General features: G+C 55.9%; 31 protein-coding genes (1 of these 31 running past the window's edge). 25 read left to right on the top strand and 6 right to left on the bottom strand.

What is annotated here, in order from left to right:
• The first annotated feature begins 961 nt into the window (after window positions 1-961).
• Window positions 962-1828 (top strand): selenium-dependent molybdenum cofactor biosynthesis protein YqeB, encoded by an 867-nt coding sequence (gene yqeB, locus OCV58_RS03585; protein ID WP_154876975.1) that lies wholly within the window; start codon window positions 962-964, stop codon window positions 1826-1828.
• A gap of 70 nt (window positions 1829-1898) precedes the next feature.
• Window positions 1899-2525, top strand: a complete 627-nt coding sequence (locus tag OCV58_RS03580) for a formate dehydrogenase accessory sulfurtransferase FdhD (protein ID WP_267312780.1) — start codon at window positions 1899-1901, stop codon at window positions 2523-2525.
• A gap of 56 nt (window positions 2526-2581) precedes the next feature.
• Here the strand turns inward: OCV58_RS03580 and OCV58_RS03575 are convergent, their stop codons facing one another.
• From OCV58_RS03575 to OCV58_RS03560, 4 genes are all read right to left on the bottom strand, one after another.
• Complete coding sequence (locus tag OCV58_RS03575; RefSeq protein WP_154876973.1) at window positions 2582-3811, bottom strand: molybdopterin molybdotransferase MoeA; 1230 nt, start codon at window positions 3809-3811, stop codon at window positions 2582-2584.
• Between the two features lie 24 nt (window positions 3812-3835).
• Complete coding sequence (locus OCV58_RS03570; protein ID WP_107195844.1) at window positions 3836-4330, bottom strand: 4Fe-4S dicluster domain-containing protein; 495 nt, start codon at window positions 4328-4330, stop codon at window positions 3836-3838.
• Window positions 4323-6524, bottom strand: coding sequence for a formate dehydrogenase subunit alpha (gene fdhF / locus OCV58_RS03565; RefSeq protein ID WP_154876972.1), 2202 nt, complete (start codon window positions 6522-6524; stop codon window positions 4323-4325). Before fdhF ends, OCV58_RS03570 begins: the two co-directional genes overlap by 8 nt.
• Before the next feature lie 87 nt (window positions 6525-6611).
• Window positions 6612-7709 (bottom strand): molybdopterin-guanine dinucleotide biosynthesis protein MobB, encoded by a 1098-nt coding sequence (locus OCV58_RS03560; RefSeq protein WP_267312779.1) that lies wholly within the window; start codon window positions 7707-7709, stop codon window positions 6612-6614.
• Window positions 7710-8209: 500 nt separating this feature from the next.
• Here OCV58_RS03560 and OCV58_RS03555 point away from each other — a divergent pair, with 500 nt between their 5' ends.
• From OCV58_RS03555 to OCV58_RS03485, 15 genes are all read left to right on the top strand, one after another.
• A complete protein-coding gene (locus OCV58_RS03555; protein ID WP_154876970.1) occupies window positions 8210-8518 on the top strand; it encodes a hypothetical protein in 309 nt (102 codons plus the stop codon).
• A gap of 1523 nt (window positions 8519-10041) precedes the next feature.
• Complete coding sequence (locus tag OCV58_RS03550; protein WP_267312778.1) at window positions 10042-12177, top strand: autotransporter outer membrane beta-barrel domain-containing protein; 2136 nt, start codon at window positions 10042-10044, stop codon at window positions 12175-12177.
• A 6-nt stretch (window positions 12178-12183) separates the two neighbouring features.
• A complete protein-coding gene (locus tag OCV58_RS03545) occupies window positions 12184-12618 on the top strand; it encodes a hypothetical protein (RefSeq protein WP_154876968.1) in 435 nt (144 codons plus the stop codon).
• Window positions 12619-12727: 109 nt separating this feature from the next.
• A complete protein-coding gene (locus tag OCV58_RS03540; protein WP_267312777.1) occupies window positions 12728-13114 on the top strand; it encodes a winged helix-turn-helix domain-containing protein in 387 nt (128 codons plus the stop codon).
• Window positions 13111-14130 (top strand): molybdopterin-binding protein, encoded by a 1020-nt coding sequence (locus tag OCV58_RS03535; RefSeq protein ID WP_154876967.1) that lies wholly within the window; start codon window positions 13111-13113, stop codon window positions 14128-14130. The genes OCV58_RS03540 and OCV58_RS03535 overlap by 4 nt, the downstream gene beginning before the upstream one ends.
• An 8-nt stretch (window positions 14131-14138) precedes the next feature.
• Window positions 14139-14630: a cyclic pyranopterin monophosphate synthase MoaC gene (moaC, locus tag OCV58_RS03530; RefSeq protein WP_154876966.1), complete on the top strand. Its 492-nt coding sequence runs from the start codon at window positions 14139-14141 to the stop codon at window positions 14628-14630.
• Window positions 14627-15592, top strand: coding sequence for a GTP 3',8-cyclase MoaA (gene moaA / locus OCV58_RS03525; RefSeq protein ID WP_154876965.1), 966 nt, complete (start codon window positions 14627-14629; stop codon window positions 15590-15592). Before moaC ends, moaA begins: the two co-directional genes overlap by 4 nt.
• Window position 15593: 1 nt before the next feature.
• On the top strand, window positions 15594-16526 hold the full coding sequence (locus tag OCV58_RS03520) for an MOSC domain-containing protein (RefSeq protein ID WP_154876964.1): 933 nt from the start codon (window positions 15594-15596) through the stop codon (window positions 16524-16526).
• 33 nt (window positions 16527-16559) lie between these two features.
• Complete coding sequence (gene modA / locus OCV58_RS03515; protein ID WP_154876963.1) at window positions 16560-17396, top strand: molybdate ABC transporter substrate-binding protein; 837 nt, start codon at window positions 16560-16562, stop codon at window positions 17394-17396.
• Between the two features lie 3 nt (window positions 17397-17399).
• A complete protein-coding gene (gene modB / locus OCV58_RS03510; RefSeq protein ID WP_154876962.1) occupies window positions 17400-18071 on the top strand; it encodes a molybdate ABC transporter permease subunit in 672 nt (223 codons plus the stop codon).
• Window positions 18068-19090 carry a sulfate/molybdate ABC transporter ATP-binding protein gene (locus tag OCV58_RS03505; RefSeq protein ID WP_154876961.1) on the top strand — a complete coding sequence of 341 codons (1023 nt, stop codon included), beginning with the start codon at window positions 18068-18070 and terminating at the stop codon, window positions 19088-19090. Before modB ends, OCV58_RS03505 begins: the two co-directional genes overlap by 4 nt.
• Window positions 19091-19115: 25 nt before the next feature.
• Window positions 19116-20204, top strand: a complete 1089-nt coding sequence (locus OCV58_RS03500) for an XdhC family protein (RefSeq protein ID WP_154876960.1) — start codon at window positions 19116-19118, stop codon at window positions 20202-20204.
• Window positions 20179-20946 carry a selenium cofactor biosynthesis protein YqeC gene (gene yqeC, locus OCV58_RS03495; RefSeq protein ID WP_154876959.1) on the top strand — a complete coding sequence of 256 codons (768 nt, stop codon included), beginning with the start codon at window positions 20179-20181 and terminating at the stop codon, window positions 20944-20946. Before OCV58_RS03500 ends, yqeC begins: the two co-directional genes overlap by 26 nt.
• A complete protein-coding gene (locus tag OCV58_RS03490) occupies window positions 20931-21533 on the top strand; it encodes a nucleotidyltransferase family protein (protein ID WP_154876958.1) in 603 nt (200 codons plus the stop codon). Before yqeC ends, OCV58_RS03490 begins: the two co-directional genes overlap by 16 nt.
• 533 nt (window positions 21534-22066) lie before the next feature.
• Complete coding sequence (locus tag OCV58_RS03485) at window positions 22067-23461, top strand: amino acid permease (protein ID WP_267312776.1); 1395 nt, start codon at window positions 22067-22069, stop codon at window positions 23459-23461.
• A gap of 173 nt (window positions 23462-23634) precedes the next feature.
• On the opposite strand, the gene OCV58_RS03480 is transcribed toward OCV58_RS03485, so the two are convergent.
• Window positions 23635-24525 carry a DMT family transporter gene (locus OCV58_RS03480; protein WP_154876956.1) on the bottom strand — a complete coding sequence of 297 codons (891 nt, stop codon included), beginning with the start codon at window positions 24523-24525 and terminating at the stop codon, window positions 23635-23637.
• Window positions 24526-24667: 142 nt separating this feature from the next.
• On the opposite strand from OCV58_RS03480, the gene queC reads away from it, so the two are divergent.
• The 4 genes from queC to pyk all read left to right on the top strand — a co-directional run bounded on the left by queC (window position 24668) and on the right by pyk (window position 29745).
• A complete protein-coding gene (gene queC / locus OCV58_RS03475) occupies window positions 24668-25357 on the top strand; it encodes a 7-cyano-7-deazaguanine synthase QueC (RefSeq protein WP_154876955.1) in 690 nt (229 codons plus the stop codon).
• Window positions 25358-25387: 30 nt separating this feature from the next.
• Window positions 25388-27373 carry a M13 family metallopeptidase gene (locus OCV58_RS03470; protein WP_154876954.1) on the top strand — a complete coding sequence of 662 codons (1986 nt, stop codon included), beginning with the start codon at window positions 25388-25390 and terminating at the stop codon, window positions 27371-27373.
• Between the two features lie 202 nt (window positions 27374-27575).
• Complete coding sequence (gene mgsA / locus OCV58_RS03465; RefSeq protein WP_232818773.1) at window positions 27576-27968, top strand: methylglyoxal synthase; 393 nt, start codon at window positions 27576-27578, stop codon at window positions 27966-27968.
• A 28-nt stretch (window positions 27969-27996) separates the two neighbouring features.
• Window positions 27997-29745 (top strand): pyruvate kinase, encoded by a 1749-nt coding sequence (gene pyk / locus OCV58_RS03460; RefSeq protein ID WP_095629791.1) that lies wholly within the window; start codon window positions 27997-27999, stop codon window positions 29743-29745.
• 194 nt (window positions 29746-29939) lie between these two features.
• Here pyk and OCV58_RS03455 read toward each other — a convergent pair whose 3' ends face one another.
• Entirely contained in the window at window positions 29940-32003 is a 2064-nt protein-coding gene (locus tag OCV58_RS03455) for a transglycosylase domain-containing protein (protein ID WP_154876952.1), read from the bottom strand.
• Between the two features lie 345 nt (window positions 32004-32348).
• Here OCV58_RS03455 and ppsA point away from each other — a divergent pair, with 345 nt between their 5' ends.
• The 4 genes from ppsA to OCV58_RS03435 all read left to right on the top strand — a co-directional run.
• Window positions 32349-34748, top strand: a complete 2400-nt coding sequence (gene ppsA / locus OCV58_RS03450) for a phosphoenolpyruvate synthase (protein ID WP_087477874.1) — start codon at window positions 32349-32351, stop codon at window positions 34746-34748.
• Window positions 34749-34874: 126 nt separating this feature from the next.
• Window positions 34875-35516 carry a transcriptional regulator CcpN gene (locus tag OCV58_RS03445; RefSeq protein WP_087477873.1) on the top strand — a complete coding sequence of 214 codons (642 nt, stop codon included), beginning with the start codon at window positions 34875-34877 and terminating at the stop codon, window positions 35514-35516.
• 1 nt (window position 35517) lies between these two features.
• Window positions 35518-36339: a pyruvate, water dikinase regulatory protein gene (locus OCV58_RS03440; protein WP_087477872.1), complete on the top strand. Its 822-nt coding sequence runs from the start codon at window positions 35518-35520 to the stop codon at window positions 36337-36339.
• A gap of 65 nt (window positions 36340-36404) precedes the next feature.
• On the top strand, window positions 36405-41236 hold the 5' portion of the coding sequence (locus OCV58_RS03435; RefSeq protein ID WP_154876951.1) for a nucleotidyl transferase family protein. 46 nt of this gene lie beyond the right edge of the window; the window shows 4832 of its 4878 coding nt (coding positions 1-4832); the start codon lies at window positions 36405-36407; the stop codon falls past the right edge of the window.

Here is a 41236-nt window from a genome sequence, read left to right as displayed (position 1 = left end):
GGGGGGAGGCCCCCTGGGAGGATAGGAAGCCGCTGATTACAAAAAGAGAGCAGTGCATTGGCACTGCTCTCTTTTTGTAATCAGCATCTTCTATCCTAGCACCCAGGGCAAGCCCTGGGATAAGCAGAGAGCCAGTTTTGAAGGAGCGACAGCGACGCGCAAAACTGTGCGAATCGCTTATGTCGGACCGCTGACGTAAACGGGATATGTGACAGCAACATATGCATGCGTGCCGGTCCGACTGATAGGTACGACGACCGTTAGCAGGAGACGTGTACAATATGTATGCGTTCTTTTTTTGTATATGTGCAGCTTCCTATCCTTCCAGGTCCCTGGGATAAGCATAAGCAGGGAACACCGTTTGAAGGAGCGCAGCGACGCGCAAACGGTAGTGAGTCGCTTACTTCGAATCGGGACACATGAGATAGAGGGCTGATAGGCCTATTGTGGCAAAGGCTGCCGATTCGAAGCCCTGATGGAGATACACTAGATAGATAGACAGCGACGCGCAAACGAGTGTGAGTCACTTATGTCGGGTCCGTGCGTGAGCAGCACATGTCATGAAGAAGTATTCCTGTGTGCAGACCCGACTGATAGGTGAGACGACCGCCAGCAGGAGACGTATACAGTATGTATGCGTTCTTTTTTTGTATATGTGCGGCTTCTTATCTTTTGAGGTATGTCATACCTATGTGGCAAAAACTGTCAATTCGAAGCCCTGAGGGCGATACCCTGAACAAATAAGCACGACGCATAAAAGTGACGGATACATGAGATGACCACCAGCAGGAGACGTATACGATATGTATGCGTTTTTTTTGTATATGGGCCTTTTTATCCTTTCAGCATACATGACGACTTTTCCTATATGTCGCGCCTTACAAATGTATGATACAATGAGTTTAATTACTTGTGAATCTAACTGTCCATACAAAACAAAGAGAAAGGATAGATCATCTCCATGAAAGATAAACTCGTTATTGTCCGCGGCGGCGGCGATATTGCGACCGGCACAATCCAGGCCTTGCATCGGGCTGGATTTTCCCTCTTAGTGTTGGAAGTGGCCGACCCGTCGGCGATTCGGCGGCAAGTCGCCTTGTCGGAAGCCGTATATGATGAAACGGCGTCTGTCGAAGACCTTACGGCCCGTCTTTGCCGCAGCGGCAAGGCTATCGAGAAGGCTTGGAGCAAGGGCGAAGTCCCGGTTGTCATCGACCCTAAGGGCCGCTCTATTGCGGAGCTGCAGCCCTGGGCCGTTGTCGATGCTATTTTAGCAAAGCGGAATCTTGGTACGAATAAAGAAATGGCGCGCCATGTCGTCGCCCTGGGGCCAGGCTTTACGGCCGGCGTCGACGTGGACGCCGTTATTGAGACGATGAGAGGGCACGATTTGGGGCGCATTATATTGGAAGGACAAGCCAAAGCCAACACGGGTGTGCCGGGGCTGATCGGCGGCTATGGAAAAGAACGGGTCATCCACAGTCCGGCGGCGGGCCGCTTTTACGGTCTCGTCCGCATCGGAAGCATAGTCGAAAAAAGGCGGCCTCTGGGAGTTATTACGAAGGAAGCTTTGCCTGAGGGATATGTCCCGAGTCTGGATGACGGAGTACCTGTGCTGGCGTCTTTGACGGGATTGGTTCGCGGCTTGATTCGAGATTCCTATCCTGTCATCGAAGGCTTTAAAATCGCCGATATTGACCCGCGGCAGGAGGAAGTGAAAAATTGCTTTACCATTTCTGACAAGTCCCGCTGTATCGGCGGCGCCGTCGTGACGGCCTTGTTATGGCTGGAAGGGTGGAAAAGGCAGGAGACGGGACATGAGGGGTAATCAGACATCATCTTGCCGGGAGTATCCGTGTCTGCTGTATCGAAAGGGAGGCACAGAGGCGGCATCGGCTATGATTTCCGACGAAATCGTATGGGATCTGTGGCTGAATGGCCATTGTGTACGCCATATGACGTCGTCGCCTCACGAGCTGGACGTATTGGCCATCGGCTATTGCCTGCAGCAGGGCCTGATAGAAAACGGTCAGGCCGTTCGTGCCTGCTATGAAACTCGCGGTATATCCATTGCCGTCGTCGGCGTCAAACAGGCCTTAGCGAACAGCCGGAAAGCCATGACCGTTACGGCCGAGCAGTTATGCTCGTACGGCACGCTGCTGGACGAATTATCGGCGGCTCATCATATGACTCACGGCGTTCATGAAGGGGCTCTCGTGCAGGATGGAGTCGTCCTGGCCTATGCAGAAGACGTAAGCCGGTATAATGTGTTGGACCGTTTGGCCGGCGAAATATATCTCCGCAATATAGACACGTCGCAGGCCGTCTTGGTATTCAGCGGCCGCGTGCCGCAGCAGGTGGCGGAAAAGGCCAGCTCCCTCGGCGTATCGTGCATCGCCTCGCGGGCCATGGCGACGAGCGCCGGCATTGAAGCGGCGGCACGGCTGGGCCTTACGCTGGTCTGCGCCTTGCGGAACGAATCGCTCCGCGTCTTTGCTCATGAAGAACGCATTCTTGTTAAATAATACAAAATAAAGACCTATGCAGCCTTTGACAGCGTGCATAGGTCTATTTTGTATCGTTATATTCGCCGCAGCAGCAGGACGGGAACTTCCGCTCTCTCGGTCAGCGGCGGCGAGTGTTTGGGGCGCAGGGCCAGGGCGTTTGCCGCCTTTATCCCCAAGAGGGCACTGGATGTGACGACGTGGTTCGGCGTGAATACCGGCTGGCCTTGTACAAAGGAAAGGCGTCCCTGGACGAATCGGTCTACAGGATTTTCCTTCGTCAAATTTCCGTTCAGCTGGCAGGTTACGACGGGGAAATCGCCGCGCTTTTCGCCGCGGAGCTGCCGCAGCACCGGGACGGCCAGGAGATGAAAGGCGTTGAATGCTGCTGAAGGATTTCCCGACAGTCCCAGGACGGGCACGGCGTTGCCGCCCTTCCGTTCGATGAGGCCGCCGTACGACGCCGAGCCGGGCCTCATGGCGATGCGCCGGTATAGCTCTCTGGCTCCCAGATGCTGAAAGAGCTGAGGCATGGTGTCGTACAATCCGACGGAAACGCCGCCTGTCGACAGGATCAGGTCGGCGTCGGCAGCCAGCTCCCGTACCCGCTTTATTTCCGAAGCCAGCCTTTCCGGCGCGTCGCTGACGTGGCAGAAGGCGACGCTGCGGATTCCTTCATCGCGCAGCAGCTGCTGAAATAGATAGGCGTTGGAGTTGTATATCTGGCCGTATTGCCGTTCCTCACCGGCCATGACGAGTTCCCGTCCTGACGTGACGAGGAGTACCCGGACGTCTTTATACACGGGAATCGCCGTATTTCCCATAGCGACGGCAACCGATACGGCTCCGCCTGTCAGGTATGTTCCCTGGGGCAGGAGTACTCCGCCGGATTGGCATTCCTCGCCGATGGGAATGATATTGTCGCCGGGCTGGGGAATGGTCGTCAATTCGATCGTATTTCCCCGACGGAGGACGGACTCCTGCATGACGACGGCCTGACAGCCGTGCGGCACGGCGCAACCCGTCATGAGGCGCACGGCTTGCCCGGGAAGGACGGGCTCGTCATAGTGATCGCCGGCGCCGATGGTGGCGACGACCTCGTAGGAACGCTCCTTTCCGTTCAGGCAGAGAGCGTACCCGTCAAAGGGAGATTTCCGATAGGGCGGATAGGGATGAGCTGCGCAAATGTCGGCGGCGGCAATGCGGCCCCAGGCCGTATCGGGCGGGACATATTCTATTGTATGCGTCGTATGAGCCAGTACGCCGCGCCATAGGGCGGCGGCTTCGGCCAGCGTGAGGGCGTTCATGATGATACTCTCCTGTCACATATATCAGGTGTTCTTTTTCTTTTTGCGGGGAGGCGGCGGCTCAAACAGGGAGAGAGCTTCCGTCGGGCAGGCGTCGATACAGGCCGGCGTCCCTTTGATCGTATTGGCGCAAAGGTCACATTTTAAGGCCACCAGGCGGAAGGAACGGCCCTGGGTGTTGCCGTGGACGATTCGGGTCATCGTAATGGCCCCGAATGGGCAGGCCCGGGCACATTTGCCGCAGCCCCGGCAGGCGTCCTCGTCGATGACGATAGTGCGCTCGCCGAAAAAGATGCAGTTGAAGGGGCAGGCTGCCATGCATTGCGGATTGGCGCACTGCATACAGTGGATGGGCTTGGTGACGTCGCTGGTGCGCACGATGCGGATGCGCGGCGTAAAATCGTAGCTGTCCGGCTCCATGGAAAAGATGCGCTTGCCCGTATGGCTGACGACGCAGGCGGCCATGCAGGTATTGCAGCCAATGCATAGAACCGGGTCGACTTTGACGTGTTTATACATGGTTTTCTCCTTTGACGGATACGCCCATGCGGGCGCGGATTTCTTCGTACCGCCGCTTGATGAACAATTCGGCGCCTTTCTGGTTTTGGATTTTTTCGATGCGGCAGGCGCAGTACTTGAATTCAGGCGTGCGGCTTTTCGGGTCGAGGACCGACGTGGTCAGCTCGTTGCAGGCTCCGATCCACCATTGGTAGGTCATGTACGTCGAGCCGGGAGATACGCGGTCCGTCGGCAGGCAGCGGGTAATCGTATGGCCCCGCGGCGAGACGACATTGACCAGTTCCCCTTCCGTAATGTCCAGGTTCCGGCAGTCCTCGGTGTTCATGGCGATGTAGCCCGGCTCGTCGGCCAGGCCGGCCAGGACGCGGCAGTTGCCGGTCATGGTGCGGACCGAATAATGTCCTACCTCGCGGACCGTAGCCAGCGAAAAGGGATATTCGGCGTTTTCCCGTTCGCGGACCGGCGTATAGGGATAGTAGTAGAAATAGCCTTTGTGGTCGGCCGTGGCGAAATGGCCGCCTTCATGGAGGATCGGCGTGCCCGTGTCGGACGGGTCTTCCGACGTACAGGGCCATTGGACACCGTGGTTGGCGGCGATTTTTTCATAGGTCGCGCCGGTAAATTTGGGACATAAGCGGCGCATTTCATCCCATATCTGCTCCGTGTCGGCGTAGTGCATGGGATAGCCCATGGCCGTTGCCAGGCGGCACGTGATGTCCCAGTCGGTCAGGCAGCCCTCTTGGGGCTCGACGAGCTTGCGGACGCGCTGGAAGCGGCGGTCGCACGACGTGTACACCGCGTCGTGTTCGCCCCAGGCCGTAGCCGGGAAGATGACGTCGGCGTATTCGCAGGTCTTGTTGAAGAAAATATCCTGCACGATGACGAAATCGATGTTGGACAAGGTTTCCCGGACTTCGGCCAAATTCGGGTCCGATTGGGCCGGATCTTCGCCGACGATGTAGTAGGCGTGAATTTTCTTGGCCGGATCCGTTTCTTCCAACACGGCGTGGGGGACCTGGGTCAGCATCATGCCGGGCTTAGACGGCAGGGGACGGCCCCAGGCCTTTTCAAATTTCTGCCGCACCTGCGGATCGGCGACAGGCTGATAGCCGGGATAATTGTTGGGCAGCAGGCCCATGTCGCACGTGCCTTGGACGTTGTTCTGACCGCGGACAGGGCCGACGCCGGAGGCATGGCGGCCGTAATTTCCCGTCATGAGGTTTAAGTTCGAGCAGGCGATGACGCATTCTACGCCTTGGGAAAACTGCGTTACGCCCATGCCCCACAGGGTGATAGTATGCTTCGACGAAGCAAATAGGCGGGCAGCGGCGCGGATGTCGCCGGCAGCCAGGCCTGTGGCGAGGGAAACCGCTTCAGGGGCGTATTTTTTCTGTGAAATTTCCGCCGCATATTCCTCGAAGCCCGTCGTGTGGGCCTTGATGAAATCGTGGTCTACCAGGTCCGACGTGACGATGACGTGGGCCATGGCGTTGAGAAACAGCATGTTGGTGCCGCCCTTGATGGGCAGGTAAATATCGGCGATGCGGGCCGTTTCGGTCTTGCGGGGGTCTACGCAGATGATCTTGCAGCCATTCTTCTTGGCCCGTACAATGCGGCGGGCGACGATGGGATGGGACGCCGGCCCGTTGTAGCCGATGTTGAAGATGACTTCTGCATCTTCGATTTCGGGGATGTTGATAGACATCGCCCCTTCTCCTACGGACTCACCGAGCCCGGCAACAGATGGAGCGTGTCAAACGCGGGCGCAGTGGTCGACGTTGTTCGTGCCGACGACGGCGCGCATGAATTTCTGCATGATATAGGCCGCTTCGTTTCCCGGGCCGCGGGCCGAGCCGGCGCCCATGACTGTATCGGGGCCGTAGGCCTTGATGATGGCCTTGAGCCGTTCGGCGGCAAATTGGATAGCTTCGTCCCACGATACTTCGACGAGGGGAGAGCTTTTGCCGAATTTGCGGATCATGGGCTGGCGCAGGCGGCGGGTCAAAATCTGTGGGTCGTTGAGATAATCCCAGCCGTAGAGGCCTTTCAGGCACAGGCGGCCTTCGTTGTTGACGCCGTCGGGAGAGCCTTTGGCTTCGACGACGCAGTTATGTTCCGTATCGACGGTGCAGTCGATGACGCAGCCTGCGCCGCAGTACGGGCAGACCGTAGTAATCGTTTTATAGGCTGACATAGGCAGTTCCTTTCTTACATAGTAATGCTTAATATATCTATTTTAGTATTCTCAGCGAGAATATGCAAATACTTTGTCGCAGCACTGTCAGGATGTGGTCAGGTATAAGATATAGCTGTAAAGGCTGTCGATGTGTGCCGGCGCGATATAGCGGAAGGAAGGATCGCTGCCGTACCCGATTACAGCTGTGATGTGGTCGGGACGCATTGGCGGCGGCTCTGGGCCGTCGATGTAGAGGACGGGAAAGGGGCCGTGGCTGCGGCTTTCGACGATGGCTACATCGGCGGCCATCTGCTGGGCCAGACGCAGGAGGGCCTCTTCTTTGCCTTCGCCGTCGGCCATGTCGTCGGGACTGCAGAGTAGAGTTTGGACTGCGCCGGCTTGGGCGGCTCTGTCCGTATCGGAACCGATTTTTTCCCGGCAGCGGCGATGGTGAGTACTCTTGACGTAGGCGACGGCATAGCCGCGACGCGTCAGCTCGGCGATGACCTGCACGGCGAGGCTGGTCTTGCCCTCTCCCGAGCGGGCGGCGGAGAGTGAGACGACGGGGACGGCGCGGCGGCGGTTGGCGTCGATGGCCAGGGCGTCCTTGTAAGCCGACGGCGTGTTGATGTTTTCATATAGAATCAGCGCGCCTGCGTCGTCGAGGATGCGGACAGCCAGTGCGTCGGCAATGGATAAGACGCGGCGTTTTCCCGCGGCCAAGGCTGCCTGCACGGCTTCGAGAGCCGCCTCTCGCTTGTATATGGCGGCCAGAGGCTGAGGCCTGTTTTCGGACATAGGAAGGAATAGGTCGACCAGCGATGTTTGAGACAGCTCCGGCAGGAGCCGCTTCACAGGAGAGAAATCGTAAAAAGGCAGGTCGACGGACAAGACGAGGCAGTACGAGCAGGTACAGGCGCGGAAGGCCGCTTCCATGCCGCCGAGGGGACCGCAGCCTTGGAAACTGTCAGCGACGACGATAATGCGTGCAGCCAGATCCGGCGGAAGGGAGGAAAGGTCGGGAGTCCTATTGGCCGAGACGACGATTTCATCAAAGGCGACGCCTTGGCTGCGCAGCAGCAAATCAGTTAGCAGCGTCGCGCCGCGCCACGGCAGGGCCGCCTTGTCGCGTCCCATGCGGGAGCTGCGGCCGCCGGCCAGGATGACCAGGCCGAGTGAAACGGTACGTGTTGTATTCGTCAAGACAGATTCCCCCTTTGCGTTTTTCATGTAGTATGTCTATAGTACTATAAGATGCGGAAAAAGGGAAAGATAGAGTATTACAGGATACCTGTATGGCTATATGACTAAAATGTCTTGCAAAAGTATTGCGTACACCTCTAAAGTCGTAGTAAAATTATGATATATCGTAATTAAATGTAACAGAATGGGGGTGAACGAATATAAAACCTGTCCGGTTCCGTAGGCAGGAATGCCAAACAGCTGCACATCATACCAATCGGTATAATTATGTGAAACCATATACGGTGGGGGGGGGGGGTACGAATTATATAATAGATGTGACCTGAAAACGCAGGGAGTTTTTGCCCTGTTGTATATAGCATATCCATACAGGCAGAGCGCAAGTTCTGCCGTTTTGTCGTGCCATTTTCCCGAAGCATACCCTTTGTCATACGGAGGACAGCTGCGTATGTAAGTAGTTTTTTAGGTATGCAATAGCATTTGCTAAGGAGGAAAATAGCGTGAAAGAAAAGCAATTACGAAAGGCCGTGCTGCTGGGCATGGCCATGAGCATGGCCCTTTGGACGACGGGCATGGCGATACCAGAACTGGTCCCTACGGAGGACGTATATGATACTGAAAAGTATTATATTGACCAACAAGAAGGGACGGATGGATATGTTCTTGTTGATGTAGATGGAAATGATAAAACGATTATAGGAAGTTTTGTAAGCCCGGGAGAAAAAGAAGCTGTTGTTATTAAGGGGGGGCCCTTACCATTAGAAATAGTAAAGAGAGTGATGCATCTATCTATCTTACAGATGTCATAGGGAGAGACGTAAAAATTAGTACTGTTGGAGGCCATATTATTAATTCTGCTGAGAGCGGTATGCGGACTCAAAATACTACTGATGCTGATGATACGCATACAATTAGTTTAACGGCATCTGATATTGGGAGCAATCTTATTTATTTTAATCAAGGTAATTCAGAAGGTGGTAATGGGATTACTATAGAAGATCACGCGGATATACAATTAAATGCGGAGAATGGTACCAATATGATTACGGATCAGGGTATAACTTCTGATACGCTAACTGCTAAGGAGAACCAAGAGGACGGCGGAGATGGGATTAATTTAGCTGAAGGGAATAGCGGCAAGGTTTTGTTATACGGGAAGGACAACGTCATTAACGTAACCAGTGATGGTATTTATACGGGAAAGAATAACGATGAGCTTGTAAATCAAGATGACTATGCGGTGAAGTTGCACGCAATGGAAAACAATACGATTCAGTCAGGAAATAACGGGATTGATCACCGTGATAATAGAGACGTTGTAATAGAGGCAGGAGTAAGTAATAGCTTTAAGGCCGATGATGGTGATGGCGTTCGCCTTGAAGGTAAGGGCACTATTAGCGTAATAGGTGGGAAGAATACGATTAATGCTGGTGATGATGGCGTTAATATGCATAGCAAGAGTGATGATGGGACGGTCATTATTACTGCTAACGAACAAGGCAATTCGATTAGCGGCGTTAATAAGGACCTTCATGTAGAAGCCGGTGCTCTGACAGTTATGGCTAATAATAGCAGTAATACAATTACAGGTAATACGGCTGTATATCTAAAAGGGAGCGGCCATGTTGTTATTCAAGCAACGGCGGCAAATAGCAATGGTATATCTTTATTGGACAACTTCTCTGAATTAGATAATAAGTTAGTAGGCGAGAATGTCGGGGTTGATGCTGCTGAGCAAGATGAAAACGACAATGGTGTTATCGATATTATTGCTGATAACGATAATATTATCACCGGCAGCCAGGCTGGTATTTTAGTAGAACAAGAATATGATAGTAAAGTTAATGTACAGGCAGAAAACGAGAACATTATTGGTAAATCTGCCACATATATTGATGAAACAACTGGTCAAGAATATACGGTAAACGACAGTGAAATTGGTATCAATGCCCAAAACGGTACAGTCCATGTTACGGCCAAATCTAAGAATGCTGTAGTTGGGACCCAAACGGCTATTTCCGCAGGCGCAAATGCAATTACAAGTGACGACGGAAGTATTGTAACAAGCGCCACGAAGAGTACGGTAACGTTGTCGGCGGCGCAAAACGATATTTCTGCGGGTCAAACTATCAATGGCAGCTTTGGCGACGGCATGGCGATTTCTTCTATACAAGGCAGTCAGGTATCATTACAAGGGAATCAGAATACATTGTCCGGGTCACTTTTTGCTAGTGGCAACGAGTCGAAAATTAATGTACAAGGACAAACAGATGGAATCCAATCCCGGATCAATACATTCTATTCTGCGTCGGATATTGACAACGCTGGCGATTTGAAAAACGATAAAAGCAACAAATTTAATGATACTGATGTTGTTTCATCTTTATATGCAGAATACGGTGCGAATATTACCGTATCTGGCGATTGGAACGAATTTAGAACGTATGCTAAAAATCCAGCTGATGATAAGACTTTAGAAAGAACAATTTGGGCTTATGAAGGCGCGAATATTGAAATCAACGGCAGTACGCTTATTAGTACGGACCGGTACGCAGAAACGTCTGCACTTCAGCCCCATAACAGCGCGGACATTGCTATTGCTGCTGGTACGGCTGTAAATCTAGGGGAAGAAGATTTCAATACTCCGATTGAAGACGGAGAGAGGGCTAAAGTAACGTTGAATTACGGCGCAGGCAGTTCTATTACCGGTGATGTGTTGTCGGCCTATGCCGGAAAAGTAGATATTGCGCCGCAGGCTGCGACGACGAGAAGCAATTCGGCCGGTATTTCTATTACGGGCAACCTTCTTGCCGGTAACAACGGCGTGCTGAATGTCAACCTCGGCAACGGCGGCTCGTTGGTAGGTCGTACGGATGATTATGGTGATGCCAACGATACGATTGTAAATGACGAGCATATCCAGTTCTTCAACCCGGCGTTCAGCAGTACGATTTATCGCGGCGGCGAAGTCAACCTCACGATGGGCAGCGGTTCGTATTGGGCTGTCACGGGGCAAAGCTGGCTGACCCAATTGGACGGCGACGGCGGTACGATTGACATGCGCAATCGCAATAATGAAGATACGACGTCTCATGCCGTACACGTCGATACGATTAGAGGAAACCATACCTTTGTTATGGACTTGAACCATGATAACCATAACGTCAGCGATATGCTGTACATCAAAGACCCGAATGCCTCGGCAGGAGAACAAACCGTATTTATTAACCGCCTTACGGGTGTGGAAGACATGGCTGACGGAGAAAAAATCCGTTTCGCCACGGTAAACGCCTCGACGGATAAATTATCTTTCGTAGGCCAGTATGAAGGCGAAAATGGATATGAAAAATATGAAAATAAAGCGCGCGTTATGATGCGGGATATCGGTGTCATGGATATGGCTCTTACTATTGAAAATGAAAAATACACGACGGCCGACGCGGAAAATACGGGCTATAATGGCACTGAATTTACAGAAATGAAACCAGGCGATGAATATGTAGATGAAACGTATACTGATGGTACGAACTGGTATTTAACCCGTACGTCGTCTGGCGATACGACGTCTGACGCTGGTAAGACCGTTGTAGCTATGTCACGTGTCAACTACTCCAACGCCGTATACATGGACTGCCTGAACAAACGCATGGGCGAAGCTCGCTACATCGACGGCGACGAAGGGCTTTGGGTTCGTATGCGTCATGACCGTATCGGCAAGTCCGATGCCTTCCGCAGTATGAACACCATGATGGAACTGGGCTACGATACGCGGGTGAACGACCGCGAAGACGGTGAACACCGGCAGGGCGTGGCCATCGACTACATGCGCGGCACGGCGGACTACAAGAACGTAGCCGGTGAAGGCGACGTTCGCCGCGGCGGCATCTGGTTCTACGATACGTGGCTGGGCAATAAGGGCCATTACACGGACTACGTATTGAAGTTCGGCAGACTGTCCAACGATTTCGAACTGTACACGAGAACCCTCGGCGAAAAAGTCACCGGCGACTACAGCAACTTTGTCTACTCGGCCAGCGCCGAATACGGTCGCAAGAAAGACCTGGGCAATAACTGGTACATCGAGCCTCAGGCCCAGATCCAGTACGCTCACGTCACCGATGCTGACTACACGACGAGCCAGGATACGCACGTCCAGCTCGACGCCATCGACAGCTTGATTGGCCGCGTCGGCTTCCGCCTCGGTAAGGACGTCGGCGAAAAGAGCACCTTCTACATCAAGGCCGACGTGCTCCATGAATTCCTCGGCGATCAGGACATTGAAGCCCGCGACGCCACAGGCCTCCTCAGCACGACCTATGAAAACGAAGGCACGTGGTATGACATCGGCCTCGGCTTCTCCCACCAGTTCAGCAAGGGCACCTATATGTACCTGGACATGGAAAAATCCATCGGCAACGACAATGAAGACACGTACCAGTTCAACTTTGGCATGAACTGGAAGGTCTAAGGAGCAGTGGAACGGGAAGCGAAATGCCCGGTCTGCGGCAAGGTCTTTACGGCGCACCGCGCGACGGAGCGGTACTGCAGTGCGTCCTGCCGGCGCTACGCCTACCGCCATCGGGACGAAGCGCCGCCGTCTCAGCGAGCCGGAGGAAAGGTGCTGCGCTCCTTCCGCTGCATCCGCTGCGGCAAGTGGGTCGTCGTGACGCAAGGGGCGGATAAGCGGAGAAAATTCTGCTCGCCCCATTGCGAGCGGCTGTACTGGAAACATTCCAAAAACGTGGAGTCCCAGCCCGTACAGCACGCCTTCCGCTGCCGGAACTGCGGCGTCCTCGTGGAAATACGGGACGCCAAGGACAGGCGAACGGCCTTCTGCAGCGCCGATTGCCGCAAGCAATGGTTTTCCTTGCATAGAAAAAACGTACAGACCTACAGGGTAACACCGTAAATAAGACGGCGTGTAAAACGCCCGGACAAGTTGATTGTCCGGGCGTTTTCGTTTATACTGGGTATAGAGTCCGATATTCGTATACGAGAATAACGATAAGGAGAATTTTATGATGGAAGAGAGCGAATTGCACTGCAAGGTGACGGTGCGTATCATGGCCGATAAAAAAGCCTTTGGCCCCGGCGTGGCGGCTCTGCTGCGAGGTGTGCGGGACTGCCGTTCCCTGCAGGGCGCGGCGCGGCAGATGGATATGTCCTACTCCAAAGCCTGGACGGTCATCCGCGAGGCTGAGCGTATCTGGGGATTTCCCCTGACGGAATGCCGCGTCGGCGGCAGGCGCGGCGGCGGATCGGTCCTGACCGTTCAGGGAGAGGAAATACTGCGGCGGTACGACGACATGGAGGAAGCGGTCAAAGCCGTGGCGGAGGAACAGTTCGACCGCTTTTTCAGCCGCAGCGAGCTGGAAAAACTAAGAGCAGGAGAGGTGGAGCTATGAAGAAACTCAAGACGGAAGAAGCGATCGGTCACGTATTGTGCCACGACATTACGCAAATTATAAAGGGCGTGTCCAAAGGGCCCGTATTCCGCAAGGGCCATATCATTCGGGAAGAAGATATTCCCGTTCTGCTGTCTGTCGGCAAGGAGCACGTATATATATGGGAGTGCGACGACTCGATGCTTCACGAAAACGATGCGGCGGCCATACTGCGGGACATTTCCCTGGGAGTGAATATGCACGCTACGGAGGCGAAGGAAGGGAAAATCGAGCTCGTCGCCGACTGCGACGGCCTGCTTACGATTCGCCGGCAGGGACTGCAGGCCGTAAACTCTTTAGGAGAGATGATGATCGCTTCGCGTCACGGCGGCTTTGCCGTCAAAAAAGGCGATGTGCTGGCAGGGATGCGGGTCATTCCCCTAGTAATTTCCAAGGAAAAGATGGAAGGGGCTAAGAAAGCGGCTGGAACGGAGTCCTTGTTTAACGTCGCGCCCTTCACGGCCAGGACGGCCGGCGTCGTCACGACGGGCAGCGAAGTGTATAAGGGCCGCATTGCCGATACGTTTACGCCGGTCATCAAAGACAAGCTGGCCGAATACGGCATCGCCGTAACGCAGCACGTCACGCTGTCTGACGACCCGGTGGCCATTACGGCGGCGATTCAGGATATGCTGGCTCAGGGCGTCGATATGGTGTTCTGCACGGGCGGCATGAGCGTAGACCCCGACGATCAAACGCCGCTGGCTATCAAGAATACGGGGGCGCGCATCGTGTCGTACGGTGCGCCGGTGCTGCCGGGGGCGATGTTTTTGCTGGCCTATATGGACGATGGCCGCCCCGTCCTCGGCTTGCCGGGCTGCGTCATGTACAGCAAGCGGACGATTTTTGACTTGGTTTTGCCGTCGCTGGCTGCCGGCGTGGAAATCAAAGCCGATGAGCTGGCGCGCCTCGGCGAAGGTGGGCTGTGCCTGAACTGCCCCGTATGTACCTTCCCGAACTGCGGTTTTGGAAAATAGGAGGAACTATGGAACGGTTTACCCATATAGACGATAAGGGAAACGCCGTCATGGTCGACGTGAGCGGTAAGGCTGCGACGGCGCGAGAAGCGACGGCGGCCGGGCGCATCGTCATGAGCCGGGAATGCTATGAGGCGGTAACAGCCGGAAACATTGCCAAGGGAGACGTCCTCGGTACGGCCCGCGTCGCCGGCATCATGGGGGCGAAGCGGACGAGCGAGCTCATCCCGCTGTGTCACATATTAAATTTAAGCAAATGCGCTGTCGATTTCATCTTTCACGACGAGGAAGGAGCCATCGAATGCCGCTGCACCGTCAAGTGCCAGGGGCAGACGGGCGTGGAAATGGAAGCCCTGACGGGCGCGTCGGCGGCTCTGCTTACGATATACGATATGTGCAAGGCCGTCGATAAGCGGATGGTGATTAGGGATATTCATTTGCTGGAAAAAATCGGCGGCAAGAGCGGGTATTTTTCTTTTGACGGACAGGATGACCTATGATAGATACATTAGGACGCCGTATCGACTACCTGCGCATTTCGATTACGGACCGCTGCAACATGCGCTGCCGCTACTGCATGCCCGACGGCATATCCGCCGTGGGGCACGGCGACGTCCTGCGCTATGAGGAAATCGTCGAAATCTGCCGGGCGGCTCTGCGCGTCGGGATTACGAAGTTCAAGGTCACAGGCGGCGAGCCCTTCGTCCGCAAGGGAGCCGTCGGCTTTATACGGGAGCTGCGGAGACTTCCCGGCGTTGAGTCCGTGACGGTGACGACGAACGGCTGGCTGTTGCCGCAAGTGCTGCCGGAGCTGCGGCGCATCGGCATAGGCGGCGTAAACATCAGTCTGGACAGCCTGGACAAGGAGCAATATCAGGCTATTACGGGCGTCGACGCCTTGCCCGAGGTGCTGCAGGCGCTTCGGCAGTGCGCGGCGTTGGGCTTGCCGACGAAAATCAACGCCGTCCTGCTGGCTGATACGAAGGAGCAGCTTGCGCCCCTGGCCCGCCTGGCAGAAGAGCTGCCGGTGGACGTGCGGTTTATCGAGCTCATGCCCATTGGCTGCGGCGCATACCAGCAGGGCGGCAGCGCCGACGAGGCCTTGGCGGTCCTGCGCGGCGCCTATCCCGATTTAGCGCCCCTGCCGATTCGACGGGGCAACGGCCCGGCGGCGTATTACGCCAGCCGCAGCTTGAAGGGATATATCGGGATGATCGCGGCTAATTCGCATGTCTTCTGCCGACAGTGCAACCGCCTGCGGCTGACGAGCACGGGGTTTTTAAAGCCCTGCCTCTGCTATGACGACGGCGTGGATTTACGGGCAGCTGCCCGTTCCGGCCAAGGGGAAGGCTTGCTGGCGCAGGCCATAGAACAGGCCATACTCCGCAAGCCGGCCCGGCATTGCTTTGGACAGGGCCAGGCCGTGACGGAACGAAAGGCTATGAATGAAATTGGAGGCTAGTATGGGAATTGTAAGAGCTGTTTGTACGAGCAAGGTCAAGGGGACGCAGAAGCGGCCGGAGCCCTTTGTCCGTTGTCTTGTGAATTGGGGGATTGAAGGCGACGCCCACGGCGGCCCTTGGCACCGTCAGGTAAGTTTGTTGTCTCTGGAAAAAATAGAAGAATTCCGCCGCCGCGGCGCGCCCGTATCGTACGGCGATTTCGGCGAGAACATCGTCGCCGAAGGCATTGATTTTTCGTCTCTGCCTGTAGGCACGCTGTTTCGATGCGGCGACGTCTTGCTGGAAATGACCCAGATCGGCAAGGAATGCCATAGCCACTGCGCCATTTATCAGGCCGTGGGCGACTGCATCATGCCTCGTGAGGGCGTCTTCGCCCGGGTGCTGGAAGGCGGCGTCATCCGTCCCGGCGACGAAATCGTCGTGGAACCGCGGCGGGGAAAGAGGCCCTATCAGGCGGCGGTGATTACCTTGTCCGATAAGGGCAGCCGCGGCGAGCGCAAGGACGAAAGCGGCCCTGTCGTCGCCGAAGCGCTGCGGCAGCGGGGCTACGACGTCGCAGAGGAGCTGCTGCTGCCCGACGGCATGGAGCCTCTCAAAAAGGAATTGATGCGGTTGGCCGACCAGCGGCAGCTGGATTTGATTTTGACGACAGGCGGCACGGGATTCGGGCCGCGGGATATGACGCCCGAAGGGACTCTCGCTGTGGCGACGCGGCAGGCTCCGGGCATCGCCGAGGCTATGCGGGCCGCATCCCTGGCCGTGACGAAGCGGTCCATGCTTTCCCGGGCTGTCAGCGTCATTCGCGGCAAGACCCTTATCGTCAACCTGCCGGGCAGCCCCAAGGCCTGCCGGGAATGTATGGACGTTTTTTTAGATACGATTCCTCATGGACTGGATTTGCTCCGCGGCGACGGCGGAGAGTGTGCCCGATAATATGCGCAAGCAAACGGAAAGGATGAAGAACGTATGAAGTGGAAGACTGCCTTAGGTATGATAACGCTTCTCGTGAGTGTTGCCGTATTGGCCGGCTGCGGTGCTGAGAAACAGGGGGCAGCGGAGCAAGGGAAAACGAAGCTCACCGTCTTTGCGGCGGCCAGCATGACCGAGACGATGAACGAAATCGCCAAGGCGTATCAGCAGGAGCATCCCGATGTAGAAATCGTCTATAATTTTGACTCGTCAGGGACGCTGAAGCATCAGATTCAAAACGGCGCGGCCTGCGACGTATTCATTTCGGCGGCCCAGAAGCAGATGGACCAGCTCGATGCGTCGAAGGATGAACGGGCTAATCCGGAACGGCTGGATTTTGTGCTTCCGGGGACGCGGATTGATTTGCTGGAAAACAAGGTCGTTTTAGCGACGCCGGAGGGAAATCCAAAGCAGATTGCCAGCTTCGACGACATGGCGCAGAAGCTTGAAGACGGCTCCATCCGCCTGGTCATGGGCAACAGCGACGTGCCCGTAGGCCAGTATACACAGAAGATATTGGCTTATTACGGGCTAGACGAACAGGCTATTGCTGAGCAGGGCCGTATCACGTACGGTTCGAACGTCAAGGAAGTCACGACGCAGGTCAAGGAAGGCAGCGCCGACTGCGGCGTCATTTACGGCACCGACGCCTACAGCGCCGGCTTGAAGCCCGTCGACGAAGCGACGAAAGATATGTGCGGACAGGTTGTCTATCCGGCGGCCGTGTTGAAGACCAGCGCCCATCCGGAGGCGGCCAAGGAGTTTCTGGCCTATCTCCAGAGCGAGCAGGCCATGGCCGTCTTTGAAGGCGTCGGCTTCAGCCGGGCGGGGTAAGGTATGGACTGGTATCCTCTTTGGAACAGCCTGCGCATCGCCGCGATTTCGTCGGTCCTCGTCTTTTTCTGCGGCATCGCCGCCGCCTATTACGTGGCGAAAGCGCCGCGCCTGGTCAAGGGCGTCCTCGACGTCGCCCTGACGCTGCCCCTGGTCCTGCCGCCGACGGTGTGCGGCTGGCTTCTGCTGCTGGTCTTCGGCCTGCGCCATCCTGTCGGCATGTTCCTCCATGATATAGGATTTCCCCTGGTCATGACCTGGTACGGCGGCGTGGCGGCTTCGGCTGTCGTCGCCTTTCCCCTCATGTACCGGACGGCCCGCGGCGCCTTTGAAAGTTTTGACGAGACACTGGCCTGGAGCGGGCAGACCCTGGGATTATCTAATACGTATATTTTTTGGCGCATCCGCATGCCCTATTGCAAGCAGGGTATTTTGGCCGGCCTCGTCCTGGCCTTTGCCCGGGCGCTGGGGGAATACGGCGCGACGAGCATGCTCATCGGCTATATTCCCAAGAACACGGCGACGATATCGACGACGGTGTATCAGTTGTGGCGGACGAACGACGAGTACGGCGCCTTCATCTGGGTTCTCGTCAACATCGCGATCAGCGCCGCCGTCCTGGTGACGGTCAGCCTGATGGAACGGAAACGCCGCCGGAAGGAGGTTTGGTCGTGATAGACGTGCAGTGTTATAAACGGCTCGGTCAGTTTTGCCTGGACGTGGAATTTCAGGCCTGCGGCGTGCTGGGCCTGCTGGGGCCGTCGGGAAGCGGCAAGAGCAAGACCTTGCAGTGCATCGCCGGCATCGAGCGTCCCGACCGGGGGCGCATCGCCGTCGGGAAGCGCGTCTTTTTCGACGGGGAAACGGGCGTAAATCTGGCGGTGCAGGAGCGGCGCGTCGGCTATTTGTTTCAGCATTACGCCTTATTCCCCAATATGACGGCGGCCGAAAATATCGCCTGCGGCGTCCGCCGGCATGTCGGCCGGAGCGAACGGCGTCCCATCGTCGCGGCGATGATGGAGCGGCTCGGCTTGACGGGACTGGAACACCATAAGCCGTCCCAGCTGTCGGGAGGGCAGCAGCAGCGCGTGGCCCTGGCCCGCATATTGGTCAACGAGCCGGATATTCTGCTGCTGGATGAGCCCTTCAGCGCCTTGGATGATGCCTTGAAGGAACAGGTCATGGCAGAGCTGACCGGCGTGCTGCGCCAATTCGGCAAGGACGTCATCGTCGTGACCCACAGCTATGAAGAAGCATACCGCCTGTGCCGCACCATCGCCGTCCTCCATGACGGGCGCATCGACATCATCGGCGAGCGGGACGCTGTATTTTCCCAACCCCAATCGAAGACGGCGGCGTCCCTCATGGGTTGCCGAAATATCGCGCCAGCCCGGAAAACGGGGCGGAGGACCGTCTTCGTGCCATCGTGGAACTGCGAATTTACGGCGGCCTGCGACGTGAAGGACGAATTATGCGCCATCGGCATTCGGGAGCGTTCGTTCAGCCCGGCCGTGCCCGTCAATTCGCATGCCGTTTCGATTGCAGAAGAGACAAAGCTGCCCTTTGGGACCTTGGTCGCCTTTCGCTGCGACGGCCAGAGGCCCGACGCGCCGCCCCTCGTCTGGCTGGCCGAAGGCGGGCGCGCCGATACGTTGGGCGTGCGGCCTGAGGATATATTGCTGTTATACCGATAAGGACTATGCGGAAAGGATAGGATATATGGACGACGTATTTCTGAGATTGGAAGAAGAACTCCGCGCCGGCCGGCCGGCGGCGCTGCTGACGGTAGTGGAAAGTCACGGCGCGACGCCCCGCGGCGCCGGCAGCCGCCAGCTCGTATTGACTTCCGGCGATACGGTGGGGACGATTGGCGGCGGCATTGGCGAGTATAAGGCCTGCGAGGCGGCGAGACGGGTTTTGCAGGACGGTGTTTCCACGCTGCTGGCATATGATTTGAGCCCCGGCGCGGCGGCGGATATCGGAGCTGTGTGCGGCGGTACGTTTACGGTCTTTTGCCAGTACATCGGGCCCGAGGCGGCGGCCTGTATCAGCGCCATCGCCGAATATGGCCGAAACCGCAGGCCCTATCTGCTCCTGTGCGATATGACGGAGCCTGCGCAGTGGGCCATGGCCGTCGCCGGGCCGGAGACGATATGCTGCGGCGATGAACAGCATATGGCGGATTTGCAGCTTTTTTTGCAGAAAAGTGGGAATGCATCGACCTATAAGCCACAGTTAATATCCTATGGTGGGAAATTACTGTATGCCGAGTCCTTCTTCTCAGCCAGCCGGGCCTTTATCTTCGGCGGCGGCCATGTAGCCTGCGCCCTGGTTCCCGTATTAGCCCGCGTCGGTTTTTCCTGCGTCGTCGTAGACGACCGGGAAGACTTTGCCAATGCCGAACGCTTTCCCGACGCCGAGTCCGTCGTCGTCGCCGACTTGGAGCACCTGCCGGATTTCCACATCGGTGAAGACGATTACGTCTGCATCATGACGAGGGGCCACGTAGGCGACTATGTCGTAGAGCGGCAGATACTGCCGCTGCGGCCTCAGTACATCGGGGTCATCGGCAGCAGAAATAAGCTGTATTTCGTGCGGGAAAAGCTATTAGCCGACGGCTTTGCCGCAGAAGAAATAGATAACACGTACGGCCCCATCGGCCTTCCCATCTCTGCGGCGACGCCGGAGGAAATCGCCGTCAGCATTGCAGCGGAGCTCATCGCCGTCAGGGCGCGGCGGGAAGGTCGGGAAAAGGCCGACGCGAAGAAGTGGAGGGCCGCCGATGTGCCGCATATTCGCCTGCCGTAACGGGGCGGCTGAAGAGATGCCGTCGCTGCGGCAGGGATTGGCATATGGCTGTTCGTCCTTGGCGCAGAAGAAAAAAAACGTCGTCGCCTTTACCGGCTCAGGCGGCAAGACGACATGGATCTATCGGCTGGCTGAGGAGCTGCGCCGGCAGGGCAAACGAGTCGCCATAGCGACGACGACCCATATGTACGAGCCGCCGTCGGAACTACTGGCTGACGATACCGAGACGGTGAAATCGCTGCTGGAAGGGCAAGGCTTCGCAGTCGTCGGCCGTCGGGACGGCCGGGGTAAGATTGGCTACGGCGGCGACGCTCTCTTTGCTGTATGCCGGACCTTAGCCGACGTCGTCCTCGTCGAAGCCGACGGGTCGCGGCGGCAGCCGCTGAAATGCTTCGGTCCGCACGAGCCGGTTATTCCGCCGCGTACTGATTGCATCGTCCATGTGGCGGGATTGTCTGCCTTGAGCCGTCCTCTGGACGAGGTCTGTTTCCGCTGGGAACGAAGCCGATGGGCTCGGCGGCAAGTCGTTACGGACGACGTGTTCGCCGCCGTCGTCACTTCGTGTTTGGCAGCCTTGCGCCGAAACTGGAAGGTACCGGTTATACCTGTTTTCAATCAGGCCGATGGTGAAGCGGTCCGGCTGCGGGGACAGGATTTGCTGCGCCGCATGGCCGAGCCCATAGGGCTGACGACTTTTTTCGATATAGAGGAACGGGGGGACATACGGTGCATATCGCATTGATTTACATGGCGTCGGGCTTCAGCCGGCGCTTTGGCGGCAATAAGCTGCTGGCTCCGCTGGCCGGCAAGCCCCTGTATCGCCATGGCTTTGACCAGCTGCAGGACGCAGCGCGGCGTATCAGCGTTTCCTTGTCGTGCTCGTGCTGCCTATACGTCGTCAGCCAGTATGACGAAATTCTGTCGTGGTGTCGGGCTCATGGTGCGATTGCCGTGAAAAATACGGCCGCCGGAGAAGGCATGGCTGCATCTGTCCGCCTGGGAGTAGAGACGTCTGCCGCCGCTGATGCCTGGGCCTTTTTCGCCGCCGACCAGCCCTTTCTTTCCAGCGAGATCATAAGCGATTTCGTCAAGCAATACGCGCAGTCGGGATGCGGCATAGGCTGCGCCGTATCGGGCAGCCGCCGCGGCAGTCCGGCGATTTTTTCCCATGTTTATAAAGACGAGTTGCTGGCCCTGCAAGGCGATAGAGGCGGCAGGGCGATATTGGAGACATACGAGGACGACCTATGGCAGTTCGCCGTGCCGGAAGGCGAGCTTTGCGACATCGATACGAGAGACGACTGGGAAGCGGCGAGAAGACGGTTATAAAAAAGCGCTTGGATTAGAAAATCCGGCGCTTATTTTTATGGGCCAAGTCATGTCGGCGAGGCTTTGAGTACCTATTCTTTGGTTTGGGCAACGCTCCTTTGCAGTATTTTTATATAGAGGGGAATCGCGTATGCTTACGCGAAGAAACATAATAGGATTTTTGCGAAATGCGATATTTATATGCAATATAAAGATGAAATGATAGGAAATCCTTTGTATATACGGTATGGGAAGCCGTATTCATAAATGTCATATAGTAAATGAATATTGAACATGTAAAATTAACTAAAATACCTGTTTTATAAAATATTTTCCAAATAAAGACGCAAAAACTATAAAAATATAAAATAAAATCAGAAAATAACCTTTACAAATTAAAATAAGGGAGTATAATAGAGAACGTAATCGGAGCAGGGGGTTATACGTATAACTCCGATTACGAAGATAGGGGAAAGAGGGGTATTATGACTAAAAAAATATTTAGAACAAAAAGTATTAATGAGTTCATCTCCGAAACCAAAATGGATGGCGGGATGAACAAGATCCTCGGCACGTTCGGTTTGACCATGCTGGGGATCGGCGCTATTGTAGGGACGGGGATTTTCGTCCTGACAGGCGTAGCGGCGGCAAATTATTCTGGTCCTGCACTGGTTATTTCATTTATTATCGCCGCCTTGGCCTGCGGATGCGCCGCCTTATGTTACGCTGAATTTGCCGCGATGGTTCCTGTTGCCGGCAGCGCGTACACCTATGGATATGTTGCTTTAGGTGAATTTTGGGCCTGGGTCATCGGCTGGGATTTGATTTTGGAATATGCCTTCGCTGTATCGACCGTCGCCATCGGCTGGTCCGGGTATTTTAACAACATTCTCATGAACTTGGGAATTACCTTGCCGACGGCGCTGACCATGGCTCCCCATGACGGCGGCATCGTCAACTTGCCGGCCGTTCTCATCTTAGCTGTCGTCGCCTTTGTCAACATCCGCGGCGTCAAGCAGAGTTCCTTCGTCAACAACGTCATCGTTGCCATTAAGCTGGCCGTCGTCGCATTGTTCCTCGCGTTGGGCTTCAGCCACGTCGACGCCTCGAACTGGGTTCCGTTCATGCCCTTCGGCTGGTCGGGCGTATTCGCCGGCGCGTCGATTATCTTCTTTGCGTACATCGGCTTTGACGCTGTTTCCACGGCGGCAGAAGAAGTAAAAGACCCCCAGAAATCGCTGCCTCGCGGTATTATCTTATCCTTGATTATCTGCACGATTTTGTACATCGCCGTTTCCGCCGTACTGACCGGCATGGTTCCCTTTATGCAGTTCCAGACGACGGCGGCTCCCGTTGCCTTCGCCTTGCAGGCTGTCGGCTATCACTGGGGCGCTGCGGCCGTATCGGTCGGCGCTATCTGCGGCCTTACGTCCGTACTGCTGGTCATGAGCTTTGGTCAGAGCCGCGTGCTGTTCGTCATGTCCCGCGACGGTTTGCTGCCGAAATTCTTCGGCCACGTTCATTCGAAGTATAAAACTCCGGCCAGAAGCTCCGCTCTCGTAGGCGTCATTACGGCCATTACGGCAGGCTTCCTGCCCATCAACGCCGTAGCGGAAATGACCAACATCGGCACGCTCTGCGCCTTCATCATCGTTTCGGCTGCCGTCATCATCCTGCGGAAGAAGAATCCCAATCAGCAGCGCGCTTTCAAATGCCCGCTCGTGCCGCTCGTACCGGCCCTGGCTATTGTCTTCTGCGGCATCCTGATTTACATGCTGCCGCTCGTTACGCAGATTCGCTTCGTCGTTTGGCTCCTCGTCGGCCTGGCTATCTATTTCGGCTACGGCTACAGCCACAGCATCATTTCTAAGACGAGACGAAGCACCGTTCCTGCCGGCTCTGCCGTTGCCAATATGAATCCGGCTGCGCAGCCGACGAAGGGGCATTAAGTTACAGTAGCCAGCCTTTTTCTGATAATGATATACTGACATGCATACGCTGAACCCCGCCTGCTGTTTATAGCAAGCGGGGTTCAGTCATATTATGGGAAGCACAAGAATACGAATTTTTATAGCAATTCGAATACAGTGGCTTTACGTAAGCTCGTATATGTTCGGTGTTGTTACGATTTTGAGCGATGAAACCGTGAGGACAGGGGCTTTGAGTTCTGCGCTACGATGAGAATAATACCGGCTAATATCAGCACCATGCCGGCGGCCGTGCTGACATACAGCCTTTCGCCTAAGAAGAGGATGCCGCAGACGACGCCGACGACGGGGACGGCCAAGACGGCAATAGAGGCCTTGCTGGCCTCCATGCAGGTGAGGACGTAGTTCCAGAGGAAGAAGGCCAGGGCGGAGGCCAGGATGCCGTTGTAGGCCAGACAGGCGACGGCCATGGGCGTCCAGTGTACCTGACCTGTTTCCATGCAGCTGGTATACAGGAATAAGATGATGGAGCCGATGGTCATCTGCCAGGCCGTGTATTGAATCATATTGCAGTCCTTGCCTTTCAGCCTGCTGTTTTGATACTTGATGACGACGTTGGCGACGGCCCAGGAAATGGCGCCGCCGATGGTGATGAACAGGCTGGAGGCGTTGCCGAGGGAGTCGATGTGCATGAGGATGACCAGGCCGATCATGCTGACGACGACGCCTAAGGCCTTGCGCTTCGTCAGCTTTTCATTTAAGAAGAAATGGGCCAGGATGGCGACCCACACGGGCATGCTGTAGTTCAGGACGGCGACGAGGCCGGCGTCCAGGTCTTTAATGCCCATCTGCATGGCTGCGTTGTTGCCGGCGATCTGCAGCAGTCCCGTCAGGGCGATCCATTTCCAGTACCGCCGCGGCGGAAGGGGCAGCTTCAGCCAGGCGTTGACGGCCAGCAGGATGGCTGCGCCGACGGCGAAGCGGTAGCAGGCAAAGAGGACCGGCGGGAAAAAGAGCGTCGCCTCCTTCATGGCGACCCAATTAAATCCCCAAATGGCGTATATGAGCAGCAGCGCTTTGATCATGATATCTTCTCCCTTTAGTATAGTGCGTTATGGTTTTTATTATAAAGGACGGCTAGGGGAATGCAAGGGATTTCGTCGGAAAAACGGCTTGGCAAAATATGGTATAATAGGGGCATCGTACAGATGGAAAGGAAGAATACATATGAAATGCATTGTACTGCTGAGCGGCGGCGTCGATTCGACGACCTGCCTGGCTATGGCTGTGGAACGATACGGCGCCGGCGAGGTAATGGCCCTGACGGCCTATTACGGGCAAAAGCACGCGAAGGAAATACAGGCGGCCCGCCAGGTAGCCGCCCATTACGGCGTGGCTCATAAAGAAACGAATTTATCCCAGGCCTTCGCCCTGAGCGACAGCTCCCTGCTGCAGGGAAGGGGCAAGGAAATCTGCCATGAATCGTATGCGGAGCAGCTGAAGGAAATGGGCGGCGAAGGGACTGTCGATACGTACGTGCCCTTCCGCAACGGCTTATTTTTATCCTATGCCGCGGCGATTGCCGTCAGCGTCGGCGCCGAGACGATCTATTACGGAGCCCACGCCGACGATGCGGCGGGACGGGCCTATCCGGACTGTACGCCCGAATTTGAACAGGCCATGGCGACGGCTATTTACGAAGGCTCAGGCCGCACGTGCTGCCTGGAAGCGCCGCTGCTGTCGTGGAATAAGGCCGGCGTCGTCAAGGAAGGGCTGCGGCTGGGCGCTCCCTACGAACTAACTTGGAGCTGCTATGAAGGCGGCGACAAGCCCTGCGGCGTCTGCGCGACCTGCATCGACCGGGCCAAGGCCTTTGCCGCCAACGGCGTTGCCGACCCGGCACTGACTGCAAAATAGATTTCCCACTGTAAAGGAGTAAGGATACCGATGAAATATGGGACGAAACAACGCCTGGCCGCGCTGGTCCTGACGGCTCTGCTGGCATTCGGCACGGCCCAGGCCCAGGAGCCCGTTTCGGAACGGGACGACTTTTACTTAGCCGTCAACGGGCCGACGCTGGCGGAAAAACAGATTGAACCGACGGAGCCATCCTGGTCCTGGTTTAAGGAGCAATCGCTGAAAAATACGAAAATTTTGGAACAGGAGCTGCACGAAATCGCTGCCAAAGAAGGCTCGTACGCGAAGGGGACGCCGGAGCAGAAAATCTCCGATTTATATCGCTGCGCTGTCGATATGAAACGGCGCGACGCGACGGCGCGGCAGCATCTGCAGGACGTGCTGGCTCCCGTGCGGCAGGCTGAGACGACGGACGAGCTGACTCAGGCCCTGCTCCAGGTAAGGGAAGCGTCCGGCGCGTCCGTGTTCGTCGATTATACGGCGGACCGCATGCCCGATTCGCTGCGCTACGCCGCCCGCATCGTGCCGACGGAGACGATTTTGAGCAAATACGAGCTGGAACAGGAGCCGCACCCCGGCGCATGGCAGGCCTATAAGACGTATATTGCCGACGTGCTGGCCGAGGCGGGGTGCCCGGCAGAGGAAGCGGCCCGGCAGGCCGAAGCGATTTTCGCCATGGAACAGCGCTGGGCTCCGGCTATGCTGAGCAGCGAGGAACGCAACGACTTTGCCGTGCTGAATACGATGTATAGGCGGAACGAGATCGAAGCCTTCATGCCCCATATGGACGGCCGCCGCCTGCTGTCGTCGTGGAAGCTGACAAAGGAGAAGAAGCTGTTTCTGGCTGACGCGGCGTATCTCCAGAAACTAGACGAAGCCTACGTCCAGGACAATCTGCCCCTGCTGAAGAGCTACGCTGTGTTCCGCATCATGGACGGTTTCGCTCCTTACGCCGACAGGCGCCTTCGCGATTTGCAGCGGGCCTATACGCAGTACCGCTTCGGCATCACAAAGAGCCGCAGCGACGAAGAGACGGCGAGCCGCATGGTTCAGGGCCTTCTTCCCTATGAATTTGGCCAAATCTACATGAAGGACCATTGTTCGCCTGACGCCGTGCGGGACGTGACGGCGATGATCGACGAGATCCGCGGCGTATATCGGGAACGCTTGCTGAAAAACGATTGGCTCGGCGAGGATACGAAGAAGGAAGCCGTAGGCAAGCTCGACGCCCTGCGCGTGTTTGTCGGCGGCCCGGCGGCGGACGACAAGCCGATTGTTGAGGATATGCCCGATGTCATAGCCGAAGCCGACGGCGGCGACTTGCTGCGCAATATCATGCACAACGCCGTGCTGGTACAGGCTCAGGTACATCGGCTTATTGGGACTGATTTTGACCCGGATAAATGGTACGCTTTCCAGCCGCAGGACGTCAACGCCGCGTATATTCCGGCGAACAACAGCATTACGATTCCTGCCGGCATCTTGAATCCGCCCTTCTACAGCCCCGACGCCTCGTACGGCGCGAACCTCGGCGGCATCGGCGTGGTCATCGGCCATGAAATTTCCCATGCCTTCGATCCTAACGGCAGCCAGTACGACAAGGACGGCAATATGAAGAACTGGTGGACTGCCGGCGATTATGCGAGGTTCCGGCAAAAAGCCGCGGCCTTCGCCCCTTATTACAGCCGCTATAAAGTAGGTGAGGGACTGTATGAAAACGGGGCTCTCGTCGCCAACGAAGCCATTGCCGACTGCGGCGGCTTGTCCGTCGCGACGGAAATCGCCGGCTGCGACGAAGAAACGCTGCGCGATTTGTACCGCAATTTCGCCGCTATTTTTGCCAGCAAAATGACGCCGCAGCTGCTCCTGCAGAGCGTGCAGACCGACCCGCATCCCATCATGCAGGCCCGGGTCAACGGCGCGCTTTCGGCGACGGATTCCTTCTACGAGGCCTATGACGTAGAGAACGGCGACGGCATGTACGTCGCGCCGGAACAGCGGGTAAAGCTTTGGTAATATGTTTGTAATACTTGCATAGAATCTATAGTTTTTGGAGATAATGCCCTATTTAGGACTTGCAATATTGAAAGGGATACGGTACAATCAAGGACGAACAGTGCTCGAGCAACGTCGAGCACTGTATATATTGCCCACATGGGACGAAAAACGTACCAGTTGGAACAGTATTGCTACGGATACAGAAAAAGGAGGTAAAGCCTTGGAAAAGTATGTTGCGCTCATTGCCCATGATGCAAAGAAACAGGATATGGTAGGATTGGCCTGTCAGTTTAAACACGTATTGCAGAAGTTCCCTTTGGTCGGAACGGGGGAAACGGGAAAGCGGATTGAAGACGCGACGGGATTATCCGTCAGAAAAATGCAGCCCGGACCGCTGGGAGGAGACCAGCAGATCGGCGGCATGATCGCGTCGGGCGAAGTCGTCGCCGTCGTGTTCCTGCGGGACCCGCTGACGGCGCAGCCTCACGAACCGGACGTATCGGCCTTCCTTCGCCTGTGCGACGTGCACTGCATTCCGCTGGCGACGAACGTAACCAGCGCCCGTATTTTATTGACTTCGTTAGATACATCATTAGATTTGTTTCAGTCATAGAGTTGGTATTGTGTAAAGGAGATTACGCATGTTGAAAAAAACGAAAATTGTCTGCACTCTCGGCCCGAGTTCGAATTCCCAGGAAATCGTCGAACAGATGATTCAGGCCGGCATGAACGTCGCCCGCTTTAATTTTTCCCACGGTTCCCACGAAGAACACAAGGCGCGCATGGACATGGTTCGCGCCGCTTCTAAAAAGGTAGGCATTCCCGTAGCCCTGCTCCTCGATACGAAGGGCCCGGAAATCCGCCTCGGCAAGTTTAAAAACGGCTCCATCCAAATGGAAGAAGGCAAGGAGTTTACCTTGACGGCCCGCGACGTCGAAGGCGACGAAACGATCGTTTCTGTAAATTACAAAGAACTGCCTCAGGACGTAAAGGCCGGCGACCATATCCTCTTGTCCGACGGCCTGGTAAACTTGGAAGTCATCAGCGTCGAAGGCCAGGATATCCATACGCAGATCCTCAACAGCGGCAAGATGAGCGACCGCAAGCGCGTCGCCGTGCCGGGCATCGCCATCAATTTGCCGGCCGTTTCGGAAACGGACGCCGCAGACATTGAATTCGGCATCCGCATGAATATGGACTGGATCGCCGCTTCCTTTATCCAGCGCGGCAAGGACGTCGTGACGATCCGCAAGATTTTGGAAAAACACAACAGCCCGATGAAGATCATTTCCAAGATCGAATGTCAGGCTGCCGTTAACAATATCGACGAAATCATCAAGATGAGCGACGGCATCATGGTAGCCCGCGGCGATTTGGGCGTCGAAGTGCCGGCAGAAGAAGTGCCGACGCTGCAGAAGATGCTCATTCACAAATGCCAGGCAGCCGGCAAGCCGGTCATTACGGCGACGCAGATGTTGGAATCCATGTGCAATAATCCCCGCCCGACCCGCGCGGAAACGAGCGACGTCGCCAACGCTATCCTCGACGGCACGGACGCCGTTATGCTCAGCGGCGAAACGGCCAGCGGCATGTATCCTGTCGAAGCCGTAGAAACGATGGCCCGCGTAGCCATGTTCACGGAAAGCCAGTTTACGCCGCCGTCCCACCAGGACGAACACGCTTCGTCGTCTACGACGACGGAATCTATCGGCAAGGCCGTCGTAAAAATTGCCGAAGACCTTCACGCCGCCGCTATTATCGCGTCGACGGAACGAGGCAGCACAGCTCAGACGATTTCCAAGTTCCGTCCGGAATGTCCCGTCGTCGCCGTATCTCCTCATGAAAGCGTCGTCCGCCGCCTCCAGCTGAACTGGGGCGTCCAGGCTATCGTCGGCAAGGAAGCCAGCGATACGGATGAAGTCGTCGACAACGGCATCTTCGCAGCCCTCGACAGCGGCCTCATCAAGGCCGGCGACCTCGTCGTCCTCACGGCCGGCGTTCCCGTCGCCAAGTCCGGCTCGACCAACATGATCCGCGTTCAGGTCGTAGGCGATGTCCTCATCCGCGGCACCGGTATCGGCCGCAATTCGGCTATCGGCAAGGTCTGCATCGCAACCGACACGGAATCGCTGGAAAAGAACTTTACGCCGGGCTGCATCCTCGTCGTCCGTTCGGCTAAAGCGGAATGGGTAGAATACATGAAGAAAGCCGGCGCTATCGTATCGGAAGAAGTCGGCCTCACGAGCGAATCGGCCATCGTTGCCATTACCCTCGGCATCCCGACGGTCGTCGGAGCGGCTCATGCCGCCGACGCCCTGGAAAACGGCGAGCTCGTCACGGTAGACGCCAGCCGCGGCACGATTTTCCGCGGCGAAGCTAACGCGCGGTAATCTCCCCTCGCCCTCCAGCACATAGGGCTGACAATATCATAGGTATATTATAAACGCCATAGCGGCATTGGTTTCGGCCAAAGCCTATGGCGTTTTTGTCGTATATCGTTTGTGAAATAAAACAAGCCCGTCCCTTCGGCAGAGCAGAGCTGCCGGGGGAACGGGCTTGTTCGGCATCGTATGCCGACATGGTATTATTCTTCTTTGTTGTTGCGCGCGGCCTGCTGTACAGCCCGTTCTTCGGCGGCTCGTTCGCCGGCATCCGAAGACTCGTCGTTTTGAGCGGTCGGTTCGCGCGATTTCTGTCCCTTGTCCTTAGCTGCGTCTTTTTTGTCATCCGCTTTGGGTTTAGGTTCTTCTTTCGGCGGCGGCGCAATCGGTTCCATGCCGGCCGGGATGGCGAAGCCTTCGTACGATTCGTCCTGCGTGGCGACGGTCATGTAATCCCGCCAGATAGCTGCCGGAATCGTACCGCCGTATACTTCGCCCAGGCTGTGCGAGCCCGAGTCGTCGCCGATCCAGACGGCCGTGACGATCGTCGGCGTATAGCCGACGAACCAGGCGTCGACGTTGTTGTCCGTCGTGCCGGTCTTGCCGGCTGCGGGCCGGCCGATGGCTGCGCCCGTGCCGGTGCCGTGATCGATGACGCCTTCGAGCATATAGGTCATTTCATAGGCTTCTTTTTCCGACATGACCTGGGTCTTGTTTTTATCCTGATTCAGGGTGGATTCGTTTTCCAGGACGTTGCCGTTGCGGTCCAGGATCTTGACGATGGCAACGGGCTTGACGTGGACGCCTCTATTGGCGAAGGTACCGTAGGCGCTGGCCATTTCCAGCGGCGTTACGCCCCGGGTCAGGCCGCCTAAGGCCATGGCCAGGTTGTCGTCGTCCTTTTCCATCGTCGTAATGCCCATCTTCTTGACGTTGGCGATGATATTGGAGGGACCGACTTCGTCAGCCAGCTGGACGGCGACGGTGTTGACCGAAAGGGCCAGGGCGTCGGCCAGGGATATCTTGCCGCGGAAGGTCATATCGGAGTTCTGCGGGCTCCACGAGCCGTACGAGATGGCCTTGTCTTCCATTGTCGAGTACGGCGACATGTCGTGCTGCAGGGCCGTCATGTATACGAAGGGCTTGAAAGCCGAACCGGGCTGGCGGACGGCCATGGTGGCGCGGTTGAAGCTGTCCTGGCCGCGGCCGCCGACCATAGCCAGGATGTGGCCGTTTCTCGGGTCGATGGAGACGAGGGCTCCCTGCGGCTGGGTCAAGCCGTTTTCGTCCTTATAGTTGTCCGGCAGCTGGCGCAGGGCTTCCGCTGCGGCGCGCTGTTTTTCCAAGTCCATGGTGGTGTAAATCTTCAGGCCTTCCTTGTACAGGGCGTCGTCGCCGTATTTGGAGGCCACGAGCTGCGACACATAGTCGACGAAGGAAGCCGTATCGGCGTTGTCGTCGGTCTGCTTCATCTGCGTCAATTCTAAGTCGGCGTTTTTCGCTTCCGTACATTCATCCTGAGAAATATAGCCGTATTTCACCATTTGGTCTAAGACGGTGTTCGTGCGTTTTTTCGCTTCTTCCAGATTATTGAAGGGCGAGTAGTAATTAGGGCTCTTGGGCAGACCGGCCAGCATAGCGCACTGCTTGAGGTTCAGTTGGTCGACGTCCTTGTCGAAGTACGTGCGGGCTGCCGTCTGGATGCCGTACGCGCCCTGGCCGAAATAAATCTGGTTCATGTACATTTCCAGAATTTCTTTTTTACTGTATTTCCGTTCGATTTCCAGGGCCAGCATGGCTTCCTGGATTTTGCGTTTCAGCGTCTGTTCCTGCGACAGGAAGGCGTTTTTCGCCAGCTGCTGCGTAATGGTGCTGCCGCCCTGGGCGATGCCGCCGCTGGTAATGTTCGTCACGATGGCCCGGCCGATGCCGATGGGGTCGATACCGATATGGTCGTAGAAGCGGTTGTCTTCCGCGGCGATAAAGGCGTTCTGCAAATGCTGGGGCACCTTGTTGATGTCGATAGGCAGGCGGTTTTGGTCGGAATGCAGGGTCGTCACGAGGCGGCCGTGAATATCGAAGACCTGCGACGACACGGCAGGCCGCATGTTGTTGCCTACCGTAGGCAGGCTTTGATAGGCGGCGAAAATGTAGCCGAAGGTCAGGCCGGCGATTACGACGACGCATAAGATAATCAGGAGTCGCAGACGGTGCATAGGTCCTGATGATTTTTTAGCATGTTTAGCTCTCCGTCTAGGCGTATACATAGATCCTCCTATATTATAAAACATAAATATAATATATAACTTTCAATAAGCAGAAATGAATCTTTGCTAATTTCTTATTATAGCATATTTATATACATTATCCTATATGCGGAAGGGACTTTCGCGGCGGGAAAAGCCGGAAAGGGGCGAAAATCATTGCCGGAAGGGGCATTATACTATTTTTAGATAGTTACATAAGCAATACCGCACAAATAGTATATAATATATAAAAGAAATGTACAATAGATACTGAAAATGTGTTGACTTTTTCTAACAAATAAAGTACCATAAATGTAAAGGAAACAAATAAATAGCATATCTGCTTGTTCTAGGAGGTAAGAGGGAATGGATAGAGATAAGGCTTTTGTATTATGGTTTGATGAACTGCGCCGCGAGGACGTCGCTCTCGTAGGCGGGAAATCTTCTTCGCTGGGCGAACTGACGTCGCAGACGAGCGTACCCGTACCTTACGGCTTCGCTACGACGGCCGAAGGGTACCGTCATTTTATGCGCGAAACGGGCTTGGATGAAAAGATTAAAGAACTTCTCCAGGGCCTGACCGATGTAGAAGACCCCATTCAGCTCCGCAGCGTCACGGCAGCTGTCCGCGAAGCAATTTGCGCTGCCGATATGCCGGCTGACCTGGCCGAAGCGATTCGGGCCAGCTATGCAGAACTGGGCAAAAAAGTCGGCGAAGACAATCCCTTTGTCGCCGTCCGTTCCAGCGCTACGGCAGAAGACCTTCCCGACGCCAGCTTTGCCGGACAGCAGGATACGTATCTGAACGTCCAGGGCGCCGATATGGTAATCCAGAAGGTCAAGGAATGCTATGCCTCTACGTTTACCGACCGCGCTACGTACTATCGGACGAAGAAAGGCTTCGACCATCTGTCCGTCGCCTTGAGCGCCGCCGTCCAGATGATGGTATTCTCCAAGGCTGCCGGCGTTATGTTTACGGTCGACCTCGTGACGGGCGACGATTCGACGATTACGATCGAAGGCGCCTGGGGCCTGGGCGAATACGTCGTACAGGGTACGGTTACGCCGGATAACTTCCGCGTCAAGAAGGACGATTTGACGATTCTGGACAAGATGATCAATACGAAGCCCGTGAAGCTCGTCCGCAAGCCCGGCGGCGACTGCGAAGAACAGCTCGTGCCGGAAGAAGAACAGAAGATGCAGGTCATTACGGACGAACAGGTAAAAGAACTGGCAACGTACGCCAAGGCTATCGAACAGCATTACGGCTGCTACATGGATATGGAATGGGGCGTCGACGAACGGGATAACAAGGTATGGCTCCTCCAGGCCCGCCCCGAAACGGTATGGTCCAAGAAAAATCAGGAAAAGGGACAGGCCGAAGCGGCTCCTGCAGCCGTGACGACGGACCGCAAGGTCATCGTAAAGGGCCTGCCGGCCAGCCCGGGCAGCGCCGCCGGCAAAGCCCACGTCATCCTCGATCCGTCGAAGATCGAAGAATTTAAGGAAGGGGAAATCCTCGTTACGACGATGACCGCCCCCGACTGGGTGCCGGCTATGAAGAAGGCCAGAGCCATCGTCACCGACGCCGGCGGCATGACCTGCCACGCGTCGATCGTCAGCCGCGAGCTGGGCATCCCCTGCATCGTCGGCACGAAGAGCCGCAGCGTTGAAGCGACGACGACGATTCCCGACGGCGCGGATATTACCGTCGACGCGACGAACGGCATCGTATACGAAGGCACCGTCGCCGATATCGTAAAACCGAAGGAAGAAGCAGCTCAGGCCGGCGGCCAGGCGACGGTCGTCATGTCCGAACCGGTTCCCATTACGGGCACGAAGATTTACATGAACCTGGGCAACCCCGACTTGGCGGAAAAACACGGTAAGCTGCCCTGCGACGGCATCGGCCTTATGCGCGAAGAATTCATCTGGACGACGTTCATTCACGAACATCCCTTGTATCTCATCGAAATCGGCCATCCCGAACGCGTCGTCGACCAGCTGGCCGACGGCATGCGCAAGGTTTGCCAGGCATTGGCTCCGCGCCCGGTAACGCTTCGCCTCAGCGATTTCAAATCCAGCGAATACCGCAACCTCAAGGGCGGCGACAAGTATGAACCGCAGGAAAGCAGCGCCCTCTTAGGCTGGCGCGGCGCATCCCGCTACTACGACCCGAAATACGTCGCAGCCTTCCGCCTGGAATTGCAGGCCGTCCGCAAAGTCCGCGAAGAATACGGCTTCAAGAATCTGAACGTCATGGTTCCCTTCTGCCGCCGCGTCGACGAAATGGAAAAGATCGTCGGCCTCATGGCTGAAGAAGGACTCCACCGCGGACCGGACTTCAAAGTATGGCTGATGGCTGAAATTCCTTCCAACATCATCCTGGCGGATCAGTTCAATAAGTTTGTCGACGGGTATTCCATCGGTTCCAACGACCTGACGATGCTCGTCATGGGCTGCGACCGCGACAACGAAACGGTAGCTCCTCTGTTTGACGAACGCAACTTAGCCGTTAAGCGGGCTATTCGCCACTTGATCGAAGTAGCTCACCGGGATGGAAAGACCGTTTCCATCTGCGGCCAGGCGCCGAGCGTATATCCTGATTTTACGGAATTTCTCGTTAAGAGCGGCATCGATTCTATTTCCGTCAATCCCGACGCCGTTGTATCGACGCGCAAGAACGTCGCGCAGATCGAACAGCGTATGCTGATGGATTCCCTGACCGGAAAAGGCCGCGCAGATACAGAAGATTATACATGGTAAGTCGATGATATGAGAAAAGGCGGCGCCAAAAGAGTAAATTATTTCTTTTGGTCCGCCTTTTTCTTATGCATCTTGGAGTAAAATATGGTATGATAATAAGCGATTATCAGGAGGTGAAACCACAATATGTTATCGGAACGGCAGGGAACGATTTTGAATATCGTCAAGGAGCATAGTCCGATTACGGGACAGCACATTGCCGACCAGCTGCACGTGACGCGGGCAGCGCTGCGCTCCGACCTGGCGATATTGACGATGCTGGGACTGATAGACGCGCGGCCAAAGCTGGGATATTTCTTTATCGGCGATAAGGAAAAGGACTTGCTGTCTCAAAAGATCATGGATATCAGCATTGAGTCGTGTTTATCGCAGCCGGTCATCGTCGGCGAGCACACCAGCGCCTACGACGCGGTCATCGCTATGTTTACGGAAGATGCGGGAACGGTATTTGTCGCGACGGATAATATTCTGGCCGGTGTCGTATCCCGAAAGGATTTGTTGAAGACGGCTATGGGCAACAACGATTTGAGAGCTCTGCCGGTGCGTATGGTCATGACGCCGGTCAGCAAGGTCATTTACGTGCAGGCTGATGAAAAGGCGCTGGCAGCGGCGCAGCGCATGATAGAATATGAAATTGATTGTCTGCCGGTAGTTCATGTTCTCGATACGGATGAGGAAGATAAGAAGGATTTACAGATTGTCGGAAGAATATCGAAAACAAACATTACGCGGTTATTTGTTGAATGTGGATTAGGAAGGAGAACGTAAGGTGGCAAAACCGATCATTTACGCCTGCTCGGACTCGCTGGGAGATACGGCGGAACGCGTAGCCCGGGCGGCGGCCTGCCAGTACGACAAACAGGAATTTGATATCGTGCGCATGCCCTATATTCGTACGGAACAGCAGGTCGAAGAAATCGTACAAAAGGCGAAAGAACACAGCGCGATGATCTGCTGTACTATTATATCCCCGACGCTGCGGCGCAAGCTGCAGGAGTTGTCTAACGCGCAGAACGTTACCCTCGTCGACATCATCGGCCCGATGCTGGCCGGCGTAGGCACGCTGACCCATACGGAACCGACGATGAAGCCGGGCATGATTCATCAGCTCGACGAAGAATACTTCAAGCGCGTCGAAGCGATTGAATTCGCCGTCAAATTTGACGACGGCAAAAATCCGATGGGCTTCTTAAAGGCTGATATCGTCATCGTCGGCGTATCCCGTACGTCTAAGACGCCCTTATCTATGTATTTGGCTCATAAGCGGATCAAGGCTGCCAACCTGCCCTTGGTGCCGGAAGTAGCCTTGCCTCCGGAATTATTCCAGGTGCCGGCCCGTAAAATCGTCGGCCTCATTATCGACCCCTTTAAACTGAATTTTATCCGTTCGGAACGGCTGCGCAGCATGGGCCTCGATTCGAACGCCAGCTACGCCAACATCGAGCGGATCAATGAAGAACTGACGTATGCCCGCAACGTCATGCGCCGTCTTCATTGCCCGATTATCGACGTGTCGTCGAAAGCAATTGAAGAAACAGCAAATCTTGTCATGGAAATCGTCAAACGCAATAAAGAGTTGTATCACGAGTAAAATGGCATGAAAAAAGGACGCCATTTTCGGCGTCTTTTTTCGTATCTGCAAGCAAGGAGAAGGTTATGGAAGAAAAAAAATTAGACCTGAAGACCTTTTTGTACAAGGCCTTGTCTGATTCGGCCTTTTTAAAGGCTGCCGGCATGAAGCCCGGCGACGGCCCGGCGTTTATGAAGGCCAACGGCGTCATGAAGCTGGCCGGCGAATTGGAAGGGTGCCGCGACAGCCGGGGACGGTATGTTTCCGCCAAAGTGCTGGAGGCGGCGCGGCGGTACATATCCTGTTTGGCCGAAGAGCCGGAAGGCGGCTGGCTGGCCCATTGCTACTGCGCCGTCTTAGAGAGGCTCTTTCCGATTACGGCGGCTCAGTGGGAAGGCTGGGACGGCAAGCCCGTAGCGCACAGCGGCGACGGCGAATTCCGCCTGGGGCGCCTCGTGCTCATGCAGCTGCTGCACGGATTGTATCAGTACGAACGGGCCGTGCTGCCCTTTGACCCGACCGTCGATTTCGATTTTCTCGACGATGAAGAAATTATGAAGCAGGGCTATACGCGGGAATACCTGCACATGATCAAGATGCTGGAAGATCAGTATATCTATGAATTCATGCGCATCGGCTCGGAAATTTCCCCCTTCAACACGCTGGGCCATATTGCCGGCGTCCATTACGTCGCCCTGCATGCGGCGCGTCAGCTGGCCTTCCTCGGCGAGCCCGTCGACCTGGCCCTCATTTCCGGCGCGGCTCTGTGCCATGACCTGGGGAAATACGGCTGCAAGAAAAACGAAGAAAAGCGCGTGCCCTACCTGCACTATTACTATACCGACGCCTGCTGCCGCCGCGTCGGCTTGTCCGGCATCGGACACATCGCGGCTAACCATTCCGTCTGGGATTTGGAGCTGGAAAATCTTTCCGTCGAATCGCTGCTGCTCATCTACGCCGATTTCCGGGTCAAGAGCAGCCGCGACGCCCAGGGCAGGGAAGTCGTTCATTTCTATACTCTGAAGGAAGCCTTCGACGTCATTTTAGGAAAATTGGATAACGTAGACGAGGCGAAGCGCCACCGGTACCAGAAGGTATACGCCAAGCTGGCCGATTTCGAGTCGTTCATGCGGGAAAAGGGCGTCGTCGAGCTGCCGGCCGACCTTTCGCGGGACCACGTCCAGCCCGACGTTCCAGAGCCGCGGGAAATGGTGCTCCTGGCGGAGGGAGAAGTCGTCGAACAGCTGAAGTACGCGGCCATTGCCCACAACATCCGCCTCATGAGTATCTTCCGCGACGACAGCGATTTCGGCAACCTCATCGAAGCGGCCCGCAGCGAGCAGCTGTGGAAAAACGTCCGCACCTATATCGGCATTTTCGAAGAGTACTCGACGTACATGACAGAGCATCAAAAGGTCATGACGCTGAAATTCCTGTACGAGCTGCTGTCTCATAAAGAAGGGGACATCCGCTTCCAGTCGGCGGCCCTCATGGGGCGCATTGTCGCTAATTTCAACGAAAAATACACAAAGGAGCTGCCTGAGGGCGTGTCCCTTCCCCATAAGGTCGTCACGAGCCTGTCCCTGTTTGATCAGTATCTGGACATGATCATCTATCCGGAAATGCGGTTTACGGAGCAGCACAAGCTGTGGATCGGCTATTGCCTGAGCAGCTTCGTCGAAGCCGTACTGGATTCCTGCCCGGCGAAAGACCGCGGCGATTACATCCGCGTGATGGCCAAGTATTTCGAGCGCCGCAATTATCCGGAAGAGCGGTACATCATGCTCCTGAAAGTCCTGGACGACATGAAGCGCAGCGACATTCCCGGGGAATTTATGACGGCGGTCCACCCCTTCGTGGAAACGGCCCTGCAGTCTTCCTCCCAGAACCTGCGCGTCGCCGCCCTGAACACGAAGCGCTGCCTCTATGACGGATATACGGAGGAACAATATTACGACGACCTCCTGGCGGTGATGAATTTGCCTGCCGATAAAAAGGCCTTTTCCGAGCATGAAGGCAGCCTGTTCCTCATCGACTTGAAGATGGGGACCCACTGGGGCATCAAGGTCGCCAATATAGAGCTGATGATGCGGTATATGGACGATACGTGCGACAAGGGCGACGTCATGCATCTGGGCATGCATCTGACGAACCTTCTGAAAATCAGCGAGTCCATCTTTGTCCGCCAGGCGGCAGGGGAAAGCCTGCTGCGCATCGCTGCCAACATGACGTACTCGCAGCGCAATGAGCTGGCCGTCGAACTGTTCAACGGCCTGGAAATCGGCGATCCCCAGATATCGAAGTACGTGCCGGAATTCCTGGGCCGCATGATTCTGAAGCTGCCGCCGCAGGAATTTGACGAATTTATCAATACGATTTCGTCGCAGATTTTGACGGTCAACATCCAGCTGGCATCGTCCATCGTCAACACCGTCGGCGTCATTTTGGAAAACTTCTCCGAATTTGCCGAGGAGTTCGGCGACGACAGGGACGTCAACGAACGGCGTCAGCGCCGCCTGCTGTACATCATGATCAAGGCTTACGCCCACTACGACGACGAGCTGAGCCGCGACGCCTTCCGCGATATCGGGAAGTTTATCTTCCACAGCCCGGTCATGGCCATGGAGCAGAAGGACTTTTTATTCCTGCACTGCTACAAAAAGCTCCTGGTCCTGCTCGACGAAAATCCCGAAGGTGTTCTGGATTTCTACAGCAACGCCGCCGTCCTGAATCATATTTACCGCTATATCGGCCATCATGAGTTCCAGAACGGCGCCTTTTCCTTCCCGCCGGCCCGCAAGGCCTGCTTCTACCCGGGGACCTTCGACCCCTTCAGCCTGGGGCATAAGGCCGTGGCCTGCAAGATTCGCGACCTGGGCTTCGACGTATATCTGGCCCTCGATGAATTTTCCTGGTCCAAGCATACCCAGCCCCGCCTCATGCGGCGCAAGATCATGAATATGTCCGTCGCCGACGAAGAGGACATGTATCCCTTCCCCGACGATATTCCCGTCAACATTGCCAATCCGAAGGACGTAGCCCGGCTGAAGGCGATTTTTGCCAAGAAGGACCTGTACATCGCCGTCGGGACCGACGTCATCGAAAACGCTTCGGCTTACAAGGCCGCGCCGACGAAGGATTCCATCCATACGGTAAACCATATCGCCTTCGCCCGCGAGACGAGGGAAAATGAAGGGCGGGACCACGACGACGGCGGCCACGGCATTACGGGAAAGGTCGTGTATTTGACTCTCGACAAATTCTACGAAGATATCAGCTCGACGAAGATCCGCGAAAACATCGACCTGAATCGCGACATATCCAACCTCATCGACGCCGTAGCCCAGAATTTCATTTACGACAACAACATGTACCTGCGCGAACCGGCCTATAAGCACGTCCTGGAAGCGCGGGAGCTGGGCATCGGCGCCTTTAAGCCCCGCGGCGCCGAAAGCCTGTGGCCGATCTGCAACAAGCTGTGGAATAAGGGGTACAACATGGATATCCTCGACAAGTACATCGAGCGGGAAACCGTGCGGACTCTGTACGTCGACGACGCCCGGCAGGAACGGACGATGATCGCCTATGCCGCGGCCCACCGCATCGGCACGCGGGATTTGCTGAAGGAAATCGGCGATTCCCAGCTGGCCTCGCATATCCGCAACGCCGCCGGCGGCAGCATCGCCTGCATTGGCTTCTTCTACGCCGACGACACGTCGACTATCGACAACGTGGCCCAGATTACCATTACGGAAATTCTGACGGAGCTCATTTCCCGCGACTTTGCCTACGCCGTGTACCGTCCTGTAGACGAAGCGGGCTACGATGCCGAAATCATCGACGCCCTCGAGCTGCAGGGCTTCGTCAACATCGCGCCGGAAGGCAGCGAGCATCCCCTGTACGTCGTAGATATGAAGTCGCCTATCGTCTTGTTTAAGGACGTCGAAACGGTCATCAAAAACCCCTTCAACAAGAATCCTCTCGTCCGCGAAGCCCTGCACGAAGCCCACAACAACTTGCTGGCCGTGCTCAAGCTGATTTACCCGGGCAAACTGCTCCTGTCCTTTAACATGAGCTCCTTCCACAACAAGATCATCAACAAGGTCGCCGAAATCAACGGCGTCTCTACTGTCGAGGACAAGAAAAAACGGCGCGGCCCCTATATGTCCGTGCCCTTCGGCAAGGCCCTGAGCAACGTCCTGGTGCCCAATACGGTGACGAAGAGCCTGCACATCGGCAAGTACTTCGACCGGTACGTCAAGGAATTTACCCTGGCCGAATCACATCATTATTCGCCTGTGGAAAATCAGGTCCGGACGATCAAGTCCTTTGACAGGCCGGTCATCCTCATCGACGACTTGCTGCACAAGGGCCACCGCATGCGGATGCTCACGCCGTACCTGGACAAGTGCGACATCGAAGTCAAAGAGGTCCTCGTCGGCGTCATGACCGGGCAGGCCATGGACATGATGGTCGAAAAGAACATGAAGGCCGAAAGCGCCTATTTCCTGCCGACGCTGGAAGTCTGGCTTAACGAAAAGGACTGCTATCCTTATATCGGCGGCGACAGCATCGACAACGCCCACAATTACAGCGGCTACGACAGCAACCCGGCCATTAACCTGATCTTGCCCTACGTCAATCCTGAATTCGTCAGCCGCGGCGATTTCCTGGCCCATTACTGGTATTCCCTGACGTGCCTGCAGAACGCCGCCCACATCATGCGGGTATTGCAGGACGTCTATCAGGAAACGTACGAACGCCGCCTGACGCTCAAGCGCCTCGGCGAGGTCTTTACGTATCCCCGGATTCCCGACATCGACGTGGGCGTAAAATTCGATGAAAACATGGACCCGACCCGGTTCATTGAAAACGATATTGAGCGGCTCCTGCGCATGCAGTGGAAGGAAGGCTCCAT

The sequence above is a fragment of the Megasphaera stantonii genome (assembly GCF_025567065.1).
Taxonomy (GTDB): Bacteria; Bacillota; Negativicutes; order Veillonellales; family Megasphaeraceae; genus Megasphaera; species Megasphaera stantonii.
The sequence above is the reverse complement of the archived record's forward strand: the minus strand, read 5'-3'. Positions and strand labels throughout refer to the sequence as shown.

What these genes read in the sequence shown, in the direction of transcription:
- moaA (WP_154876965.1), top strand. Translation starts at nt 14,627, where the DNA reads ATGATAGATACATTAGGACGCCGTATCGACTACCTGCGCATTTCGATT.
- OCV58_RS03485 (WP_267312776.1), top strand. Translation starts at nt 22,067, where the DNA reads ATGAACAAGATCCTCGGCACGTTCGGTTTGACCATGCTGGGGATCGGC.
- modB (WP_154876962.1), top strand. Translation starts at nt 17,400, where the DNA reads ATGGACTGGTATCCTCTTTGGAACAGCCTGCGCATCGCCGCGATTTCG.
- pyk (WP_095629791.1), top strand. Translation starts at nt 27,997, where the DNA reads ATGTTGAAAAAAACGAAAATTGTCTGCACTCTCGGCCCGAGTTCGAAT.
- OCV58_RS03570 (WP_107195844.1), bottom strand. Translation starts at nt 4,330, where the DNA reads ATGTATAAACACGTCAAAGTCGACCCGGTTCTATGCATTGGCTGCAAT.
- OCV58_RS03455 (WP_154876952.1), bottom strand. Translation starts at nt 32,003, where the DNA reads ATGTATACGCCTAGACGGAGAGCTAAACATGCTAAAAAATCATCAGGA.
- OCV58_RS03540 (WP_267312777.1), top strand. Translation starts at nt 12,728, where the DNA reads ATGATGGAAGAGAGCGAATTGCACTGCAAGGTGACGGTGCGTATCATG.
- moaC (WP_154876966.1), top strand. Translation starts at nt 14,139, where the DNA reads ATGGAACGGTTTACCCATATAGACGATAAGGGAAACGCCGTCATGGTC.
- OCV58_RS03445 (WP_087477873.1), top strand. Translation starts at nt 34,875, where the DNA reads ATGTTATCGGAACGGCAGGGAACGATTTTGAATATCGTCAAGGAGCAT.
- OCV58_RS03470 (WP_154876954.1), top strand. Translation starts at nt 25,388, where the DNA reads ATGAAATATGGGACGAAACAACGCCTGGCCGCGCTGGTCCTGACGGCT.
- modA (WP_154876963.1), top strand. Translation starts at nt 16,560, where the DNA reads ATGAAGTGGAAGACTGCCTTAGGTATGATAACGCTTCTCGTGAGTGTT.
- OCV58_RS03500 (WP_154876960.1), top strand. Translation starts at nt 19,116, where the DNA reads ATGGACGACGTATTTCTGAGATTGGAAGAAGAACTCCGCGCCGGCCGG.
- queC (WP_154876955.1), top strand. Translation starts at nt 24,668, where the DNA reads ATGAAATGCATTGTACTGCTGAGCGGCGGCGTCGATTCGACGACCTGC.
- OCV58_RS03480 (WP_154876956.1), bottom strand. Translation starts at nt 24,525, where the DNA reads ATGATCAAAGCGCTGCTGCTCATATACGCCATTTGGGGATTTAATTGG.
- OCV58_RS03535 (WP_154876967.1), top strand. Translation starts at nt 13,111, where the DNA reads ATGAAGAAACTCAAGACGGAAGAAGCGATCGGTCACGTATTGTGCCAC.
- ppsA (WP_087477874.1), top strand. Translation starts at nt 32,349, where the DNA reads ATGGATAGAGATAAGGCTTTTGTATTATGGTTTGATGAACTGCGCCGC.
- OCV58_RS03575 (WP_154876973.1), bottom strand. Translation starts at nt 3,811, where the DNA reads ATGAACGCCCTCACGCTGGCCGAAGCCGCCGCCCTATGGCGCGGCGTA.
- yqeC (WP_154876959.1), top strand. Translation starts at nt 20,179, where the DNA reads ATGTGCCGCATATTCGCCTGCCGTAACGGGGCGGCTGAAGAGATGCCG.
- yqeB (WP_154876975.1), top strand. Translation starts at nt 962, where the DNA reads ATGAAAGATAAACTCGTTATTGTCCGCGGCGGCGGCGATATTGCGACC.
- OCV58_RS03580 (WP_267312780.1), top strand. Translation starts at nt 1,899, where the DNA reads ATGATTTCCGACGAAATCGTATGGGATCTGTGGCTGAATGGCCATTGT.
- OCV58_RS03520 (WP_154876964.1), top strand. Translation starts at nt 15,594, where the DNA reads ATGGGAATTGTAAGAGCTGTTTGTACGAGCAAGGTCAAGGGGACGCAG.